The 55,912-nt window shown below is 59.8% G+C and carries 53 protein-coding genes and 2 pseudogenes (1 of these 55 cut by a window edge); 34 read left to right on the forward strand and 21 right to left on the reverse strand.

Annotated elements, in window-relative coordinates; genetic code table 11:
• Positions 1-133 (reverse strand): transposase (locus tag BVK86_RS26340; protein ID WP_139315740.1); only part of this gene is annotated, 133 nt, incomplete at its 3' end.
• 350 nt (positions 134-483) lie between these two features.
• Between BVK86_RS26340 and BVK86_RS26350 the strand changes: the two genes are divergently transcribed.
• On the forward strand, positions 484-858 hold the full coding sequence (locus BVK86_RS26350; RefSeq protein WP_075949167.1) for a hypothetical protein: 375 nt from the start codon (positions 484-486) through the stop codon (positions 856-858).
• 417 nt (positions 859-1,275) lie between these two features.
• A complete protein-coding gene (locus tag BVK86_RS26355; RefSeq protein ID WP_075949168.1) occupies positions 1,276-2,901 on the forward strand; it encodes a methyl-accepting chemotaxis protein in 1,626 nt (541 codons plus the stop codon).
• 43 nt (positions 2,902-2,944) lie between these two features.
• Here the strand turns inward: BVK86_RS26355 and BVK86_RS26360 are convergent, their stop codons facing one another.
• Entirely contained in the window at positions 2,945-4,255 is a 1,311-nt protein-coding gene (locus BVK86_RS26360; protein WP_075949169.1) for an ATP-binding protein, read from the reverse strand.
• The gene (locus BVK86_RS26365; RefSeq protein WP_075949170.1) at positions 4,252-4,992 is read right to left on the reverse strand and encodes a response regulator; all 741 of its coding nucleotides are present in this window, start codon (positions 4,990-4,992) and stop codon (positions 4,252-4,254) included. Before BVK86_RS26365 ends, BVK86_RS26360 begins: the two co-directional genes overlap by 4 nt.
• 305 nt (positions 4,993-5,297) lie before the next feature.
• On the opposite strand from BVK86_RS26365, the gene BVK86_RS26370 reads away from it, so the two are divergent.
• From BVK86_RS26370 to BVK86_RS26385, 4 genes are all read left to right on the forward strand, one after another.
• Complete coding sequence (locus BVK86_RS26370; RefSeq protein WP_075949171.1) at positions 5,298-5,561, forward strand: DUF2790 domain-containing protein; 264 nt, start codon at positions 5,298-5,300, stop codon at positions 5,559-5,561.
• A gap of 49 nt (positions 5,562-5,610) precedes the next feature.
• Positions 5,611-5,865, forward strand: a complete 255-nt coding sequence (locus BVK86_RS26375; RefSeq protein ID WP_075949172.1) for a hypothetical protein — start codon at positions 5,611-5,613, stop codon at positions 5,863-5,865.
• A gap of 81 nt (positions 5,866-5,946) precedes the next feature.
• Positions 5,947-7,173, forward strand: a complete 1,227-nt coding sequence (locus BVK86_RS26380; RefSeq protein WP_075949173.1) for a cytochrome c biogenesis protein DipZ — start codon at positions 5,947-5,949, stop codon at positions 7,171-7,173.
• Between the two features lie 289 nt (positions 7,174-7,462).
• On the forward strand, positions 7,463-8,275 hold the full coding sequence (locus BVK86_RS26385) for a class I SAM-dependent methyltransferase (protein WP_075949174.1): 813 nt from the start codon (positions 7,463-7,465) through the stop codon (positions 8,273-8,275).
• Positions 8,276-8,337: 62 nt separating this feature from the next.
• On the opposite strand, the gene pcsA is transcribed toward BVK86_RS26385, so the two are convergent.
• The gene (gene pcsA / locus BVK86_RS26390) at positions 8,338-9,060 is read right to left on the reverse strand and encodes a phosphatidylcholine synthase (RefSeq protein WP_075949175.1); all 723 of its coding nucleotides are present in this window, start codon (positions 9,058-9,060) and stop codon (positions 8,338-8,340) included.
• A gap of 260 nt (positions 9,061-9,320) precedes the next feature.
• Here pcsA and BVK86_RS26395 point away from each other — a divergent pair, with 260 nt between their 5' ends.
• A complete protein-coding gene (locus BVK86_RS26395; protein WP_075949176.1) occupies positions 9,321-10,073 on the forward strand; it encodes a tellurite resistance TerB family protein in 753 nt (250 codons plus the stop codon).
• Positions 10,074-10,412: 339 nt separating this feature from the next.
• A complete protein-coding gene (ligD, locus tag BVK86_RS26400) occupies positions 10,413-13,010 on the forward strand; it encodes a DNA ligase D (RefSeq protein ID WP_075949177.1) in 2,598 nt (865 codons plus the stop codon).
• Positions 13,011-13,062: 52 nt separating this feature from the next.
• Here the strand turns inward: ligD and BVK86_RS26405 are convergent, their stop codons facing one another.
• Positions 13,063-13,737 (reverse strand): DUF3313 domain-containing protein, encoded by a 675-nt coding sequence (locus BVK86_RS26405; RefSeq protein WP_075949178.1) that lies wholly within the window; start codon positions 13,735-13,737, stop codon positions 13,063-13,065.
• A 395-nt stretch (positions 13,738-14,132) separates the two neighbouring features.
• Positions 14,133-14,534: a hypothetical protein gene (locus BVK86_RS26410; RefSeq protein WP_075949179.1), complete on the reverse strand. Its 402-nt coding sequence runs from the start codon at positions 14,532-14,534 to the stop codon at positions 14,133-14,135.
• Positions 14,535-14,725: 191 nt separating this feature from the next.
• Between BVK86_RS26410 and BVK86_RS26415 the strand changes: the two genes are divergently transcribed.
• The 12 genes and pseudogenes from BVK86_RS26415 (at position 14,726) to BVK86_RS26465 (ending at position 26,739) form a co-directional block, all read left to right on the forward strand.
• Positions 14,726-15,055 (forward strand): hypothetical protein, encoded by a 330-nt coding sequence (locus BVK86_RS26415; RefSeq protein ID WP_075949180.1) that lies wholly within the window; start codon positions 14,726-14,728, stop codon positions 15,053-15,055.
• Between the two features lie 229 nt (positions 15,056-15,284).
• On the forward strand, positions 15,285-15,701 hold the full coding sequence (locus BVK86_RS26420; protein ID WP_075949237.1) for an organic hydroperoxide resistance protein: 417 nt from the start codon (positions 15,285-15,287) through the stop codon (positions 15,699-15,701).
• Between the two features lie 188 nt (positions 15,702-15,889).
• A complete protein-coding gene (locus BVK86_RS26425) occupies positions 15,890-16,807 on the forward strand; it encodes a LysR substrate-binding domain-containing protein (RefSeq protein WP_075949181.1) in 918 nt (305 codons plus the stop codon).
• A gap of 262 nt (positions 16,808-17,069) precedes the next feature.
• A complete protein-coding gene (locus tag BVK86_RS26430) occupies positions 17,070-18,257 on the forward strand; it encodes an aromatic ring-hydroxylating oxygenase subunit alpha (protein WP_173668843.1) in 1,188 nt (395 codons plus the stop codon).
• Between the two features lie 11 nt (positions 18,258-18,268).
• A complete protein-coding gene (locus tag BVK86_RS26435; RefSeq protein WP_075949182.1) occupies positions 18,269-19,714 on the forward strand; it encodes an aldehyde dehydrogenase family protein in 1,446 nt (481 codons plus the stop codon).
• 5 nt (positions 19,715-19,719) lie between these two features.
• Positions 19,720-19,884 (forward strand): annotated as a pseudogene (locus tag BVK86_RS30245) (rubredoxin); the annotation flags it as partial.
• A complete protein-coding gene (locus BVK86_RS26440; RefSeq protein ID WP_231978001.1) occupies positions 19,873-21,129 on the forward strand; it encodes an FAD-dependent oxidoreductase in 1,257 nt (418 codons plus the stop codon). The pseudogene BVK86_RS30245 and the gene BVK86_RS26440, both read left to right, overlap by 12 nt.
• 10 nt (positions 21,130-21,139) lie before the next feature.
• Entirely contained in the window at positions 21,140-22,468 is a 1,329-nt protein-coding gene (locus BVK86_RS26445; RefSeq protein ID WP_075949183.1) for an NAD(P)/FAD-dependent oxidoreductase, read from the forward strand.
• The gene (locus tag BVK86_RS26450; protein WP_075949184.1) at positions 22,465-22,836 is read left to right on the forward strand and encodes an ethanolamine utilization protein EutQ; all 372 of its coding nucleotides are present in this window, start codon (positions 22,465-22,467) and stop codon (positions 22,834-22,836) included. The genes BVK86_RS26445 and BVK86_RS26450 overlap by 4 nt, the downstream gene beginning before the upstream one ends.
• 24 nt (positions 22,837-22,860) lie before the next feature.
• A complete protein-coding gene (locus tag BVK86_RS26455; protein WP_173668842.1) occupies positions 22,861-24,108 on the forward strand; it encodes an MFS transporter in 1,248 nt (415 codons plus the stop codon).
• 228 nt (positions 24,109-24,336) lie between these two features.
• Positions 24,337-26,001 carry a BCCT family transporter gene (locus tag BVK86_RS26460; protein ID WP_075949185.1) on the forward strand — a complete coding sequence of 555 codons (1,665 nt, stop codon included), beginning with the start codon at positions 24,337-24,339 and terminating at the stop codon, positions 25,999-26,001.
• Positions 26,002-26,466: 465 nt separating this feature from the next.
• Entirely contained in the window at positions 26,467-26,739 is a 273-nt protein-coding gene (locus BVK86_RS26465) for a DUF2790 domain-containing protein (RefSeq protein ID WP_075949186.1), read from the forward strand.
• A 36-nt stretch (positions 26,740-26,775) separates the two neighbouring features.
• Here BVK86_RS26465 and BVK86_RS26470 read toward each other — a convergent pair whose 3' ends face one another.
• From BVK86_RS26470 to BVK86_RS26490, 5 genes are read right to left on the reverse strand one after another with little or no spacing between them, the layout of a single operon-like run.
• The gene (locus BVK86_RS26470) at positions 26,776-27,723 is read right to left on the reverse strand and encodes a LysR family transcriptional regulator (RefSeq protein ID WP_075949187.1); all 948 of its coding nucleotides are present in this window, start codon (positions 27,721-27,723) and stop codon (positions 26,776-26,778) included.
• A 59-nt stretch (positions 27,724-27,782) separates the two neighbouring features.
• Positions 27,783-28,733, reverse strand: a complete 951-nt coding sequence (locus BVK86_RS26475) for an aldo/keto reductase (RefSeq protein ID WP_075949188.1) — start codon at positions 28,731-28,733, stop codon at positions 27,783-27,785.
• 31 nt (positions 28,734-28,764) lie between these two features.
• Positions 28,765-30,219 carry an efflux transporter outer membrane subunit gene (locus tag BVK86_RS26480; protein WP_075949189.1) on the reverse strand — a complete coding sequence of 485 codons (1,455 nt, stop codon included), beginning with the start codon at positions 30,217-30,219 and terminating at the stop codon, positions 28,765-28,767.
• A gap of 19 nt (positions 30,220-30,238) precedes the next feature.
• Complete coding sequence (locus BVK86_RS26485; protein ID WP_075949190.1) at positions 30,239-31,738, reverse strand: DHA2 family efflux MFS transporter permease subunit; 1,500 nt, start codon at positions 31,736-31,738, stop codon at positions 30,239-30,241.
• The gene (locus BVK86_RS26490; RefSeq protein ID WP_075949191.1) at positions 31,738-32,856 is read right to left on the reverse strand and encodes an HlyD family secretion protein; all 1,119 of its coding nucleotides are present in this window, start codon (positions 32,854-32,856) and stop codon (positions 31,738-31,740) included. The genes BVK86_RS26485 and BVK86_RS26490 overlap by 1 nt, the downstream gene beginning before the upstream one ends.
• A 250-nt stretch (positions 32,857-33,106) precedes the next feature.
• On the opposite strand from BVK86_RS26490, the gene BVK86_RS26495 reads away from it, so the two are divergent.
• Both BVK86_RS26495 and mug read left to right on the forward strand, forming a co-directional pair.
• Positions 33,107-33,733, forward strand: coding sequence for a TetR/AcrR family transcriptional regulator (locus BVK86_RS26495; RefSeq protein WP_075949192.1), 627 nt, complete (start codon positions 33,107-33,109; stop codon positions 33,731-33,733).
• Positions 33,726-34,232, forward strand: a complete 507-nt coding sequence (mug, locus tag BVK86_RS26500; RefSeq protein ID WP_075949193.1) for a G/U mismatch-specific DNA glycosylase — start codon at positions 33,726-33,728, stop codon at positions 34,230-34,232. Before BVK86_RS26495 ends, mug begins: the two co-directional genes overlap by 8 nt.
• Before the next feature lie 5 nt (positions 34,233-34,237).
• On the opposite strand, the gene BVK86_RS26505 is transcribed toward mug, so the two are convergent.
• The 6 genes from BVK86_RS26505 to BVK86_RS26530 form a co-directional block, all read right to left on the reverse strand.
• A complete protein-coding gene (locus BVK86_RS26505; protein WP_075949194.1) occupies positions 34,238-34,759 on the reverse strand; it encodes a cytochrome C in 522 nt (173 codons plus the stop codon).
• A gap of 76 nt (positions 34,760-34,835) precedes the next feature.
• Complete coding sequence (locus BVK86_RS26510) at positions 34,836-35,357, reverse strand: methylamine dehydrogenase light chain (protein WP_027620621.1); 522 nt, start codon at positions 35,355-35,357, stop codon at positions 34,836-34,838.
• Positions 35,358-35,375: 18 nt separating this feature from the next.
• Positions 35,376-35,996, reverse strand: a complete 621-nt coding sequence (gene mauD, locus BVK86_RS26515; RefSeq protein ID WP_075949195.1) for a methylamine dehydrogenase accessory protein MauD — start codon at positions 35,994-35,996, stop codon at positions 35,376-35,378.
• 5 nt (positions 35,997-36,001) lie between these two features.
• Positions 36,002-36,541 carry a MauE/DoxX family redox-associated membrane protein gene (locus BVK86_RS26520; RefSeq protein WP_075949196.1) on the reverse strand — a complete coding sequence of 180 codons (540 nt, stop codon included), beginning with the start codon at positions 36,539-36,541 and terminating at the stop codon, positions 36,002-36,004.
• A gap of 12 nt (positions 36,542-36,553) precedes the next feature.
• A complete protein-coding gene (locus BVK86_RS26525) occupies positions 36,554-37,705 on the reverse strand; it encodes an amine dehydrogenase large subunit (protein WP_075949197.1) in 1,152 nt (383 codons plus the stop codon).
• A gap of 238 nt (positions 37,706-37,943) precedes the next feature.
• Positions 37,944-39,425, reverse strand: coding sequence for a sensor histidine kinase (locus BVK86_RS26530; RefSeq protein ID WP_075949198.1), 1,482 nt, complete (start codon positions 39,423-39,425; stop codon positions 37,944-37,946).
• A gap of 244 nt (positions 39,426-39,669) precedes the next feature.
• Between BVK86_RS26530 and BVK86_RS26535 the strand changes: the two genes are divergently transcribed.
• From BVK86_RS26535 to feaR, 9 genes are all read left to right on the forward strand, one after another.
• Entirely contained in the window at positions 39,670-40,833 is a 1,164-nt protein-coding gene (locus tag BVK86_RS26535; protein WP_075949199.1) for an acyl-CoA dehydrogenase family protein, read from the forward strand.
• A gap of 30 nt (positions 40,834-40,863) precedes the next feature.
• Positions 40,864-41,235 carry a hypothetical protein gene (locus tag BVK86_RS26540; protein WP_046040355.1) on the forward strand — a complete coding sequence of 124 codons (372 nt, stop codon included), beginning with the start codon at positions 40,864-40,866 and terminating at the stop codon, positions 41,233-41,235.
• A 3-nt stretch (positions 41,236-41,238) separates the two neighbouring features.
• Positions 41,239-41,709 (forward strand): nuclear transport factor 2 family protein, encoded by a 471-nt coding sequence (locus BVK86_RS26545; protein WP_075949200.1) that lies wholly within the window; start codon positions 41,239-41,241, stop codon positions 41,707-41,709.
• Positions 41,706-42,854: an amidase gene (locus BVK86_RS26550; protein ID WP_075949201.1), complete on the forward strand. Its 1,149-nt coding sequence runs from the start codon at positions 41,706-41,708 to the stop codon at positions 42,852-42,854. Before BVK86_RS26545 ends, BVK86_RS26550 begins: the two co-directional genes overlap by 4 nt.
• A 23-nt stretch (positions 42,855-42,877) precedes the next feature.
• Positions 42,878-44,161, forward strand: coding sequence for an aromatic ring-hydroxylating oxygenase subunit alpha (locus BVK86_RS26555; RefSeq protein ID WP_075949202.1), 1,284 nt, complete (start codon positions 42,878-42,880; stop codon positions 44,159-44,161).
• Complete coding sequence (locus BVK86_RS26560; protein ID WP_075949203.1) at positions 44,158-44,658, forward strand: aromatic-ring-hydroxylating dioxygenase subunit beta; 501 nt, start codon at positions 44,158-44,160, stop codon at positions 44,656-44,658. The genes BVK86_RS26555 and BVK86_RS26560 overlap by 4 nt, the downstream gene beginning before the upstream one ends.
• Before the next feature lie 10 nt (positions 44,659-44,668).
• Positions 44,669-45,409 (forward strand): SDR family NAD(P)-dependent oxidoreductase, encoded by a 741-nt coding sequence (locus tag BVK86_RS26565; RefSeq protein WP_075949204.1) that lies wholly within the window; start codon positions 44,669-44,671, stop codon positions 45,407-45,409.
• 170 nt (positions 45,410-45,579) lie between these two features.
• Complete coding sequence (locus tag BVK86_RS26570) at positions 45,580-46,530, forward strand: PDR/VanB family oxidoreductase (protein ID WP_075949205.1); 951 nt, start codon at positions 45,580-45,582, stop codon at positions 46,528-46,530.
• A 151-nt stretch (positions 46,531-46,681) separates the two neighbouring features.
• The gene (feaR, locus tag BVK86_RS26575; RefSeq protein WP_075949206.1) at positions 46,682-47,602 is read left to right on the forward strand and encodes a transcriptional regulator FeaR; all 921 of its coding nucleotides are present in this window, start codon (positions 46,682-46,684) and stop codon (positions 47,600-47,602) included.
• A gap of 152 nt (positions 47,603-47,754) precedes the next feature.
• Here feaR and BVK86_RS26580 read toward each other — a convergent pair whose 3' ends face one another.
• On the reverse strand, positions 47,755-48,384 hold the full coding sequence (locus BVK86_RS26580) for a response regulator transcription factor (RefSeq protein WP_075949207.1): 630 nt from the start codon (positions 48,382-48,384) through the stop codon (positions 47,755-47,757).
• Between the two features lie 260 nt (positions 48,385-48,644).
• Between BVK86_RS26580 and hpaC the strand changes: the two genes are divergently transcribed.
• The gene (gene hpaC, locus BVK86_RS26585) at positions 48,645-49,154 is read left to right on the forward strand and encodes a 4-hydroxyphenylacetate 3-monooxygenase, reductase component (RefSeq protein ID WP_075949208.1); all 510 of its coding nucleotides are present in this window, start codon (positions 48,645-48,647) and stop codon (positions 49,152-49,154) included.
• Positions 49,155-49,664: 510 nt separating this feature from the next.
• Here the strand turns inward: hpaC and BVK86_RS30635 are convergent.
• The 3 genes and pseudogenes from BVK86_RS30635 to BVK86_RS26595 all read right to left on the reverse strand — a co-directional run bounded on the left by BVK86_RS30635 (position 49,665) and on the right by BVK86_RS26595 (position 53,167).
• On the reverse strand, positions 49,665-50,504 hold the full coding sequence (locus BVK86_RS30635; protein WP_425272404.1) for a methyl-accepting chemotaxis protein: 840 nt from the start codon (positions 50,502-50,504) through the stop codon (positions 49,665-49,667).
• A gap of 15 nt (positions 50,505-50,519) precedes the next feature.
• Positions 50,520-51,791, reverse strand: a pseudogene (locus BVK86_RS30640) (methyl-accepting chemotaxis protein); the annotation flags it as partial.
• Positions 51,792-51,844: 53 nt separating this feature from the next.
• Positions 51,845-53,167, reverse strand: coding sequence for an alginate export family protein (locus BVK86_RS26595; RefSeq protein ID WP_075949210.1), 1,323 nt, complete (start codon positions 53,165-53,167; stop codon positions 51,845-51,847).
• Between the two features lie 881 nt (positions 53,168-54,048).
• On the opposite strand from BVK86_RS26595, the gene BVK86_RS26600 reads away from it, so the two are divergent.
• Positions 54,049-54,906, forward strand: coding sequence for an McbB family protein (locus BVK86_RS26600; protein WP_157720423.1), 858 nt, complete (start codon positions 54,049-54,051; stop codon positions 54,904-54,906).
• Between the two features lie 771 nt (positions 54,907-55,677).
• On the forward strand, positions 55,678-55,912 hold the beginning of the coding sequence (locus BVK86_RS26610) for a YcaO-like family protein (protein ID WP_231977892.1). Its footprint extends 974 nt past the window's final position; 235 of the gene's 1,209 nt are visible here — the first part of the coding sequence; its start codon is at positions 55,678-55,680; the stop codon falls past the right edge of the window.

Here is a 55,912-nt window from a genome sequence, read left to right on the forward strand (position 1 = left end):
CCCATCGGCGCAAAGCAGACTCGCCGACACCAAGCGAGCGGCTGGCCTCAATGAAGCTGTAATCCTGCTTGAGAACGAGGTCGGCAGCCTCGCGTTTGAACTCAGGGGAAAAGGTACGGCGTTGTTTAGTCATCTGACACCTCGATCTGGCGAGCATTCTCGCCTATATGGGTGTCCGGTTTCATTAGACCACTACACATTATGAAAAACATGGTGCCGAATTCGCTGCTATGAACAAAGAAGAGTATCTATTGATAGCCCGAGACGTCGTGAATCAAGACACCCGTGTGAATTATCAATATAAGGGTGAAATCCGAGGAGGATATCTACAGCTGTTGGGTAACAATCGAAGGAGTGAGGCGAAATTTGCATTTGTGGGGACAAACGCAAACCAAGAGATCACGACGTTGCATACGAAAAGCGGAAAGGATTTCTGGAGGGCAATATACGGTGACGGGAAAGATAAGGTGGTGAGGCCCGCCGATGACTAAAAAATATGAGGCTCTTGTAGTCGAAGTTGATGAGGTTGTCGAAGAGGCAATGGTCTTGCTCGTTGAGGGCATGCTTGTCAAATGCTTTGCAAGCTACTGCCCGTTTGAAGTTGAGGTAGGTAAACAGTACCTGGTTGAGTTCGAAATGGTCTTGCCTGAAGGCAGTTGTGTCTTGGCGGCAAAAGGGTGCGATACAAAAGTTGAGATGATTGGCTGCGGATTTTCTTGTGTTATTTCTGGATATTTGGACGGGGATGTCTTCCGATCATTTATTGATTTTATGGATCAAGAAATTCACTACGAGTACCCACATCTGAATGAGAGTTATATAGAGGTTATTGCGGAAAGGATTGATGTTGCTTTTTGAGCAAGAGTGGCGAAATTTCCAGACAACGTCCTAGGGGATTTCCTTCAAGTTCTAGCGGTTTTCATGAACGGGTGCGCGATGGGTCAGAGCGATAGTCTTTATGAACCTAATCCTTTAGATCCGGAAGCTTCCACAGGTTCTATCTCGTTCGGGAAAGTTGTGCAGGGCAAGAAAGCCTCTGGGAGTCACTGAATTTCCTGTACGGGCGTGCCATGTGTTTCACCATTGAAACATCTCTAACCCTTTGAAAATTATTTGCTAAATCCGCGCAATAAACCTCAAGCCTGGCCGATATAACCACCAGGCGCAGACAAGTTGATTACAACAATGGCGCCGGCCTGAAGGGGGGGGCTCCAATGCCTGCCTTTCAGAAAAACGGCATGGACGCTCGCAGCCACATCACCCGAGTATCGTCCTATGTCATTGCGTAATCTGAATATCGCGCCTCGCGCGTTCCTCGGTTTTTCCTTCATTGCCCTGCTGGTCATCGTGCTCGGTGTGTTTGCCGTGAACCGCATGACTGTCATCCGCGAGGCCTCCATCGACATGGAGTTGACGCAGCTGCCCAGCGTCGGTTATCTCGGCAACATGACCGAAAACGTCCTGCGCATGCGCATCCTGTCGTTTCGGGTGTTGGTCAACCGTGAGCCGGCAGCATTGCAGGAAGCGCAGACGCGCATCGCTGTGCTGGTCGACAAGCTGCGCAGTGCGCAAGCCAGTTACGCCGCGCTGCCGGCCGGGGCCGAAGAGGCGCAGTTGTACAAGACGTTCACCGCCACGCTGGACAGTTACATGCAAGCCCAGACCCAGATGATGGAGCTGTCGCGGCAGAATAAGCTCGATGAAATGCGCTCGCTGATCAACACACGGATCAAGAACGGCACCGATCAGATGGGCGAGCAACTGAACAAACTGGTGGCCCTCAATACGGCCGATGCCAAAAGCGCTTCGGCCATCGCGGGTGCCAACTACGACAGCGCCATCACCGGCATCGTCCTGGTCGCCGTGATTGCGGCATTGTTGACCGTGCTGTTGGCCTGGTTGTTGACCCGCAGCATCGTCACGCCGCTGAATCGCGCCGTACTGGCGGCCCAGACCATTGCCGAGGGCAATCTGAGTAAAGTCATCGACGTCGATGGCAAGGACGAACCGGCACGGTTGCTCGGCGCCCTGGCCACGATGCAGGCCAGCCTGCGTAAAACCATCGAACAGATCGCCGGCTCCGCCACGCAACTGGGAACTGCCGCCGAAGAACTCAGCGCGGTAACTCAGGACGCGTCCCGTGGCCTGCAGCAACAGAACAATGAAATCGAGCAGGCCGCCACCGCCGTCAACGAAATGACCGCCGCCGTGGAAGAAGTCGCGCGCAATGCGGTATCGACCTCCGAAGCTTCGAACCAATCGACCCAGGCCGCCCGCGAAGGCCGGGACCGCGTGGTGGAAACCGTCGATGCGATTCAGACCATGACCCACGACGTGCACAACACCTCGTTGATGATTGAAGGCCTGGCGACCCAGGGACGTGACATCGGCAAAGTGCTGGACGTGATCCGTGCCATCGCCGAGCAAACCAACCTGTTGGCGCTGAACGCGGCCATCGAAGCGGCCCGAGCCGGTGAAGCCGGTCGTGGGTTTGCGGTGGTGGCGGACGAGGTTCGGGCGTTGGCCCATCGCACGGCGCAATCGACCCAGGAAATCGAGAAGATGGTTGCCGGGATTCAGAACGGCACCGGAGAAGCGGTGGCGTCGATGCAGCAAAGCAATCAACGCACCCAGAGCACCCTGGAACTGGCCCGGGCCGCCGGTGTGGCGCTGGAGCAGATCACCGAGTCGATCCATTTGATCAACGAGCGCAACCTGGTGATCGCCAGTGCCTCGGAGGAGCAGGCGCAGGTGTCTCGTGAAGTTGACCGCAACCTGGTGAACATTCGCGATCTGGCCACGCAGTCCGCCGCCGGCGCCAACCAGACCAGCACCGCCACCCATGAACTGTCACGTCTGGCGGTGGATTTGAATGCGCTGGTGGCGCGGTTTGTCATCTAAGTTGTGCCGCTGATCTGCAGGGGCCCGCGGGCCCCTGCAGGGATCAGCCGCGCAGTTTGAGCTCGGCGCACAAGCCTCCGCCTTCACGATTACTTAACGTCAACGATCCCCCGATCGCCAACGCCAGTTGCTGTGCAATCGCCAGCCCCAACCCGGTGCCGCCGGTGCTGCGGTTACGCGAGTTCTCCACGCGGTAGAACGGTTCCATGACCTGGGCCAGTTCCGCTTCGGCAATGCCCGGGCCGCGGTCCATGACTTTTACCGACACGCTGCCGTCGGCTTTCTTTTCGACCTGCAACTCGGCGGCGCCAGCAAATTTCAGGGCATTGTCCGTCAGATTCACCAATACCCGGCGCAAGGCGTGGGGACGGGTGTCGATGACGGTGGCGCTTTTGCCGCTCAGTTGGACTTCCTTGCCCACGTCCTGGTAGTCGAACACCAGGCTATCGAGAAACGAGTCCAGGTCAGTGCGGCGACTTTCTTCGGTGGCGCCGTGGACGCTGCGGGCATAAGCCACGCCTTCGCGCACCAGGTGTTCCATCTCGCCGAGGTCGTTCCACAGTTTTTCTTTCTCCACGCAGTCATCCATGAACTCGGCGCGCAGCTTCATCCGTGTGATCGGCGTTTGCAGGTCATGGGAAATCGCGGCCAGCAGTTGCATGCGCTCTTTCAGGTAAGCGGCGATGCGTGCCTGCATGGCGTTAAAGGCCCTGGCGGCGTTGGCCACTTCGGTCGGGCCTTTTTCGTCCAGCAGCACCGGGTGGGTGTTGGGGTCGAGGTTGTCCACGGCTTCGGCGAGGCGGGTGAGGGGGCGAATGGCGATGCGTACGGCCAGCCAGGTACAGGCGATCATCAGCGCCAGTTGGCCGAGCAGGACGATGGGCAGCCAGGGCGACAGCGGTACCATCGCAGGCCGCACATCGATGGTCAGCGGGCTGCCGTCCGACAGTTTCAGGTGCACCTGAAAGTGCTTTCTCGGCCCCGGAATGTCGGTGAAGGTCATCGGGTAATCCTTGCCGATGGCGTCCTTGATCGAAGCCATTGCGATCGGTGCGCCGGGCATGTCCATGTCCATGGGGCTGCCGTTGGCGCCTTCACCCAAGAGATAACCGTAGTTGGCGCGTTGCAACTGCTGCAGCCAGGCCATGCGCTCGTTGGCCGGCAAGCGGTCAAGGATGGCAATGGATGTCGAGACGTCGGTTTCCAGGTTGCCGAGCATGGTGTTTTTCGCGCTTTCGTAGCGCTCGTAATACTGCGCACCGAAGGACAGCGTCTGGGCGAGGATCAGGCCGATCAGGAAGATCAGCGACAGCCGTGAAGCCAGGGTGCGGGGCCAGCGCATCGACAGGTTCATGCTGGCGCACCGACGATTTCTACCGGTAGTGAAAACACATAGCCCTCGCTGCGCACGGTCTTGATGTAGGCCGGTTCCCGGGCATCGTCCAGCAGTCGCTGGCGCAGGCGGCTGACCAACAGGTCGATGGAGCGATCGAACAAATCGGCGTCTCGGCCCTGGGTCAGGTTGAGCAGCTGGTCGCGGTTGAGCACCCGCTGCGGGTGATCGAGGAACACCCGCAGCAGGCGGTATTCGGCACCGCTCAGGGCCACCATGGTGCCGTCACCGTCGAGCAGGTGACGGGCCGAGGTGTCCAGCTTCCAGCGCCCGAAGGCCAGCAGGCGACTGCTTTCGGTGACCACCAGGTTGGGTGGCAGCATCCGCGTGCGGCGCAGCACGGCGTTGATCCGCGCCAGCAATTCGCGGGCGGCGAACGGCTTGACCAGATAGTCGTCGGCGCCCATCTCAAGGCCGATGATGCGGTCGGTTTCATCGTTACGGGCGGTGAGCATCAATACCGGCGTGGCCTTGTGTTTTCCCGAGCGCAGCTCGCGGCAGAGCATCAGGCCATCGTCGCCCGGCATCATGATGTCCAGCACGATCAGGTCCACCGGCGTGGATTCGAGGAAGGTCCGCATCTGCCGGCCATCGGCAACGACGGTGGTGCGCAGACCGTTCTTCTTCAGGTAGTTGCCCACCAGTTCGCGGATCTCGCGGTCGTCGTCAACGATGAGAATGTGGTCGACGTGTTCCATGGGTCTTGCCTCTGTTGGTGGGGGATGTCGCACAGTCTACCGAGCCTTTTCCTGCTCGCCCGCAGCGGTTTGTATTGCAGTGTATCTGGCTCGTTGGCGGATACACACAGACGTAAAAAAGCGATTTCCCCAGGGTTTTGTATCGCACTGTATCCCGGCCCGGCTCAGATACTTTCCGATTTATCCGCGCCTGTTCCCGACACATGCGGGATACCTCGCAGGCTTTAAATAGGTTCCATCGAGGCAAGCCCAACCGCCTCTGCCCAAAAAACGATTGACCCTATCCAGACCTTGAGGAAAACACCATGAACACCAAAGCCGTCTACGCCGCTTGCCTGTTTGCCGCCCTGAACATCTGCACCTTGTCGGCCCGTGCCGAATCCGATGTCAGCGCTAAACCCTACACCTACGGGACCCACCTGGACATCCAGAAAGTGGTGTCGTTGAAACAGGACGCTTCGCCTTCCTGCGGTGTGGTGGATGCCCAACTGACCTACCTCGATTCCAAGAGCAAAACCCAGGTCCTGGACTACCGCAAGATTTCCGATACCTGCAGCTCGGACAACTGAGTCCTGCGATCCGCCATTGCTCATCCCCTTTGAAACGAGGCACCACACCATGAACAACGTCAGCCGATTCTTGACCGCCTTTGCCTTCTCCGTCGCCGGCGCCGCCGCGCACGCCAATGCCGCTGTAGAGCAAAGCGCCTGTGGCAGCAGCACCTGCTTCCAGTTGACACCGGTGGCGCAGAAGGGCGGTGAGGGTTTCCTCGCCGAGGATGGTTACAGCCGAACGCCGCAGGGGCAGGTCGTTGCCGAAAACGGCTCCAGCCACACGCCGCAGGGCAAGTGGCTGGATGGTCAGACGGCCTGACGAACAACACCGAACTTGTGGCGAGGGAGCTTGCCCCTCGCCACAAGTTCGGTGTTTGTCCCACATATTCAAGGTGATCCCATGTTCCTAATCGCATTTCTGGGCGGCATATTGACTGTCCTCAGCCCTTGTATCCTGCCGGTCGTGCCGTTCCTGTTCGCTGGTGCCGACCGCTCCCGCTCCTCGATCCTGCTCACGCTGGGCGGCATGGCCGTGACCTTTGCCCTGGTCGCCAGCCTGGCGGTGGTCAGTAGCGAATGGGTCATTCAGGCCAGCAACGCCGGCCGCCATGTGGCCCTGATCGTGATGGTGCTGTTTGCCCTGTCGCTGATTTCCGCCCGGGTCGGCGACTGGTTGACGCGTCCGTTCGTGCTGCTGGGCAATCGTCTTGACCCCAACAGCCGCAACGTCTCCGGCCCGCTGGGTTCACTGATGATCGGCGTTGCCACCGGTCTGCTCTGGGCGCCGTGCGCCGGACCGATCCTCGGGGTGATCCTGACTAGCGCCATGTTGCAAGGCGCGAACGCCGGCACCAGCCTGTTGCTGGTGGCGTATGGCGCGGGCAGTGCGTTGTCGCTGGGCATTCTGATCTTCGCCGGTCGCGGCCTGGTCAATCGCCTGAAACCCTCGATCCCGGTCACTGGCTGGCTGCGTCGTGGCGCCGGTGTCGCGGTGCTGGCCGGGGCGGCGGTGATCTCCACCGGCGCGGATAGCGTGCTGTTGGCCAATACCTCTTCGCAAGGTGTCAGCAGCGTTGAAAAAGGCGTGCTGGAAACCGTGCCGAAAGTTGTCGATTACTTCGTCAGCAAGGTCAAGGCCGAGTCCATGGACAACGCTCAGGGGGCCATGCCATCGCTCAACGGTGCCGTGCAATGGATCAACTCTCCGGCTCTGACCAACGAGTCGCTCAAAGGCAAAGTGGTGCTGGTGGATTTCTGGACCTTTGACTGCATCAACTGCAAACACACCCTGCCGTACGTGAAGGACTGGGCGAAGAAATACGAAAAGGACGGACTGGTGGTGATTGGCGTACACACCCCGGAATACGGCTTTGAACGAATCATCGACAACGTCAAGGACAAGGTGAAGGAATACGGCATCACCTACCCGGTGGCAATCGACAACAACTACGCGATCTGGCGCAACTTCGAGAATCAGTACTGGCCCGCGCATTACCTGGTCGATGCCAAGGGCCAGGTGCGTTTCACCCACTTCGGTGAAGGTCGCTACGACGCCCAGGAGAAGATGATCCAGCAACTGCTGGAAGAGGCCAAGGCCGACGCCAAGGCCACCACTCCGGCGGCTTGATCCCGCAAATCAATGGCTCACAGGTCTCGCACCGTGGGCCATTGCGCGGTTCTACTGACTACGCCGTCACGCCGCTGGCGGCGCTCCCTGTTCGCGACGAAATGTCTGGTTGAAACCGCCGGACGACCGGACAAGGTCGCCCGACGATCGGGCAGGACAGCAGCGGCCGGTAGCGCGATAGTTGACGCACAGGGTCTACCGGCCCTGGCATGTGAACATCATCGATCCCACCCTGGCGCAATAATCGCCCGTCGATCACCGTTCAGTGCGCCAAACAGAGATTGTCTCCATGAGCACACCCATTGATCTTACTGCCTTGAAAAACCGCCAGATGGTCGCCTGGGCCAGTGGTGATTACGCCGTGATCGGCACCACCTTGCAGATCGTCGGCGAGCAACTGGCCGAGGCGTGTGACCTGCTGTGCGATGAGCAAGTGCTGGATGTCGCGGCCGGTAACGGCAACGCGACACTGGCTGCGGCGCGTCGCGGTTGCCAGGTCACGTCCACCGACTATGTGGCCGCACTGCTCGAACGCGGCGAAGATCGCGCCCGGGCGGAACGTCTGAATGTGACGTTCCAGGTGGCCGATGCCGAAGCGCTGCCGTTTGACGATGGCAGTTTCGATGCCGTGCTTTCGACCTTCGGCGTGATGTTTACCCCGGATCAGGCCAAAGCCGCTTCGGAACTGGCGCGGGTCTGTCGACCCGGTGGGCGGATCGGCCTGGCCAACTGGACGCCGGAAGGTTTCGTCGGTCAGATGTTCAAGACCCTCGGTCGGCACCTGCCACCACCCCCCGGCGCGCAACCGCCGTCGCAGTGGGGCACTGAGGCCTGGGTGCATACGCACTTTGACGAGCGTAACTTTCTGGTTCAGGTGACGCGCAAGATGTTCAATTTCCGCTATCGCAGTGCCGGGCATTTCATCGATACGTTTCGAATGTGGTATGGGCCGGTGCACAAGGCGTTTGCGGCACTGCCACCGGACAGTGGCCTGGCCCTGGAAAATGACCTGGCGGATCTGATCAACCGTTCGAACCGGGCGGGGGACAAGTCGCTGGTGGTGCCGAGTGAATACCTGGAAGTGGTGATCACTCGGCGCTAGAAAAAGCGATGAAAAACCTGTGGGAGCGAGCAAGCTCGCTCCCACAGGGAATTTGCATAGCATTACTTATGCCGCGATCCATCGAACCACTCCAACGCCGTGCGCCAGAAGCAGATCCCCAGAAAATACGCCGACATCAGCAACCAAAGCCCCATCACCATTGGGTTGATCTCCGGATGATTGATCACCAGCGACAAACTGCACAGCAACCAGGTCGCGGTCACGGCAATGTTGATCGGCATGAAGCGACGCACGCGGAATGGATGCAGGAATTTCATTCGGGTCAGCGTCAACAGGGCCAGACCAATCACGGTGAGGAAAGTGATCCACGGTGAGGGAGCAATGATGTACAGGCACAAGGCGACCACGTTCCACGCGGCGGGAAAGCCTTGGAAGTAGTTGTCCTTGCTTTTCATATTGACGTTGCAGAAACAGAACAGCGACGACACCAGAATGAGCGACACGGTCAGCAACAGCGTGTAGTCCGGCAGCGGGATGTAGCGATAGATGAACAGCGCCGGAATGAACACATAGGTCAGATAGTCGATCACCAGATCGAGAATCGAGCCGTCGAAACCGGGCAGCACTGCTTGCACATTGACCTTGCGTGCCAGCGCACCGTCCAGGCCGTCAACGATCAGGGCCACGCCCAGCCAGAGCAGGCAGTTGGTCGGTTGGTTATCGAGCAGGGCCAGTGTGGCGAGGAAAGCGGTGACCACGCCAGTGGCGGTGAATCCATGGGCACCCCAGGCTTTGAGCCTGGCGATGTGTAGGGTCGATATCACGGGGGCGTTCTCCAGAAAGTGAAGCAAGCCAATCAATGCCCTTCATCAGAGGACGGCGGCAAACCGGGTCGGGTTGCAGTTATCGACCGGGTATCCGGGAATAAGGTTCACCGCCCATGAATCTTAGCCAAGCCTCGATAAAACACCCCGGGCAAATACACGCGGCTGATTTGCCGGGCGTCAGCCAAACGGTGGTGGCGCATTTACAGGTGAGGTCTATCGTTGCCTGACGGATCACTCCCTTCGATGAGGACGTCGTCATGAACACCAGCGATCTGCTCGAACAATTACTGCGGGCCGGCCAGGGCTCAATGTCGCGACAGGGCGGCGGCGGAGCCTCGGCACAAGGCTGCCTCCGCGATCTGGGCGGATTGCTCGGGGGGCTGCTGGGTGGCGGTGGCGGCGTCAGCGGTGCCGGGGCAGGTGGAATGGGCGGGCTGGGTGGCTTGCTCGGTGGCTTGCTCGGAGGTGGTGCGTCGCCGATGGGCGGCGCGCCGCAGTCGCGATCCGGTGGTGGCGCCAACTACGCGGCGCTCGCGTCGCTGGGGATGATGGCATTCCAGGCCTATCAAGCCTGGCAACGCAGTCAGGCTTCGCAGCAACAACAGGCGCCGCAACAGGCCATGCGCACGGTGGACATGCTGGCCGGGCCGGAAGTCGAAGAACACAGCCATGCGATCTTGCGTGCATTGATTGCTGCGGCCAAGGCTGATGGCCGGTTTGACGATGCTGAGAAGGCGATGATCAACAAACAAATCGCCAGCCACACTGACGACCCGCAGTTGCAGCAGTGGCTCGACGATGAAGTCGCCAAACCGCTGGACCCCAATGAGGTGGCTCAGTCGGCAACCGATCCTGGCATGGCCGCCGAAATGTACCTGGCCAGTGTGATGCTGGTGGATGATCAGCAGGATGCCGAACGCCGCTATCTCGATGAGTTGGCGGCAGCGTTGCACATTGATCCCGAGTTGCAGGTGCGTCTGGAACAGCAGGCCAAGGGCGGGGTTGCTTGATTTTGTACCCGTGAGGACCAGCGGCGCCTGCCAGGAGGCCATCGCGGGCAAGCCCGCAGGTACCGGGGTTGTCCACAGAATCTGTTACCGCCACCTGTCTCTGTGGGCGCTGGCTTGCCAGCGATGAACGATGACGCGGTCAACACTGCCGGTGAATCCGGTCTGCGGGAGTCCAGCGGTGCCCTCTGAGTATATTTCCTCAGCCGCAAGCTCGATGCGGCCGAGAGGCCCGTCTGTCCGGGCAATTTCAACGCCGATGGAATTTTTGCCCTGACGCTTTGCTCTGCTGAGTTAAGGGATAGGCTGATTCAGCGCCCTGCAGCGATCCGCAGGTGAGCCATGAATAAAAACCTCGATGACTACAATCGTATGCGCGATTTTTCGGCGACGTCCGAGCCGGCTGCCGTCAAGCGCACCGGCAGGAAACCTGCCAAGGATCATGCGCTGCAATTCTGCATTCAGAAACACGACGCCTCGCGCCTGCATTACGACTTCCGCCTGGAGCTCGACGGTGCGCTCAAGAGCTGGGCGGTGCCCAAGGGCCCGTCGCTCGACCCCAAGGTCAAGCGCCTGGCAGTGCACGTCGAAGACCATCCCCTGGACTACGCCACCTTCGAGGGCAGCATCCCCGAAGGTCACTATGGCGCCGGCGATGTCATCGTCTGGGACCGTGGGGTATGGATCCCCCAGGACGACCCGTCCAAGGCCTACGAGAAGGGCCGTCTCAAGTTCGAGCTGCAGGGCGAGAAACTCGGAGGGCTGTGGAACCTGGTGCGTACGCACATGCCGGGCAAGCAGGAGCAGTGGTTTCTGATCAAGCATCAGGATGGCGCGGCGCGGCCCGAAAGTGATTACGACGTGGTGAGCGCCGAGCCCGACAGCGTCATCAGTGAGCGCACCATCGTGGCCAGGACACCCAAGACGAAAAAAACCGCCAAGCCCAAACCCATCAAAAAATTGGCTGCCCCGGTGAGGGGAAAATCCGCGCCGCTTACCGGCGCGCACAAGGCCAAACTGCCGGATCAGATCAAGCCGGAACTGGCGACGCTGGTGGAAAAAGCCCCGGACGGCCAGTGGAGCTATGAGGTCAAGTTCGACGGCTACCGGATCATGGCGCGCATCGACCACAACGAGGTCAAGCTCTTCACTCGCAACGGCCACGACTGGACGCACAAGTTGCCCGAACAGGCCAAGGCGTTGGCCGGCATGGGCCTGGAATCGGCATGGCTCGACGGCGAAATGGTCGTGGCAGACGAGCAGGGCGTACCGGATTTCCAGGCGTTGCAGAACGCCTTCGAAGCCGGTCGCAGCGCCAACATTCTTTATTACCTGTTCGACATGCCTTACCTCAATGGCGTGGACCTGCGCGAAGTGCCGGTCGAAGAGCGAAGGGCTGCGCTGGCGACCGTGCTCAAGGCCAGCAAAGACCCGCTGCTGCGCTTCTCCGACGCGTTTGGCGAAGATCCCCAGGCGTTGCTCAACAGCGCCTGCCAGATGCGCATGGAAGGCCTGATCGGCAAGCGTCTCGGGTCGCCCTATGTCTCTCGGCGCAGCAGCGACTGGATCAAACTCAAGTGCAAGCATCGTCAGGAGTTCGTGATCGTCGGCTTCACCGATCCCAAGGGCACGCGCAGCGCGTTCGGCGCCTTGTTGCTGGGCCTGCATGAGCGCGACAGTGGCAAGTTGCGCTATGCGGGCAAGGTCGGCACCGGGTTCACCGAAGCGACGCTCGACAGCCTTCATCAACAGCTCAAGCCGTTGCAGACCAAAAAACCGTCGGTGGTCAATCCGCCCACGGGCGTCGAACTCAAGGGCGTGCACTGGCTCAAGCCTGAACTGTTGGCCGAAGTGGCCTTCGCTGAAATGACCAAGGACGGGTCGGTGCGTCATGCGGTGTTCCATGGCCTGCGTGACGACAAATCTGCCCGGGACATCACCGAGGAGCGAGCGACTGCCGTGAAAACTGCCTCCGCGAAAAAACCTGCCACCCGGTCATCCGCCGTAGCCAAGCCGAAGAAAGCCGAGCCGGCGCCGTCACAGATCGGCCTGGAGGAGGGCAAGGTGCGCATCACCCACCCCGATCGGGTCATCGATGCCAGCAGCGGCACCACCAAAGTGCAACTGGCTCAGTATTACGCCAGCGTCGCCGAGTGGATTTTGCCGCAACTCAAGGATCGCCCGGTGGCGCTGGTGCGGGCGCCTGACGGTATTGCCGGCGAACTGTTTTTCCAGAAAAACGCCGAGCGCCTGGCGATTCCCGGCATGACGACCCTGGATCAAAAGCTCACGGGCCAGCCGATGATGGTCATCAACAACGCCGAAGCGCTGATTGGCGCGGTGCAGATGAGCACCGTGGAGTTTCACACCTGGAACGCCACGTCCGACAAGCTCGACAAACCCGATCGCTTTGTACTCGACCTCGACCCGGACCCGGCCCTGCCGTGGAAACGCATGGTCGAGGCGACCCAGCTCACTCTTTCGGTGCTGGATGAACTGGGGCTCAAGGCGTTTCTCAAGACCAGCGGTGGCAAGGGCATTCACCTGGTGGTGCCGTTGACCCGCAAGCTCGGTTGGGATGAGGTCAAGGATTTCAGCCACGCGATCGTCAGCCATATGGCCAAGTTGCTGCCCGAACGTTTTTCGGCGGTGTCGGGGCCGAAGAATCGGGTGGGGCGTATCTTCATCGATTACCTGCGCAATGGCCTGGGGGCGACGACCATCTGCGCCTATGCCGCGCGTACCCGCGAAGGCATGCCGGTGTCGATGCCGATTTTTCCGGAAGAGGTCGAAGCGCTCAAGGGCGGTAACCAGTGGAATATTCACAATGCCCATGAACGCTTGGCGCAGGTGGGGGATGGGCCGTGGGCGGACATGAAGAAAACCCGGCAGACCATTACGGCCGAGATGCGCCGACGGGTCGGGATGAAGAAGACCTGATGCCCCTGCAGGAGCTGCCGCAGCTTGCGACAGCTCCTGCAGGGGCAGCGTATTACTTGATGAACGCCTGGAAGTCATTCCCCAGCTTGTCGATCGCTGCCTTGAAGTCCTGGGCAGTGATTTTCTGTTTGTCATTTTCCAGCGTGGTGCCAAAGATTTTACGTACGGCCTTGGCTACGGTTTGATTGTTTTTGGCGTCGATGAACTCAGCCTCGATATACAGTTCGGTGTTTTCATCCCGAATACCCGTAGCGGCGGACACACCGCCGACGACCGCCGCGATGGGCACCACTTCATACCAGTGCATGCCTTCAGGCGAGGCACTGACGCCGGTGATCGCTGCCCGCATGACCAAGGTTTTGGCCCCGGCCGGCGCAGCACTTGGGCTGGAAACCACCCGGTACTTCTGCCCCAGCGTGGTCTTGGCCTTGTTGCTCATGTAGTTCTGAATGTCGGCCAGCGTCTGCTGGTTGACCCGCTCATTGGGCTTGGGTGCCGGGTACATTTCCAGACGGGTGAATGCCACCGTGTCGTAGGCATTCGGGTTCCACGACGGGCTTACCCAACGCATGGCTGTTCCGCCGCTGGGCGTTTCAACTTGCTGCAGATTGTTGTAGTTGGACAGGTAGCCGGAGTACTGATCCTTCTCGGTGACTTTCGACGTACAACCACCGAGCAACAGACTGGCCAGGGCAGTGCCGACGAGCCATTTACGGGTCAGGTTCATAGTGTTGTTTGCTCCTTGGATAAGTTGTTTTTTCTTGAAAACAATCAGAAACGCCAAGTCATGATTCCGGGCACGGCTTGAATCCAGGCACGATCAAATAACCCGGAAACTCGATTGCCCGATGAGGACTGGGTCTGCATACGGCGAGCAATGTGGAGGTGGCTAAAGCCAATGGTGTGAAATGCATGGCGTCAGCACCTCAACGTCAGTTCCTGGCAACACTTTTTAAGTTGTCTCACGCAAAGAGCGTAGGTTCGAATTGCAAAATCGCCAGTACGGATTGGCTGCGGACAGGTCTGCGCTTCAGTGGCGGCTCATCCCTGCCACGGGCCATTGTCGGCCTCGTAGAAGGCGTACGTATGATCGACGGCGACGGGGAACTTCAGAATGGGCTATCACGCGTCCCGCAACAGGTCGTTGGCGTTGAGGACTTCGTAAGCGATTTCCGGGCGTTTTTCCATGGCGCGGCGGATCGCCGCCGGGATCGCTGCGCGAGTCTTGCGGCACAGCCCGGGCAGCTCGCCGACGTGAATGCCGATGCCGCGCATGGTGCGCACTTCGTTGAAGCTGGGGACGATGTCGACGCGGATGCCCAGTTGCTCGAGCATTCGCCGTTGCAGATGCTCCAGGTCCTGAAGGCTAGTCAGGTTTTCCAGGCGATCGATCAGGCGCTTTTCTTCCGTACGCGTCAGAAACAGGATGCGCACGTCCGCTCCCGGGGTTTCGAGCAGCGGGTCACGCCCGCAATCGCAGGCGCCGGGCGGGCAGGGTTGGCGGATCGGAGCAGAGGTGTTCATGGGGTCCAATCATAGAGCGCAGTGCTTGAATTTGCCCATAGGGTTTGAGCATGTACAGCCGATCCCCTTTAGGCGTGAGCCCGTCCGCGAGGGTGGGTCAGCTTTTCGGCGATAAGGCATTTTGCTGGCCCCCGGATTGTTCGGTTGTCGCCAGAATCGCTTCATTTTCAGTCGGTTAGGGTGGGTATTTGATGCGCAATATCTGGGTCGCGTTGATCTCGTTCAGCATGGCGGGCCTTGCAGTTCCTGCCGAGGGAAAGGAACTGAAGGCCGGTGATACCTACATGTGCAGTTGGGGCGCGGGTACGGCGGCTAGAGCACAGGAACTCAAGTTGTCCGGGGTTTCGCTGTATGCGGCGCGGCAGAAAATCCAGTCGTACAAGTTTGCCAAGTCGTGGATGCGGATGATGGCGATGGGGATAACCGAACAAACGTATGACAGCCCGACGCGGATGAAGCCAGCGGCGGTCCGGCAGAGTTTTTACGATGATTGTGTGAAGTATAAGTTGGCGCGTAAGTGATGGTTTTTTAGTCTGGCGCCTGTTCATTTTTTTGCTTAACGGCCACTCAGGGTTTCGCTTTCACTGCAAATCCCTATGGCAAACGCCGCGCAGAAGCCGGCTTGACCCTCGTCGAATCTACTGCCTCATCGACTCACACCGTCTATATTCAATGACTGGCATCAAGCCTGAACTTCGTTTTCCGATTCACCTGAAATTGCTTGAACCTCAATCCAATCAGGAGATCATCATGACCCACCTCGACAAAGTCTTGTACACCGCCAAAACCCACACCACGGGCGGGCGCGACGGCGCATCAAAAAGCTCTGACGGCATTCTCGATGTCAAACTGTCATCCCCTGGCGCGGGCGGAGGTGGTACCAATCCGGAGCAGTTGTTCGCCGCCGGCTGGTCTGCCTGTTTCATCGGTGCGATGCAGGTCGCGGCCAAGGAAATGAAAGTTGCCTTGCCCAAGGATGTGGCCGTTGACACCGAAGTCGACCTGGGCACCAACGAAGGCGGCTACCTTTTGCAGGCGCGGCTGAATGTGAGCCTGCCGGGGCTGGACCGCGAGACCGCGCAAAAAATTGTCGAAACCGGGCACCAGTACTGCCCGTATTCGAAGGCCACGCGCAATAACATCAATGCGGTGGTCAAGCTCGTTTGAGTTGAAATGAAAAAAGGTCTTGGCGACAGATTTCAGGGAGCAACATCGCCAAGGCCTGAAGGGGGTCAAGTCACGGGAACGCCGATGCATCTCAACCGTCCTCGACATGTCCACAGCCGCTGTCCACCTCCAGCAACAGGGGCTAATATGCCGCGATAAAACCACAATAACGACGTGACCTGCCTTGTATGAAAATCCATCCATTACCGCCACTTAATAGTCTGGTCGCGTTTGAAGCGGCGGCACGTCATCTGAGTTTCACTTTGGCTGCGCAAGAGCTGAACGTGACGCAAGGTGCGATCAGTCGGCAGGTTCGACTGCTGGAAGACTACCTGGGCAAGGTCTTGTTCGAGCGTACCACCCGGACGATTCATCTGAGCCCGGCTGCCGTTCAATACTATGAAACGGTGCGTGCTTCATTGCTGCAAGTGGCACAGGCCACCGGTGAGATTCGCCATTGGCAGGGCGCCGAACAGGTGACAGTCGCCACCAGTACCGCCATGGCGTCGTTGTGGCTTTTGCCGAAAGTGTCCGAGTTTCAAAGGGAGAACGAAGAAATCGACCTGCGGATCATCGCCCATGACCAGGTCAAGGATTTCTCCCGTCTCGATTGCGACCTGGCGTTGTATTACTGCAAGACACCGCCAAGGGACATGCAGGTCACGCCCTTGTTTTCCGAAGAGGTTTATCCGGTTTGCAGTCCTGCCTACCTGGCCAAGTATCCTGACTTGAACAAGCCAGAGGACCTGGTCGCCTGCACCTGGCTTTTTCTCGATGACCCGCAACGCGACTGGATTGGCTGGCCGGAGTGGTTCCGCAGCCAGGGGCTGAAAAACGTCGAGCCCAAACGCCGGATCAACATCAACAGTTACTCGATGCTGATCCAGTCGGCCATCAGCGGACAGGGCATTGCACTGGCCTGGTCCAACCTTGTCGATGATCATCTGCAGAGCGGCGCGCTTATCCGTCCACTCGATACCGTACTGAAAACCGATGCGCAGTTTTGCTTGCTGGAACCCTTGGCACGCGGGGGGATGCGGCAAAGCGTGAAACGTTTCCGTAGTTGGTTGTTGAACCAGCTTCCACCCGCCGAGGACACCCGGTAACGTCGCAGCCCCGCCTGAATATCCACCACCAGTCGCCCGGCATTTTCGATGCCGGGCGATTTTTTTTGCCTCGCGTCAATGCGCGTCAAAAACCTGCACCAGCCCTCAAGCCGGCCGCCAATACTTATGACAATAAGTCATGAATCGCGCCGGAAATATCGTTTGTCGACACCCCCTCCGTTTTCCCAAACTGGCTGCCAGCGGACCCCGGGCCTATGCGCCCGCCGATCATCCAAACCGTGCCCAGCAGGGGAAAACAATAATGAGCAGCATCCAGCAAATTCCTGTGCATCATCTCGAAACCGTCCTCAATCCGATCCATGAAGCGACCGGCCTGAGCAACGAGTTTTACACCGAGCAACGTTACTTCGAACTTGAGCGCGATCAGGTCCTGGGCAAAACCTGGGCCTGCGTCGGTTTCGCCAGCGACCTGGGCAAGGCCGGTTCGGTCAAGCCCATCGACTTCATGGGCCTGCCGTTGCTGTTGATGCGCAACCGCGAAGGCCTGGTGCAAGTGTTCCATAACGTGTGCAGTCACCGCGGCATGAAGCTGGTGGAGGAGGCCGGTGAAGTGCAGGGCGTGATTCGCTGCCCTTATCACTCCTGGACTTACGACCTCAACGGCGGGTTGCGCGGCACGCCTCACGTTGGCGGCATCGACCAGCACAAAGACGAGCGTTTCGCCTGTGAAAAACATGGCTTGAAAGCCATCCGCAGCGCGATCTGGATGGACATGGTGTTCATCAACCTGTCCGGCGATGCGCAGCCGCTCGAAGACATGCTGGCGCCATTGACCCAGCGCTGGACCCAGTTCCTCGGTGAAGACGGCATGAGCCTGCTGCGCCGTCGTCCCGGTCATGACGCCACGACGCTGGACATCAACTGCAACTGGAAACTGGCCGTCGAGAACTACTGCGAGGCCTATCACTTGCCGTGGGTGCACCCGAGCCTGAACTCGTACTCGCGCCTGGAAGATCACTACAACATCATTTTTGACGAGCACTTCGCCGGTCAAGGCAGCTATGCCTACAACCTGTCGGACGTCGCCGGCACGCACTTGCCGACTTTCCCGGGCTGGCCGCTCGACCGTCTGAAAAATGCCGAGTACGTCGCGTTCTTCCCTAACGTGTTGCTCGGCATCCAGGCTGACCATGCCTTCGCCATGCAGCTGGAGCCTGTTGCACCGGGACGCACCATCGAGCACCTGCGCCTGTTCTACGTAGGTGATGAAGCCGCAAGCAGCGAAGAGTTCAGCGCTTGCCGCGATGCGATTCTGGAATCCTGGAAAGTGGTGTTCGCCGAAGACATCAGCTCGGTGGAAGGCATGCAGAAAGGCCGTCATTCCCCCGGCTACAAAGGCGGCGCGTTCTCGCCGGAAATGGACATCCCGACGCACTTTTTCCACCAGTGGGCTGCACGTCAGTTGCTCGCCACCACGCCGTCTGCCTGAGGAGCGCTGCCATGTATCCGATAGCCTCTCACTGGCTTAACTACATCGACGGGCAATGGAGCGATAGCAGCCAGCGCCTGACGGTGAACAACCCCGGCACTGCCGAACCGGTCGCGACCATCGCCCAGGCCACCGTGGCCGATGCCGAGCGTGCGTTGCTGGCAGCTCGTCGTTGTGCCGACAGCGGCTTGTTGACTCGCGCCCGTCCGGCGCAGCGCGTCACCTGGTTGCTGCGCATTGCCGAGGAGATTCGCGCCGTGGCGGATGAGGGCGCCTGGGTGCTGTGCCAGGAAAACGGCAAGCGCCTGAGCGACGCCAGGGACGAGTTCATCGAGGCGGCGCGCTACTTCGAGTATTACGCCGGCATGGCGGACAAGATCGAGGGCACTTCGATTCCGCTGGGCAACGGTTACATGGACTTCACCCTGTACGACCCGATGGGCGTTTCGGCGCAGATCGTGCCGTGGAACTTCCCGGTGTCGATCTGCGCCCGTTCGCTGGCACCGGCACTGGCGGCGGGTAACGCGGTCGTGATCAAGTCCCCCGAGCTTTCGCCGTTGGGCATGTGCGTGCTGATCCGCGCCATTGCCAACGCCGGCTTGCCCGATGGCGCGGTCAACCTGATTTGTGGGCGAGGTCGTGAAGTCGGTTCGTATCTGGTCAGCCATCGTGCCGTCGACCAGATCGTGTTCACCGGTTCCGTGCCGACGGGCCAGTCGATTCTGCGTGATGCCGCGCAGCATGCGATTCCGAGCGTGATGGAATTGGGTGGTAAATCGGCTGCAATTGCCTTCGCCGATGCCGATCGGGAGCAACTGCTCGCCAGCGTCCAGTCAGGGATTTTCTTCAATGCCGGCCAGGTCTGTTCGGCGATGTCGCGCCTGCTGGTGCAGCGCGAGATTTATGAAGACGTGGTCGAGGCCGTGGTCGCCATGGCCGAAGGGCTGAGTGTCGGGTTGGGTCAGGACAATGCCGACCTCACCCCCGTCGTCAGCGCCGGGCAACTGACGGGCATTGAAGCCTTGTGCCGACGGGCGATCGAAGAGGGCGCCGTGGCAGTTACCGGTGGCGAGGCTTTCGCCGACCGTGCCGGGCACTTTATGCGTCCGACGGTGTTCCGCGACGTGACCGCCGACATGTGCATCGCCCAGGAAGAAGTGTTCGGGCCGGTGCTGGCGATCATGCCATTCGACACCGAAGAACAAGCCATTGCGATTGCCAACGGCACCGAGTTTGGCCTGGTGGCCGGAGTGTTCACTCAGGACATCAGTCGCGCCATGCGCTGCACGCGCCGCCTGAAATCCGGCCAGGTGTTCGTCAACGAATGGTATGCCGGCGGCATCGAAACGCCGTTTGGCGGTGTCGGGTTGTCGGGCTTCGGTCGGGAGAAGGGCCAGGAAGCCTTGTACAGCTACGTGCGCACCAAGAACGTAGCGATCCGGATTGCTGGGGAGTGAACACCATGTTCAAGACGTGGCTTTGCATCGTTTGCGGCCTGATTTACGACGAGGCACTGGGCTGGCCCGAGGATGGCATTCTCGCCGGCACGCGCTGGGAGGATGTTCCCGAGGATTGGGTCTGCCCCGAATGCCACGTCGGCAAGGCAGATTTCGAGATGCTCGATATCAGTGAGTACACGCAGGCAGTGACGGCCGTCAGCGTGCCCGTCAGTACGCCACCGCTCGCGGTGGCGGCACCTGCGGTTGCTGCGTCGCCACGCCAGCCGATCGTCATCATCGGCAGTGGTTATGCCGGTTACGGTCTGGCTCAGGCGTTGCGTAAGGCAGATCCCAAGGTCGAGATCCGTGTGCTGACGCGAGAGTCCGGCCACCTGTATTCGAAACCCGCGTTGTCGATCGGGCTGTCCCAGGGCAAAAGCGCCGAGGCGTTGTCCGGCGAATCGCCGCTGGCAATCGAGCAGCGTTTGAACATCCGCGTGTATCCACACTGCAAGGTGTTGGGCATCGACAGCGCGGCGCGGCGCCTGCGTACCAGCTTCGGTGAAATGGAATACGGCCAGTTGGTGCTTGCCAGCGGCGCGCAGCCGATTCGCTTGCCGATTGAGGGCGATAGTTCGGCGCTGATCAGCGTCAATAACCTGCAGGATTACCACGGGTTCCGTGAACGTCTGACCGGTGTGCGACGCGTGGCGATCCTTGGGGATGGCCTGATTGGTTGCGAGTTTGCCAATGATCTGGCCCATAACGGTTACAGCGTGGATGTCATTGGTCTGGGGCGCTGGCCGATGGAACGGCTGTTGCCGGTCGAAGCCGGGCAGGTGCTACAAAGCGCCTTGAGTGAATTGGGGGTGACGTGGCATTTGCAGAACACCTTGCAAGCCATCGACGCCACTGCTCAGGGCTATCAACTGAAACTTGCCAACGGCCAAACCCTCGAGACTGATCTGGTGTTGTCCGCCGTCGGCCTGCGTCCCGACCTGAGCCTGGCGGAGACTGCCGGATTGGCGGTCGGGCGGGGCATTCAGGTGAATGCCCAACTGCAAACCTCTGCGCCGGGCATTTACGCCTTGGGCGATTGCATCGAGATCAATGGACAGCTGCTGCCGTATCTGGCACCGATCAATCAGGGCATTCAGGCGCTGAGCAAAACCTTGCTTGGGCAGCCCACGGCGGTTGACTACCCGTTGATGCCGGTGACGGTGAAGACGCCGGCCGCGCCGCTGTGTCTGTTGGCGCCGGCCATCGCCAGCGAAGGTGAGTGGCGCTGCACGCCGACAGACGATGGCTTGAGTGCCGGGTTCTACGACACCACGGGCCAGCTCAATGGTTTTGTCCTGCTCGGTCGTCAAGCGCAAACGCAACGCAGCGCATTGCTGCAGTCCTGTCAGCATTCCCAGCAGGCGGTAGCCTGAGGCTCGAATCATGAAAAACACGATCAATCTGCCATTCGACGACTCGAGCTGCGGCTGGTACGCCGCGCTGCCCGAGCAACCGTCCTGCCAACGCCTGTCCGGTGAGCAGCGTGCAGACTACGCGGTGATTGGCGCGGGTTTCGCCGGCCTCGCCGCTGCCCGTCGCCTGGCCGAGCATCATCCGCAGGCTCGTATCCTGTTGGTGGACGCGCAACGGGTCGCCCATGGCGCCTCGGGGCGCAACTCCGGTTTTGTGATTGACCTGCCGCACAAGTTCGCACTGGAGCATCCGGACCCTGCGCACAAACAGCGTTTGCTGTCGCTCAACCGCGCCGCGATCTCGCAGTTGCAAGGGCTGGTACAACGTCACGGCATCGATTGCCAGTGGTCCCATGCCGGCAAATACCAAGGCGCGGTCGGGGCGCGTGGCCTGGCTTACCTGGATCACTTCGAGCGGCTGATGAGCGACCTCGGTGAGCCGTTCCGCCGGGCTGACCCCGCTGAGCTGGCCAAGGTCCTGGGCACCGATCATTACAGCGGCGCGATCTACACGCCCGGCTGCTATTTGATGCAACCGGCGGCGCTGGTCACGGGCCTCGCGCGTTCGTTACCGGGTAACGTCGAATTGCTCGAGGAGTCACCCATTCAGCGTCTGGAGCGTGACGGCCGTGGCGGCTGGATTCTGCACGGCACGGCGGGGCTGATCCGCACCCCGCAACTGTTGTTGGGCACCAGCATCTTCACCCAGGAGTTTGGTTATCTGCGCAATCGCCTGCTGCCGGTCATGACCTTCGCCAGCTGGACCCGGCCGTTGACCGATGCCGAGCTGACCACCTATGGCGGCCAACTGGACTGGGGACTGACCCCGGCGGACCACGCCGGCACGACTGTGCGCATGACTCAGGATCGCCGGCTGATCATCCGCAACACCTACAAACACGTGCCCAAGTACGGTCGCAGCACCAGCGATGGCATGCGTTCGAAAGTGCGTGATTCGCACCGCAAGGCTTTCCTCGCGCGCTTTCCGCAGTTGGCCGACGTGCCTTTCAGCCATACGTGGGGCGGCGTTTATGCGATCTCGCGCAACTTCACCAATTTCTTTGGCGAGTTGGAGCCGGGCGTTCATGCGTCAGCGTGCGACAACGGCGTTGGTGCAGCCTGGGGCACCATTTCCGGGACGATGCTCGCTGATCTCGCTGTCGGTGCCGACTCGGCGCAGCTCAACGATATCCGCGCCGTGACCGGCATGCCGTCGCTCAACCCGCCGGAACCGTTCCTGGGCCTGGGTGTTCGCTCGCGTATTCATCTGGCGGCCTGGAACAGCCGGAGTGAGCTATGAGCCATCCCGCCAAAGGCAAAAGCCCGGTGCGACGCATCGACCATCAGGACCTGGACTTCACCTTCCGTGGCGGGCCCCCCGGCGCCGCGTACGTGGCGCGGGCACTCAGCAACGAAGTCTCGCCGAACATCGGCGTGGGTTTCGCCCGCTGGGAAGGCGCGCAAGTCGCCTGGACGGTGCTGTACGACGAAGTGATTTTCGTGATCGAGGGTTGCTTCGAATTGCGCGTCGGTGACGAGCTTTTTGAAGTCACCCCCGGGCAGTTGCTGTGGATTCCCGAAGGCACCGAACTGGTGTATGGCGGGCATGCGTTGTTCGGGTACGTCGTTCACCCCGGCAACTGGAAGCAACTTCACGGCTTGGCTTGAAGCGCAATGATCGGGGATCGCACGGTGATAAGACTGACAAAAACCTTCGGTGCGCTTTATCTGGCCAGCCTGTTGATGCAGTTGGGCTCGACCTTGCTGATGACCTATCTGGCACTGCGCCTGAATGCGATGGGGTCGAGTGAAACGGCAGGGGGGGCGTTGATGGCCGCCAATGCCTTGGGGATGGTGCTGGGTGGCTGGGTCGGGCGCAGCCTGATCGCACAGGTCGGGCATATTCGAACCTATGCAGCCTGTGCCGGACTGATTGCGGCAGCGGTGTTGGCGCATGAGTTCAGCACGTCCCTGCCTTTCTGGCTGGTGCTGCGGGGGCTGGTCGGGCTGGCGATGATGTGCCAGTTGATGGTGCTGGAAAGCTGGCTCAACGATCAGGCCCGGACCGAGCAGCGCGGTAGCGTGCTGGCGCTGTACATGGTCGCCAGCTACGTCGGGATGATGCTCGGTCAGTTGGCCTTGAGTCTCGACGAGGGGTTGGGAATCCGTGCGTTGCTGGGGGTAGCGATGGTGTTTGCGCTGTGTTCGGTGCCGGTGGCGCTCACTCGCAGCGCCCATCCGACGGCGGTGCCCGCGGCATCGATCGACCTGCGGTTGTTCCTGCGGCGCATTCCGCAGTCCCTGGTGACGATTCTCGTGTCAGGCATGATCAACGGCAGCTTTTACGGGCTGGCCGCGATCTACGCCAGCAAACAGGGACTGGAAACAGCACAGGTCGGCCAGTTCATGGCACTGACCATCGGTGCAGGCCTGCTGGCGCAGTTGCCATTGGGCTGGCTCTCGGATCGTTTGCCGCGTGCCAGTCTGATCCGCGCGGTGGCGGTCTTGCTGGTGCTCATCAGCCTGCCGCTGGCCTTCAATCAAACGCCTGCATTCGTGACCCTGCTGTGGTTCGGCTCGGCGATCGGCTTCCTGCAGTTTTGTCTGTACCCGTTGGGCGTGGCGTTGGCCAACGACAACATGGAGCCGCACTTGCGCGTTTCGCTGTCGGGCATGTTGTTGATCACTTTTGGTGTCGGTGCCTGCATTGGCCCGCTGATTGCGGGTGTGCTGATGGAGTTCTTCGGCACCTCAAGCTTCTACTTTTTCTATGCCGGCAGTGCCGCGTTGCTCGCGCTGTGCGTGGGCCAGGCGAAAGTCACAGGCAAGCACCTGCAAAAGGATGCGCCGCTGCATCACCCGGTGACGCCAAACGGGATTGCCAGCTCTAACCTGGTGTCGGTGGGTGACCCCGTGGGTGAGTGCATCGACAGGCGATAAATAGAGGAGGGCGAACCGGATTTATTGATGCGTTTTTCTCATGAGTCGGTGATTAAATATGGTTTGAACGATGGTCAGGTTTCAATCATCTTGGCGATGCTGCCAAAACCGAGTTAGACCGGAATTAATCCGAAGATATACGGCCCTCTGATGTCATTCGATATCAACGGGTAAGTAGCTTGCGGAATACTCTCTAAAACCCTTAAACAAAAACAAAAGGGGAAAACAATGCGTGCGCAATCAGGCATGTTAAAAGGCTTGAACCCGAATGTGACGGTCGCTTCGATATTAGCGGTGATCTCATTTGTTCTGTTTTGTGCATTTAAAGATGAGCAGGCAGCCAAGGCCTTTGAAATGGCTTCGGTATTTATCCTGCATAACTTTAAATGGTATTACATCGCCCTGATCAGTGGCGTACTCGGTTTGCTGCTGTATATCTCCATCAGCCGTTTCGGCAATCTCAAACTCGGCACTGAGCACGATCGGCCCGAGTTCAGTTTCGCTTCATGGATCGCCATGCTATTCAGTGCGGGAATGGGCATCGGCCTGATCTTCTGGTCCGTTGCCGAGCCCATGCTGCACTACGCCGATAACCCGTTCTCAAAGGGTCTGACGGACGAGTCGGCCAGCATCGCGATGCGCATCACGCTGTTCCACTGGGGCCTGCACCCGTGGGCGATCTTCTCCATGATCGGTTTGAGCCTGGCGTATTTCGCTTACCGTAAAGGACTGCCACTGGCCCTGCGTTCGCTGCTGTATCCGCTGATTGGCGACCGCATCTACGGCTGGATCGGCCATGTAGTCGATATCATGGGTGTGGTGATTACAGCCTTTGGTGTTTCACAGTCCCTTGGCCTGGGTGTTGCGCAGATTAATACCGGGCTGCATCAAGTGTTCGGCATTCCGGTCAGTATCGGATTGCAGTTATCCATCATTCTGGTTGTCAGTATTATTGCCTGTATTTCGCTACTTGCCGGGTTGTCCAAAGGTATGAAGCGGATCTCCACGCTTAATATGTACCTGTCATTTATTTTGATGTTGGCGGTACTGGCCATCGGTCCAACGCGTTACATCCTTAACTTGATGTTTGAATCCACCGGTGACTATGTACAAAACATCGTTGGCCTCAGTTTCTGGATGGACACCCAGAAAGACACCGAATGGCAAAACTGGTGGACGGCGTTCTACTGGCCGTGGTGGATGACCTGGGGGCCTTTTGTCGGCCTGTTCATTGCGCGGATTTCCAAAGGCCGGACCATCCGGGAACTGGTGATCGGGGCATTGGTAGTACCGACCATGGTGACCATTTTGTGGATGTCGGTGTTCGGTGGCGCTGCCCTGAAAAACGAACAGCAGGATCGCCAGGCTTATCAGGCATCGGTTGCCAGCCAGGTAGTGGGTCAGGAACAACCGAAGTTCGAAGGCGGCACGGTGCTGCTTGCCACCAAGAAAGAAACCACGGCGGCGATGTTCACGCTGGTTCAGTCGCTTGATGGCCCTACGGTTGGCGCCATCCTCTCGATTCTGGTGTGCGTATTGCTGGGTGTGCACTTTGTTACCACGGCAGATGCCGGCACCCAGGTGTTGTGCACCTTGTGTGCCCTGGGCAGCACCAATCCGCCCAACTGGATCCGGTTGCTGTGGTGCATTCTGGAAGGCGCAATTGCGGCGGGCCTGCTGCTCGCCGGTGGACTCAAGGCCATTCAGATGGCAAGCATTGCCGCCGGATTGCCGATCGCGATGTTGCTGCTGGTGATGTCGTACACCTTGATTCACAGCTTGCGCAAAGAGATGCCGAGTGTGCCGGCTTGGACGCCAGCGGTGGATGTTTTGCCGGACATTGAGCACCGTGCATCGGTACGTGTGGGCTCATTGGCTGCTGCGCAGGTTTAATGATCTGGTGTACATATCCGTTTCTGCGGTAATGGCGACTGAGGGTTCCGCCCTTACGGCGGGTCACTTTGGGGCCCCAAAGTAACCAAAGGGCTTGGCCCCTGACGTAAGGCCCTTCGCTTAGGCTCAGGGTACCCTCGCTCCGGTCCTGCTCCGTGGGCCCGCCACCATCGGCCATCCATGGCCGGGGGCGGCTAACCCGGCATCCTTGCCGGGTTGCCCACTGCGCAGAACCTCCACTCGGCCTTCCGACGGGGCAGATCAAAATCAAAAACCAAGGCGAGGCGGCCTGATAGCCGACCTGACCTCCGGTGAACGCATTCCCTCTCATTTCGTTAACAGTGTTTGTCCGGCGCTGCGCTGTTTGGTGCCGGGGTAAACCCCTAGCATCGTCTCTACGGAATGAGCCCACGCCATGGGTTCACAACGTACAAGCAAGCCCACTTGAACGAGACGGAGAACTTCATGAACATCTCAAAAATCGCGATTTTCCTGGCGCTCAGTTGCATCGGTGCGCAGGCCTTTGCCGAAGAAAGCCACGCCAACGTGTCCAGAGACCAGGCACCGGTAGAGACGTACACCTACGGTTCGAAACTGGATGTCAAAAAAGTCATTTCCGTGACTGATGTTGCACCAGAGTGCGGCCCGGTGCCGGCGCAAATGACTTATGAAGACTCCCAGGGGCAGCGCCACGTCATGCAGTATCAGGTCATGGGCAGCGGCTGTTCGAACGGTTGAGTATTGCGATGACGATGGAGGGTCGACACTCCAGCCTTAGAGGTGCCTGATTTTTTTTGATGAGCAGGCAATTTTGTCGTCGCTCGCCAGCAACCCGGGCAGGTAGTCCTTTAGAAACTCCACCCAGGTTTTTATTTTTGCATCGACGAATTTTCGTGAAGGGTAGATCGCAAACAGGTTCAATTCTTCAAAATGGTACTCCGGCAGCACCCGCACCAATGTGCCTGTCTTCAGGCCGGCCACGGCAGACGCAATAGGCTGAATGCCGATCCCCATGCCACGGGTGATGGCGACGGTCATGGCGTCGGCGGTGTTGACGTGAAACGGCGAGACCGGCGTGTTGACGGTCTCCACGCCTTGCGGCCCTTCAAATACCCAATGCTCGGCCGGCATGACCGTGTTGACGATCCTCAAACAATCATGTGCCCCCAAAGAACCCGGCGTGTCGGGCATTCCGCGCTTCTTCAGATACTCGGGCGAGGCGCAGAGAATGCTGTAGGTGATGCCCAGCCGCTGTGCGACAAAGCCTGAGTCGGGTAGGTCCCGCGCCAGCACGATCGACATGTCATAGCCTTCCTCCAGCAAGTCTGGCAGCCGGTTGGTCAGGGTCAAATCGAACAATACCGAGGGATGGGCCTCGCGGTATTTAGCGATGGCGTCGATCACGTAATGATTGCCGATGGCCGACATCGCATGAATCTTCAAACGGCCCACGGGCGTGATCTGTGCCGTGCCGGCTTCTTCCTCAGCTTCACGCAGCTCTTCCAGAATTTTCTCGCAACGTTGCAAATAACGTGTGCCAGCCTCGGTCAACGCCAGGCGCCGCGTCGTACGGTTGATCAGGCGGGTTTGCAGGCGGGCCTCCAGGCTGGAGACCGCTTTGGAAACGTTGGTCGTGGTGGTGTCCAGCAACTGGGCCGCGGCGGTAAAGCTGCCGCTTTGTGCAACCGCCGAAAAAAACCGCATGGTCTGGAAAACATCCATCGTTTCACCTCAAGTGATAAGCGATAAAAGGGACGGTCGCTGCCGTCCCTTGTGGTGCACTACTGTTGTCGCGGGATGAATCCGGGCACTCCCGTCTCTACCACCGAGTTGAAGCGTATCCGCGTTGTGATCTCTTCGCGAATTTCAAGCATGGCCCGGTGCGGCAGGGTAGCGATATCGAAGTTTTCCCGGATATGGCTCAGCGTTGCTGATGTGGTGAGGAACGCTACACCCCGCTGTACCGCCCAGGCCAGCAAGACTTGGGCCGGGGTCCGCTGCAAATGCCGGGCGATCCCCGTAATCACTTCGTCTTCCAGCACGTTCGGCTCCATGCCGTGCCCGAGCGGGGCAAAGGCGAGGACGACGATGCCCTGCTGCTTGCAGAACTCAAGCAGCTCCCATTCCGGCAGGTAAGGGTGGGATTCAACTTGCACCACGGCGGGTTTGATCCGCGCCACGGCCACGATCTCTTTCAGCGCTTCGAGGGTGATATCGGACAAACCGATGGACTTGCAGCGCCCCTCATCCACCAGTTGCTCAAGGGCACGCCAGGTGTCAATCAGCGTCACGTCACCGTCGTAAAGGACGTGGCCGAAAGCGTCTCGTGGGTCTTGGTCGTCGCCTGCCTTGAAGGCGAAAGGCGTATGGATCAGGTAGCAATCGATGTAGTCCACCTGGAGCCGACGGCAACTGGCTTCGAACGCCGGCAATACGCGCTCGGGTCGATGGTTGGTGTTCCACAGTTTGGTGGTAATGAACAAGTCTTCGCGCCGCGCCTTGCCCGCATCCATGAACGCTTTGAAGGCAACACCGACCCTTTCTTCGTTGCGGTAACGCTCGGCGCAATCGAAATGGCGGAATCCGGTTTCCAGCGCATGGGTGATCGCCTCGGTGGTGACGCTCAGGTCCTTGAACAGGGTGCCGAAGCCGACGGCGGGCATTTTCCCTGTGCCGTGATTCAGCGCAAATGTTGTATCGCGAAGTTCATCGTGAAAGGCTTCGTAGGACATGTCATTACTCCAAATATCGAGGCCGCGGCCTCTACTGATACGAACGTTGTGGGGCTTCGCGGCTGGCAACCCGTTGCTCGAAGACGCCAATGGAATTGCCGCCGAGGGCGACAAACAGCTGCACGGTGTCGAGGTACTGCGCGGTCTTCACGCGGATATGGCCCAGCAGCGACTGTTGGTAGGCGCGCTCGGCTTCCAGCACCTGGAGGATGCTGTTCTCGCCTTGGGCATAGGCTTGCTGGTTCAACCGCAGGCTGGTTTCGGCCGCTTGCAGGGCGTCTTCCTGGGCGAGGAATTCTTCCGCGTCATGGTTGATTGCTTGAAGCGTGTCCGCGACCTGGCCGAACGAACTGATGACGGTCTGCTGATAGCCGGCGAGCGTCGCGTTGTAGCCTTCGACGGCTGCCTGCTGCTCAGCCTTGAGGGTTCCGCCGGTGAAGATCGGTGCCGTCAGGCCTGCGGCAAAACCCCAGAGCGCCGCACCGCCATTGCCTGAAGCAGCCTGGGCCAACGATGCGGACAAGGTCACCCGAGGATAGAGATTGGCGGTTGCCACGCCGACGGCGGCGCTGGCGATGTGCAGCTCCGCCTCGGCCTGGCGCACGTCCGGCCGATCGTGGGCCAATTCCGAGGGCAGGCTGACCGGCACGTTCGACGGCAAGGCGAACTCGTCGAGGTGGAAGTCCGGCGCGATCCAGTCCGCCGGGCCTTTGCCCGTCAGGATCGACAGCGCATGGCGGGCCGCATCACGTTGCTGGGCCAATGGCGGCAGCAGTGTGCGGTCCTGGGCAAGCCGCGTCTCGGCCAGCGAAACATCAATCTGCGTGGTCGCGCCGTTGATCAGCGCCGCGCGTACCAGTTCGAGGTTCTTGGTGTCGTTGACCAGCAGTTTCTCCACGGCCTGGATTTGCGCGTTGGCCGATGCGATCAACAACGACTGGCTGGCAACCTCGCCGGTCAGGGTCAGGTACGCCGCTTCGTAGCGATGCGTTTGCAGATCGGTGAACGCTTGTTGCTGTTCGACCAGCCGCTTGTTGCCACCGAACACATCCAGGTCGAAGCCGACCCGTGGCCCGATCGCATAGAAGTTGGAGATCGAAGGCTCCTTGGCGTTGTGCACCCGTTGACGACCCGCCATCGCGCCGAAGTCGACTTGCGGGTACAACGCGCCTTGCGCCGCCGCCACGGATTGAGACGCCTGGCGAATGGTTGCATCGGCAGCGACCAGCTCAAGGTTGCCGTCGATGGCCCGGCGCACGACCTGGTCGAGCTTGGGCGAGCGGAAGGCGGACCACCATTGCCCGCTGACTTTCTGGCCAAGCGCGATACGCTGCTGGCCGCCGAGATGTTGTTCGGCCTGTTGATCGTAATGCTGCGACGGGCTCGCTTCAGGTGTTTTGAAGTCAGGGCCGACAGTGCAGGCCGAGAGAAAAACCAGCGCCGACAATGCCGTGAGTTTCGGTTGGAATAGATGACTGGATTTCATTGGGCACACTCCACGAGAACTAGTTGGCCGCAGCAGGTTTGCGAAGAAAGAGAATCAGCGGGCTGACCACCAGCATCGCCACCATCAAGATTTTGAACTGGTCGACAACGGCGATGAACGCTGCCTGGTGGGTGATCAGGTGGCTGAGCCCTTCAAGTGTCGGCAGCGGCAGCGATGCTGTGCCGAAATGCGCGGCGGCGCTGTAGGGCGTCACGTTGTTGCCAAGCGCCAGGTGCATCGCCTGCGTATTGTTGAAGAAGAAAATCTGCACGATCGCCACGCCAATGGTGCTGCCGTACACCCGCGAAAGATTGAACAGGCCGGTGCCTTCCGGGCGCAGCGCAGGGTCGAGCGTGCTGAACGCAACCTTGGTCAGCGACGGCATTAACATGCCAATGCCGACCCCCTGGATCGCGCCGGTCACCGCAACCGGCGACCAGTCCATCAACGGCGAATAGCCGAGCATCAACCAGTTGGCATAAATCACCGCGCCCGCGCCTGCCGCCACGAACCACCGACGGTCGAAACGCTCGGGCACACGCCCCATCAGCAGGAACGCGCCAACCAGCCCGATACCGCGTGGAATAGTCAGGGCACCGGTGGTGTCAGGCGGGTAGCCGAGGATTTCATCGAGCATCGGCGACGTCAGGGCCATGGTCGACAACAGCACGAAACCGACGGCGAAAAAGATGATCGTCGACAGCACGAAATTGCGATCGCGGAACAGGCTCTTGTTGAGGAAATGCGCCTGTTTGGTCAGCACATGCATCAGGAACAAGTACAAACCCAGTCCACCGGCCAGCGCCTCGATCCAGATTTCCGGCGAGTCGAACCAGTCCATGCGTTCGCCACGGTCGAGCAGCATTTGCAGGCTGATCAACGCCAGCGTGAAGGTGCCAAAACCAAAGAAGTCGAACGCCGGCGCCTTCGCGGCTTTCTTCTCGGTGAGCAACAGCGCTACGACCAGGAAAATGTACGTCGACAACGGCAGGCTGACGAAGAAGATCGGGCGCCAGTCGTAATGCTCGGCGATCCAGCCTCCGATGCTCGGGCCGCTGACGATGCCCATGAGCACGATTGCAGTCCAGGTCGCGCCGAACTTCATGCGCTTCTCGGGCGCCAACGTCTCCATGGCAATCGCCATCGACAGGGGCGCCAGCACACCGCTCGCCAAGCCTTGAATAATGCGCGCGCCGATGAATTCCAGCGGCGTGCTGGAAACCGTGGCCAGCAGCAGGCCGAGGACGAAGAACGCGAGCGCAGCTTGATACACCCGCTTCAAGCCAAAACGGGCGGCCAGCCACTGGGCAATCGGCATGGTGATGGCGCTTGCCGCCAGGTACGCGGTGAATATCCAGCCCGCCTGATCGTCGGTCATCGACAGGCTGCCTTGAATCAGCCGCAATACCGCATTGGGCAACGGCAGGTTCGCCGACTGCATGTAAGTCGCGAGCAGAACGGCCAACCTGAGCGAGCGCGCACTGCTTGCATTCGGGGTTGTATCTGCAGGGGCGTTCATTAGAGGTTACCTGCCGTCAGCAGCGATTTGAGCGGATGCCACCATGGTGTGCTGTAACCGGTGTCGACCTTGACCGTGGCGCTGGTGCCCGAAAACAGTGGCAGGGCAGGGTCGACGTCATCCAGTTCGAGGCGAACCGGTACCCGCTGAACCACTTTGACCCAGTTGCCCGTGGCGTTTTCCGGCGGCAGCAGGGCGAAGTCCGACCCGGCGCCGGGGCTCATGCTGGTGACGTGGGCCTTGAACACGCGATCCGGGTAGGTGTCGATGCGGATGGTCGCTTCCTGGCCGGGGCGCATGTGCGTGACCTGGGTTTCGCGGAAGTTGGCTTCGACCCAGATCTCGTGGTCGGAAATCAGCGCAAAGGCCGGTGCGCCGTTATTGAGGTAATTGCCCACCTGCAAGTCATCGACTTTGGCGACGATGCCGTCGGCGGGGGCATAAACCGTGGCGTACGCGAGGTAGAGCTGCGCTTCGTCCAGCTGCGCCTTGGCCTCGCGAACGCTGGGATGGCTATCGATATCGATGCTCGGGTTGCCGTTCAAGGCGACGACGGTGCTGGCGATCTGTTGCTCTATTGACGCGATGCGCTGCCGTGCCACCTTCAGGTCGGTTTCCGAGCGCTCATAAAGGGAGCGGGAGACGAATTCGGTCGCCATCAGCGCTTTCTTGCGCGCAAATTCCTTCTCGTCGAAGCCCGCCGACGCTTTCGCCGCTTGCAGTTCCGCCTGTTGCTGGCGATAGCTGGCCTTGAGGCCGTCGATGCGCAAGCGCGCGACGCTCAGTTGCGCTTCGGCACGATTGGTCGCGATCTGCAATGGCTTGGGGTCGATGCGAAACAGCACCTGACCCTTGGTCACCTTCTGATTGTCTTCAACGGCGATTTCTACAACCTGCCCGGAAATCCGCGCGTTGATCGAAGCCTTGGCCACGCGAGCGTAGGCGTTGTCGGTAGTGACGAAGGGTACGCCGGCAACGTAGTGGGCGTAGCCAACGGCGGCGAAGAGGGCGGGCAGGCCGACCATCAGCCATGGCCGCAGTTTTTCCTTCAAGGGTTTCTTGATGGGCGATTGGGCCGCGAAGGCCTGGGAAGCCGGGATCTCGATTTGTTTAGTCATGATCGAATGCACCTTTAACCGGGAATTCGGGCCAGGAGTCATCGCCAGGCGCCGACGTGAATAAATGCTGTTGGAAAGCAAACGCGCAGGCGGTTGGGAGGATCGCTCCGTCGCCTCTGTTTCGTCGTTGCAACACCCGGTTCGAGCTTCGCGTGAACAAACATGGATCAAGGAATTTGTGGTTCCTTATTTTTGTGCGATGGTGTAAAAATATCCCCACATTCACCTCCCTGCAAGGGTTTTGTACGACATGGCACAAAATAAACTGACAGAGGGTAAAGGCCGTGGCCGGCCCCGCGCGTATGACCCGCAGACGGCGCTGCAACAGGCACTCGGTGTTTTCTGGAGCACCGGCTATTCCGGCGCGTCCCTGGACAGCATCGCCTCGGCGGCGGGGATGAATCGCCCGAGCCTCTACGCGGCCTTCGGTGACAAGCATTCGCTGTACATCAAGGCGCTGGAGCAGTACTGGGAAGTGGCCTCTGCCGACATGCAGGCCGCGCTGACGGACCCCGGCTTGACCTTGCGCGAGGCGCTGATGCGGTTCTACGAGGGGCAGTTGTCGATCTACTTTTCCGGCGAAGGCCAGCCTCGGGGCTGCTTCGCCATCGGCACGGCGACCACCGAAGCGGTCGAAGACCCGGAAATTCGCGCCCTGCTGTCGGACCGGCTCAGCCGTCTCGATGCCGACCTGGAAGTGCGTCTGCGCACGGCCATCGAATCCGGCGAACTGAAAAGTGATGTCGACGCGGCGGCGTTGGCGGTGCTGGCGTCATCGCTGCTGCACAGCATTTCGATTCGGGCGCGGGCGGGTAAGTCCCGGGCCGAGTTGAGTGAACTTGCGCGCAATGCGGTGAGCGTGATCTGCGGTGAGTGAGGGGCTCGAAGACATACTGGCCGAGCAGCTGACGGTGGTGTTTTGCGGGATCAACCCCGGCATGATCGCCGCCGCTCAAGGCCACCATTTCGCTGGTCGCGGCAATCGCTTCTGGCGCACGCTGCATCTGGCCGGATTTACTCCGGAGGAGGTGCGCCCGGAAAACGACCGGACGATTGTGCAGTATCAGTGCGGCCTGACCGCGGTGGTCGAGCGACCGACGGCGCGGGCGGATCAACTCTCAAAGCAGGAATTCATCGCCGCGGCGGCGAACTTCGAGCAGAAGATCGCCCGCTACGCACCGCGCTATGTGGCGTTTCTCGGCAAAGCGGCGTACTCGGCGCTGTCCGCTCAACGCAATGTGGGGTGGGGGCTTCAGTCCGGGACATTCGGCAACGCCGCGGTGTGGGTCTTGCCCAATCCCAGTGGACGAAACCTGGCGTTCAGCCTTGAGCAATTGATCGATGCGTATCGGCAACTCAGGCTGATCGCGTTCTAGCCGACTCAGTCATTCATCCCGTCATCTATCGCGATGCCTTGCGCACGCATGGCCTTGATCAGGTCGCCGCGGGTGCCAGGCAGGTTGAGCATGGTCCTGGCCCGCAAAGTCGCGACTTCATCAGCGCTGTAGGGCTGGTAATTCGCCGGAACGCTCTTGCCGGCCATGCCATCTTCGCGCATCAGCCAGTTGAGCAGATCCGCCAGTTGCGCGTTGTTCAGCGCCGACTGCGACATGCCCGGCACGCGCACCAGAAATTCGCGGCCACCGGGGACTTTCAGGAAGTTGCCGACAAAGCCTTTCATCCGTGGTGTGTCGTTGGCCGCGGAACCGCTGCCGTCGCCCAGATGGCAACCGGCGCATTGCAATTGATAGTTCACGCCGACGCTGTAGTTGGCTTCGGCGATGGGCTTTTGCGCCTCTTCGTTGCCCGGTGCGTGGCGCTGGTTGGGATTGGGAATGGCCCGGGCGTGGACCTGCGGGGTGATCAGAAGGCCGGCCAGGCTGAGGATTAACAAGTGACGCATGACAATCCCTTTTTGTTGTGGGTGCGATCTTCAAAAAAACCGCCGATTGCAAAGGCAACCGGCGGTAAAGCGCGTGTCAGACCGCCACGCCACGGATGATCGATACGGTGCAGTGGTAGATGTGCGACTTGGCGGCCAGGCACCAGTTCACGTCATTGTTGTTGAACGGGCGGTAGGCCGGCTCTTCACTGTCGTTGCGAGTGCAGGCGCACTGGGCGCAGCTTTGCTTACCGCAGCAGTCGTTGTACGAAATGATGTAGTCCTTGCCATCAGCCGGATTGCGGCAGGTGCCGATCCAGGTGACTTGCGAGGCTTCGGTGCCCGGTGGGCAGGACGTCACCGACCCACCGCAGCAGCTGCACAAAAAACCGTCGATGGAGCAGTAGCGCCAGTAGTCGCAGCTGTTCGGATCGCCGGGATCACCGGCCTTCGGGTCAGTGGCGGCCAGCGCCTTGCTGGTGCGATCCAGTGGCAGCAGCAGGGGCAAGGCGGCACCGGCCACCATCAGCGAGCCCATGCGCGACAGCAGTTTGCGGCGCGAAGTAGTGTCGGCAACACGGCGCGTCGAGCGCTCGAACAACAGATCCAGCAGTTTCATGAGGGTCTCCCTGCCTTATCAGTGGCTATGGCCGTGGCTGTGGTCATGGTCGTGGGGCTGCGCGTTGAGGTACTGCTGCAGCGTGGCGTGTTTCAAGTGCTCGACTTCGAACAGGCTGTCCAGGTGTTCGCGGGAGTTGACCAGGCCTTTGGCGCGCAGGGTTCCGGACTTGTCGATCAGCGCGGCGTACGGCAGCTTGCCGATCTGGTAGGTCATGCCGACTTCCGGGCCGACCACGTAGGTGGCGTCTTCCAGTTTGTGCTCGCGGATCAGCGCTTGCTGGGCGTCCATGTCGCCATCGCTGACGAACACTACGTCGAGCGTACCGGCCTGTTCTTTAGCGATGGATTTGATCGCCGGCAGCAAGGATTTGCAGATCGGGCAGGTGGGCGAGAGGAAGAACAGCAGTTGCGATTTTTCACCGGCATAGCCGAAGTTCACCGGACGACCCTTACGGTCAGCGGCTGTGATCTGCGGGGCGGCTTCATTGACGGCCACGCCTTTGTCGACCATCAGTGCGCCGGCCGGGGCCAGGCGACCGTGCAGCACGCCGATCTGACGGACCAGGCCCATGACGACGAACGCCACGGCCACCAGCAGCACCCAGAGCAATACGTTGGAAACGATCAAGCCTTCCATTTTGATTACCTACCAATCAATTTGAGCAGAAGAGGGGAGTTCGCCATCAGCCCTGCGGCCGCAGCGTAGATGAGCAGCGTGACCGCGGCGGCAGCCACGATGACGAAGCCATCGAACATCGTCATGTCACGCACCACCGGCGCCACGCTGGCCAGCAGCGCCAGCGCGACCAGCACGCTGTTGCGCAGCAGCAGGACCGGACGCAGCGGTTGCGCCTGGTCTGGCCCGGCACAGCCGCAGTCGATGTCACGACGACCGCGCCACAGGTTGATGCCAATGGCGGCGGCGTACAGCGTCAGCAGGCTGGCCGCACTCAACGCCGCCCAGCCCCGGCTGAGCGGAACCAGCAGCGCAAAAGCGATGGCCAGTTCCAGCAGCGGGATCAACCGCGTACCCGAACGCACCAGCGCCGCGGGCAGTAGTTGGTAGTCCGCCAGCTGTTTGGCGAAGCGTGCCGGCGCCCGTACCTTGTGGGTGGCGGCACTGGCCAGCAGCGCCGAAATGGCGAGCGCGCTGGCAATGATGAAGATCGGATCTGATTGCATGGCCGAACCTCGTTAGTAGCTCATGACCTGAGTCGCGGTTTTGGCGACCTTGGCCATGCTGCCGGTGTGCTTGTTGGTCTTGAGGTCGAAGATCTGCAAGCCACCTTCAACATCGGTGCCCAGCAACAGCGGTTTGTCGTCGCCGGTTGCCTGCATGCTCCACACCGGAGCCGGGGCTTCCAGGGTGGCGATTTTCTTCATGGTCTTGAGGTCGTAGGCCCAGATGAAGGTGCTCGGGTCTTCCCACTTCATCGGTTCGTGGGCGTCGTGCATCAACACGTACAGGCGGTTCAGCTTTGGCGCGACGGCCATCAACTGCCAGCCACCCGGTGCCCAGCCGGCTTTCTTTTCCTCGTCGGTGGTCAGCGACCAGCTCGGCAGGATTTTTGCCGTGTCACCGGAGAAATCCACGGCGCGCACGGTGCCGGTGGTGGTCGTGAAGTAGTAGGTGTCGCCGACGTTGACCGCGCGTTCCACCAGTTTCTCGGCGTTCGGGTCGAAGAACGGCGTGCGGTTGCGCGCGGTTTCCTGGCCCTGATCGTTGAGGGTCACCACTTGCAGGCTGCCGTCGCCGCACAGCGAGGCGAAACGGCGTTTGCCGACCGGGTAGTTGAGCACACAGCCAGGGATCGCGACTTCGCTGGCGACAGCTTTGGCCTGGGTATCGACCACCGTCACCGAGGTCGACGGGGTGAAGTTGTAGACGTAGACGAATCGGTCATCGCCGCTGGTCTTCAGGCCATAGCGCTGGGTCAGTGACTCGGCGCGCTTGTTCGGAATCAACACCTCCCAGGCCGGCGACAGGGTCGAGGTGTCCCATGCGGTCAGCACGTCGGTTCGGGTACCGCGGGTGCCACGGGAATACCAGATGTCCGCAGCGTAGATCAGCTTGCCGTCATGGCTCAGGGCCGAAGGCGCGGCGAAACCGGTCGGCACCATGCCCAGCACGCGTTTCTGATCCGGGTCGACCACGGTGATACGGCCGGCGACGAAGCTTTCGAACTCGACATCGACGACGAACGCGCGGTGCGGTTCAGCGGGGAAGGCCAGGGTGGTCTGGCCGATGCCGGTGTCGGCCGGCAGGTCCGCACGGGCACTGTTCAAACCGAGTACAAGCAGGCTCAGGCCTAGCGCTGACTGTACGGAGATCCTGTTTGTTCGCATAAGGGGAACTTCCTGAATTGTTGGTAACGCGGATCGCGGGTGAGTGGGCAGATTCTGACGATTGAATAGTGCCTCGCCCGGCAATCGGGGGAATTGCCCTGCCTGCCAAGTGTTTGTGTCTCTGTGCCAGTGATGGCCAAAGATCAAAAAATCGTCCGAACGCGGCCCGAGCCTTCGGCAGCTCCTACAGGGACGCGCGGTCTATGTAGGAGCTGCCGCAGGCTGCGATCTTTTGCTTTTAGAGGGCGGAAGCGAGAGGAAGGGAGAAGCTGAAAACAGCGCCACAAGGCTCCTGGTTCTGTGCCCAGATGTCGCCGCGATGACGGCCGATGATGTTCTTGCACAGCGCCAGGCCGATGCCGTTGCCGCTGACCTTGGACGAGAAGAAACCGTCGAACAGCTTCTCCTGCGCCTGGGCCTGGATGCCGCGCCCGCTGTCTTCGATACGCACCAGCGCCACGCCGTTGTCGGTGCTGGCATGGATGCGCAACAAGCGTCGCTCAATGGGCAAGTCCGCCATTTCTTCGATCGCGTTGAACGCCAGATTGAGGATCACCTGGCCGATCAGCACCTTCTCGCAACTCACCCGCAACGGCTCGGGCGAGGTCACGATTTCGACACGCACCAGACTCGGATCGGCGCGCAAGCTGATGAAGTAGCGGGTTTCGCGCAGCAGCTCATTGAGGTCCACCAGTTCTTCGGACTGCTCAAGCTTGACCACGTAATCGCGCACGCTCTTGATGATGACCGAGGCGTGCTCGATTTGCCGCACGGCATTCTGCAAACCCCAGGCGACGGCTTGATCGGTGTCGCCGGCGTTGCCCAGGCGAATCACCGTGCCTTCAATGAAATTACGGGTCGCCGCCAGCGGTTGACTCAACTCGTGGGCGATGGCCACGGCCATTTCACCCATGGCGTTGTAGCGCGCCAGGTATTCGAGCTTCTGTTCGCTGACCCGTCGCGCCTCTTCGGCCTGCACCTGCTCGGTGACATCGCGAAACAGTAGCAGATGGCCGACCAGGTCGTCCTCAATCTCGATGTAGCGGCAGGTTGCGTCATGCCAGCGCCACTCGCCGTCGCGTCGCTGCACTTTGTAATGAACGCTGAACGGCGCGTGTTCCGGCGATTCATTGGCGAGCTGTTGCAGAAGACGCTGGCGTGAAGCGTCGTCGCACCAGGCAAGAAAGTTCTTGCCCATCAACTGGCGCACTTCGCTGGCGAGCAAGTGTGCGCCGGAGTCGCTGATAAAGCGGATATCGCCCTCCGGGCCCAGCACTGCGACACCTTCGGCCAAATCCTGCATGAACGCCTTGAGCCGGCTTTCGAAGCGTTTGAGGTCGCGCTTGACCTTGTCTTCTTTAGAGATGTCGCGGAATTGCACCATCAACACATCGCGGCCCTCCAGGTGCACCAACGTCGCCACGGCCTCGGAAAGAATCTCCACCCCTTGCTTGGAGCGATAGCACCACTCGATGGCGCGCTGTCCGGTGCGCGCGGCACCTTCCAGCCAACGCAAACCCACTGAACGTCGATATTTCGGTGCGTCGCGGGTCATGTCCGGGGCTTTGAGTGGCGTCAGTTCCTCCAGGGTAAAGCCCAACGCCGCCAGGGCAGCGGCGTTGGCCCAGAGGATTTCCTTGGTGTGCGCATCGTGAAGAATGATGCACAGCGGCATGGCTTCAATCAGCGCATAGAAGTCGTTCGGTTTTGGCAAATACATCGCACAGCCCTTGGCGGCAGAGGGTTCCGACCGGTGGAGCCGGAAGTATGGCTTTTTATACCTGCTCGCGCATGGGGATGCGCTCAGAGGTATGGGGTGTCGGCCTAGGGGTTTTCTTTAGTCCGGGGGCTGCACGCACCAATAGTGGCGCCGGGACGCGGTTTTTACACTGGACCGCAATGCAAGGGCATCCACACTCCGGTAGGGAGCTGCCCACTAACAATAATCAAAACGGAGAATGCCCATGCTGCGTTCAGCGGTTGCGCAACAAGACGCATCGATCGGCGTTGACGAAAATGTCGTCGACAGCCAGGCCTTCGCGCAGGTCCTGGACGAAGTGCGCCGGCGCCGCGACGAATTCGACGCCGGCTCCCATGTGCCACGCGACATGATCGAGCGCTTCAAACACGTGGGCATCTACCGTGCGGCCACGCCGAAATGCTTCGGTGGTGACGCCCTGGCACCGCACCTGTTCCTGCAAATGATCGAACGCATCTCCGAAGCCGACGGCTCGGCGGGCTGGGTGGCCAGTTTCGGCAGTGCCGGTGTTTACCTCGCCGCTTTGCCACGGGAAACCCTGGCTGAGCTCTACGCCGAAAGCCCGGACCTGGTGTTCGCTGGCGGCCTGTTCCCGCTGCAACCGGCGGAGGCTTTAGAAGGCGGCTATCAAGTCAACGGCACCTGGAAATTCGCCAGCGGTTGCAAGGGCGCGGACCTGCTCGGTGTCGGCATCGGCGCCGCAGGCGGTAAGCCACGCACCGCCGTGTTCCGTCCGGAGCAAGTAGAGATCGTCGAAAACTGGGACGTGGTCGGCCTCAAAGGCACCGGCAGCCATGACCTGCGCGTGAACGACAAACGCGTCGACGAGCGCTGGACCTTCATCCGCGGCGGTGCCTCGACCATCGACGAACCGTTGTTCCGCTACCCGTCGATTGCCTACGCCGCGCAGGTGTTGGCAGTGGTCAACCTCGGCCTGGCTCGCGCGGCACTCGATGAAATCAGCCGCATGGCTGGCGGTTCAGGCATCACCGGTGCGCCGAAACTGTCCGATCGCGCTTACGTGCGCATCGAAATCGCCAAGGCCGAAGCCAAGCTCGCTGCGGCCCGTGGGTTCTTCTACAACGCCACCGAGCAGGTGTGGAACTCGATCATCGCAGGCAACCCGGTCACCCCGGAGCAAACCAGCTTGCTGCGTCTGTCCGCCATTCACGTGTCCCAGGCCGGTGCCGAGGTGGTGCAAAGCGCTTACAGCCTGGCGGGGACCACCGCCATTTACCTGCGCCATCCGCTGCAGCGTTACCTGCGCGACTCGATGGTGGTGACCCAGCACGCGTTCCTCAGTGAAGGCCTGTATGACGGCGCCGGCTCGGTGTTCCTCGGCGTGCCGCCGTTCCCGGGCTACATCTGAATTCTCATTACTTTTTCAAGGATCAACAGCATGTCCCAAGCTACCCAGGAACCATTGCGCGTCGTCTTTTGCATCGGCATCACTCAGAACTTTTTCGACCTGCCCACCGGCGAAGGCCTGAGCGTGTGGAAAGGCTTCAGCCAGATGATGGGCGACCTCGGTGCGATGCCCGGCATCACCGTACTCGGCGCCATGGACGACGACCGCTTGATGGTCGGCCCGTCGACCACTTCGCCGTGGACGGTGTACATCATGGCCGACGTCGACTGCCACCAGTCGGTGATCGACGCCTGCAACCTGTTCCGCACCACGCCGGTCGGCCAATACAGCCTGTGGCGCTACGCCAAGATCGAAGCGCGCATCGGTCGCCCGTTGACCATCCCTGATGCGGCCAAGGTGTAAGCCATGAACGAGGCCTTGCTGCAGCGTCTGGCGACGCTCGAAGGGGAAAGTGCCGTGCGCCGCTTGATGGCGCGCTACATGGACCTTTGCGATGTGCCGCGGGCGGTGATTCATCTGAGTCAGTTGGCGCAGTTGTTCACCGAGGATGCGATCTGGGAAGGCCTCGGCACCCAGACCGCACAGACCTTCGGCCAACACCGTGGGCGTGAGGCGGTGGCGGCGTTTGTCGGCGGTTATCTGCCGCCGTCCGACCACTTCACGCTGAACCTGCATTACCTCACCAGCGAGTCGATCGTGGTCGCCGGCAGCGGGGCCCAGGGGCAGTGGATCATGCAGCAGATTTCCACCTATGCCGATGGCCGCAACGAATTGTTCGGCACCCGCCTGAACATCGATTTTCGTTGTGTCGACGGCGTCTGGCTGATCGCGCATTTCCGCACGCAACGGCTGTTCAACACGGAGCTGAAGGCATGAGTACTTTCATCAGCGAATTTCTGCTCGGTGGCAGCGGTAAACGCGTGGCCATCAAGGATTCCATCGACATCGCCGGCCATCCGACCCGTTCGGGCAGCCGTGCCTTTGCAGAGGCGCCCGCCGCCAGCAAAAACGCCGAAGTGGTCGACGCGATCCTCGACGCTGGCTGGCAGATCGTTGGCAAGACCAATCTGCATGAACTGGCCTTCGGCGTCACCGGGATCAACGACTGGACCGGCACGCCAGTTAACCCGCAAGCCCCGGATCGCGTGCCGGGCGGTTCCTCCAGCGGTTCGGCATCCGCCGTCGCCGCAGGCCTGGCGGACATTGCCATCGGCACCGATACCGGTGGTTCGGTGCGGGTGCCGGCCGCGTGCTGTGGCGTGGCCGGGCTAAAGCCGACTTACGGTCGTGTCAGCCGTGTCGGCGCGCATCCACTGGCATCGAGCCTCGATTGCGTGGGGCCGTTCGCCAGGTCCATGGATGACCTCATCGCGGCGATGCAGGTGATCTGCCCGGGCTTTACCGCTCAAGGCTTGCCAGGCGAAGGCGTCAGGGTCGGTTTCCTCGACGTGGCCTGCGACCCGCACCTGCAAGCCAGCCTGGTTGCCGCCGCCGACCGTGCCGGCTGGCATCGCAGCCACCTGCACCTGAGCGAATTCGAAGCGGCATTCGCTGCCGGCCTGACCGTGATCAATTTTGAAAACTGGGCGGCCTTCGGTCATCTGACTGGCAAGGGCCTGATCGGCGCTGATGTGGAAACACGCCTGCTGGCGGCCAGCCGCACCACCCGCGAAGAACTGGCACAGGCCGAAGCCGTGCGCACCGCGTTCACCCACCAAGTGGACGCGGTGCTCGAAGACTTCGCCGTATTGCTGCTGCCGACGCTGCCGACCTTGCCGCCAACCCTCAGCGAAGCCCGCGCCGGCAGCAAAGCCGTGGCCGGCATGACCCCGCTGGTGCGGCCGTTCAACCTCAGCGGCCACCCGGCCCTGACCGTACCGGTGGAACTCGATTGCGGCGGGCTGAAAGTCGGCCTGCAAATCGTCGGTCGCAAGGGTCAGGACGAACAAGTCTGCGCCTTCGGTGCGCAGCTGCAACAAAGCATGGCCGGTGAACGCGCCGGCGCTAAAAACAAATCATAAAAAGAAGCCATGAGGAGAACCGCATGAGCACTCATGAATATCAGCTGATCGCGACGTCGAAAAGCCCTGAAGAGCTGGTCCGGCATGACCGCGTCGACGTCTCGCTGTACAACGACCCGGCGCTGTTCGAAGCCGAGTTCGAGAAGATTTTCTACCGCACCTGGGTGTGGGTTGCCCACGAAAGCGAAGTGCGCAACAGCGGCGACTTCAAGACCGCCACCATAGGCCGTCGTCCGGTGATCGTGGTGCGCGACAAGAAGAACACCATCAACGTGCTGGAAAACCGTTGCCGTCACCGTGGCGCCACCGTGTGCGAGAAGCACAAGGGCAACGCTACCGGTTTCACCTGCCCGTACCACAGCTGGTCCTATGGCCTGGACGGCAAGTTGCGGGCGCTGCCGTATCCGGACGGCTACGAAGGCATTCTGGAAAAGTCGGAACTGCCGCTGACCAGCCTGCGCGTGGAAAGCTACGCCGGCATGGTCTTCGCCAGCTACAACGACGAGATCGAACCGCTGGAAGACTTCCTCGGCGGCGCCAAGCACTGGATGGACCTGTTCATGAAGCAGGGCGCCGGTTACCCGATCAAGACCCAGGGCGAACACAAGTTCAGCTTCAAGGGCAACTGGAAGATCCAGCTGGAAAACACCACCGACGGTTATCACTTCCCGATCGTGCACAAGTCCTTCATGTCGTCGGTGGATGAAGAAACCTCGGAAATGCTCTCGTTCATGACCGACGAACAAGCCGTGACCCACTCGCTGGGCAACGGCCACAGTGTGATGGTCATGGTGCCGGAGCACGTCGATCTCGATCACGACGACGGTACCGAACAGTTGCAAGAGCGCTTCGCCCACGTCACCGAAGAACTGTCGAAAACCCTGCCGGCCGATCAGGTCCGTCGCATCGTGCGCTCGCTGCACGGCGCCGGTTTCAACCTGAACCTGTTCCCCAACGTGGCGATGTCGATGTCGTTCTTCCGCGTACTGCGTCCGGTGTCGGTCACCGAAACCGAGATCCGCCACGTCGCCCTGGGCATGGACGGCGGCCCGGAAATCGCCAACCGCGAACGCATGCGTATTCACGAACATTTCCAGGGCCCGTTCGGTTTCGGCAGCCCTGACGACGCCGAAGCCTGGGACCGCGTGCAGCGTGGTTCGTACGCCGGTGTCGACGCGCCGATCCTGGTCAACCGCGGCCTGAACCGCGAAATCACTGCCGAAAACGGCGACAAAGTCAGCCACGCCACCGATGAAGGCGGCATGCGCGGTGCCTACGACATGTGGAAAAGGATGATGAGCCAATGAGCAATCACGACACCCTGAACGGTTTTTCCGGCCCGTTGGCCCAAGCCATCGAGTTCATCTGGCGCGAAGCCGAACTGCTCGACCACAAGCACTACGCCGAATGGGCAACCTTGTGGAGCGAAAGCGGCAAGTACATCGTGCCGATCGACCCGGACACCGAAGATTTCGAAGCGACCCTCAACTACGCCTACGACGACGCGCGCATGCGTGACCTGCGCATCGAACGCCTGACTGCCGGTTACTCGCCGTCCGCCGTGGACGCGGCGAAAACCATCCGCATGGTTTCGCGTTTCCGTCTGGTGGAAGCGGCTGGGGACATCGTCGAAGTGGACTCCGCGCAGTTGCTGTACGCCTACAAGCGCGGCGTGCACACACCGTTCGTGGCCGACCTCAATCACCGCATTCGTTTCACCGATGGCGTACCGTCGCTGGAGCGCAAAGTGGTGCGGTTGATCAATTCCACCGACAGCCTGAGCGCGCTCGGCTTCCTTTTGTGAGGGCAACAGCATGAGTCGAGTAGCCCTCGTAACGGGTGCCTCGCGCGGACTGGGCGAGTGCATCGCCCGTCGTCTGCATGCGGCGGGTTATCGCGTCGGACTGGCAGACGTGCGCCCCGAAGGCGTGCAACGTTTGGCTCTGGAGCTCGATAGCAGCGGCGCCAGCGCCATGGCCATCGAGCTCGACGTACGCAGCAAAGCAGCGTTTCAGCTTGCCCGTGATCTGCTTGCCGAGCGCTGGGGCGGCACTGACATTCTGGTGAACAACGCTGGGGTATCGAAAGTCGCCGCGCTGATGGACATCACGCCGGAAGAATTCGACGAGTCGATGGCGATTAACCTGCGCGGCACCTTTGTCGCTTGCCAGGTGTTCGGCGCGCACTTCGCCGAGCGTGGTTTCGGGCGCATCGTCAACATCGCGTCCCTCGCCGGGCAAAACGGCGGCACCGCCACCGGCGCGCATTACGCGGCCGCCAAGGGGGGCGTGGCGACCCTGACCAAGGTCTTCGCCCGTGAACTGGCGCCGCAAGGCGTGACCGTGAACAGCATTTCGCCCGGTCCGCTGGACTTGCCGGTGGTGCGCGAAACGGTGGCCCCGGAGCGTCTGGAGCAGATTCTGAAAATGATCCCGGCCGGCACCCTCGGCGATCCGGCGTTCATTGCCGACAGCGTGCTGCTGTTGATCGCCGACAACGCCACCTCCGTAACCGGCGCGTGCCTGGACGTCAACGGCGGCTTGTTCATGCGCTGAAAATTGTGGCGAGCGAGCTTGCTTGCGCTGGGCTGCGAAGCAACCCCAACGCTTTCAGCAACACCGAATATTTTGCGATTGCTGGGCAATCGAGCGGGAGCAGGCTCCCTCGCCACAAAAGCTGTGCCAGACCCATGACTTAACCGAAACAACAGTATTCAGGTGATGCAATGATGAAGGTGAAGATCGAAAGGATCGTCGACGAAGCGCTGGATATCCGCTCCTTTCGCCTCGTGCGCAGTGACGGCCAGCCGCTCGACACCTATGAGCCGGGCGCCCACGTCGACCTGACCGGGCCGACCGGCGTAACCCGCCAGTATTCGCTGTGCAGCCCGCCCCAGGACCGCCGCGCCTATCTGGTGGCGGTGAAGAAAGAAGCCCGGTCTCGCGGTGGCTCGCTGGCGCTGCACGAGCAAGTGGAAGAGGGCATGGAACTGGAAATGGGGGCGCCGCGCAACCTGTTCCGTCTCGATGAAAGTGCCCGCGAACATGTGCTGTTCGCCGCCGGTATCGGTGTGACGCCGCTGCTGAGCATGGCGTATCGACTGGCGGAAAGCGGTCAGCCGTATCGCCTGCATTACTTTGCGCGTTCGGCGCAGTACGCTGCATTTACCGAGCTATTGGCTACCCAGTTTGCCGAGCATGTCGAGTTCCACTACGGCATCGAGCCCGCGGATCTGGACGGCGCCTTGAGCGCATGCCTGGAACGCGCCAATCCGGCGGCCCACGTCTACACCTGCGGTCCGGCCCCGTTCATGAACAAAGTGGTGGAAGTGGCGTCCCGCAGTCGCCCGGACGATTCGATCCACCTCGAGCACTTCGCCGCAGACCCGGCCGCCAACAGCGCCCCGGCCGGCACCTTCGAAGTCGAACTGGCCAGTTCCGGCGTGGTGCTGCACGTGCCGGCCAACACCAGCCTGGTCGATGTGTTGCAGGCCCATGGTTGCGACATCGATACCGAGTGCCGCGAAGGCATCTGCGGCACGTGCATCGTCGAGGTGCTAGACGGTGTGCCGGAACATCGCGACAACTGCCTTTCCAATAAGGAAAAAGCCTCCAACAAGCAGATTTGCGCCTGCGTTTCCCGGGCACTTTCCGCTCGCCTGGTATTGGACATCTAAGCGCTTTCTTCACTGGAAAGCTGACGCCGGAGCCTGTTGAATGGCGTCCGGCGGCCATCGAGGGAGGCGATGGTTTCAGACATAACCGTGTTACCGAACCGCTCAATGAAGCGGTCAAAAAATAACAACAAAAACGTGAGGCTTTGCGGACATGACTACAGCATCGGCGGTGCGCAACGAAGCGTTCGAAAGTTGGTTGAGCCAGGTGAACCAGGCCTGTGGGCGTTTCGATGCCCGTGCGCTGGATACCGATTTCTACGGCGAACTGGCGGAATTTCGCAGTGGAGCGATCAACCTCAGTGTGGTCGACATGGCGCATGTGCATTTGTACCGCACCAGCAAGGACGTCAGCACCAGCGGCGACGGCCACTATTACGCGGTGTTCCAGATGCGCGGCAGCTCGCGACTGGAGCAGGGCGACAACCGCGCGCAACTGGGCTGTGGCGACATTACCCTGATCGACGCCAGCCGCCCCAGCGACATGATCTACAACGACGATTGCCGACAGCTGTCGCTGATTCTTCCGCGACAGGTGGTCGAGCGTGGATCGCATTTCAATGGGATCAATTGCGCCACTCGGATCGCCGCCGGCAGCCCGCTCGCGTCGATGGCCAACAAACTGGTGTTGGAGACCCGTCAGCAGGAGGGCCTGGACATGCACGAAAGCGAAGCGGTGCTCGATGCCCTTGCCAGCCTGTTGCTGCCGGGCATCAGCGCCCAGTGCAGCGGCGGCGACGCCCATGAACGGCAGTTTCGCAAGATCATCGCCTTCATCGACCAGCACATCAGCGACGAAGAACTCTGTCCCGAGCTGATTGCCCGAGAGGTCGGCGTTTCGGTGCGAGGGCTGTACCGGATGTTCTCCAAGCGGGGCCTGGTGGTGGCGCAATACATCAAGCACCGCCGCCTGGATTTCTGTGCGCAAAACCTGCGCCGCGCCGATGTCGAGCAGAAGCTCTCGGCGCTGTGTTATGCGTGGGGGTTCTCGGATTCCAGCTACTTCTCGTCGGCGTTCAAATCGCGCTTTGGCGTGTCTCCCGGCGCCTATCGCAAGCGGTATAGCCAGATCTGATGCGCCGGCATTGATGTTGAACTTGCCGTCCTCATCGCTAGCAGGCTAGCTCCCACAGGGATTTTTGCCGTGCACAGATTTTGTGTTCGCTGGAGATCCACTGTGGGAGCTAGCCTGCTAGCGATGGCGGCCGAATGGCCGCCACAAATCCCTCAATGCCGCACCGGCTCTTCCACCGGTAAATGCAGCACTTCGCGCACCAGCATGGCGATGCTGGTCACGCCCATCTTTTCCTTGATCTTGGTGCGATGCACGTCAACGGTCTTCACGCTGATGTTCAGCTCGCGAGCGATGACCTTGCTGGCCTTGCCATCGATCACCAGCATCAGCACTTCCCGCTCACGGCTGGTCAATAACGCCAATTTACCCTGCAGATTCTGTCGCTGTTGCTGATCGGCCTGGGCATGCACCGCGGTCTTCAGCGCGGCCTGGATGCGGTCGATCATCTGCTGCGGGTTGTAGGGCTTCTCGACGAAATCCAGCGCGCCGTTCTTCATCGCCGTGACCGACATCGGAATGTCGCCATGGGCCGAGACGAAGATGGTCGGCAGGGTACTGCCGCGCTGGTTGAGGATCTCCTGCAACTGGAAACCGCTGGTCTCCGGCATGCGCACGTCGAGCACCAGGCAGGCGGGCTGCTGGGGATCGTATTGGGTCAGGAACTCTTCGGCACCGGCGAAGCACTGCGCCTGCACACTGACGGACTCCAGCAGCCACGCCAGCGAAGTGCGCAGATCCTTGTCGTCGTCAACGATGTAAACAATCGGTTTGCGGGTTTCCATCAGGGCTGCCACGAAAGTCTTCTAATTATTGTTTTCGCACGCGAACGCGCGGCACGCATCGGCTCATCTTTCTGGAGCCTCTGCGCAGGATACCCACTGTCGCCGGCCCTTGCGATAAAGAAACCACCTAGTCGACTAGCGGAAACCCAACCTCACCATGGGGATCGTCAGAATGGTTGCCCCGTGGCCAGGGTCTTAGTCTTGTTCCATCACCTACGGGCCGCACGATGGCGGTCCTCTTGAAGGAAGGGGGCATCGACATGGCCGACTTGAGCCAGCAGCAAATCGACTTTCGCAACGCCATGGCGCAGCTGCCGGCTGCGGTGAACATCATCACCACCAACGGCCCTGGCGGTCGTTGCGGCATTACTGCCAGCGCCGTGTGCTCGGTGACCGACTCGCCACCGACCGTGCTGGTGTGCGTCAACCGCAACAGCGCCACCCACGACGTATTCCGCACCAACGGCCATCTGTGCGTCAACGTGCTGTGTGGCGAACAGGAAGAGTTGGCTCGCCACTTCGCCGGCATGACCAAAGTACCGATGGAAGAACGCTTTGCCTGGGACCTGTGGGATGACGGCGCCGCCGGCGTGCCGGTGCTGCGCGATGCCCTGGTGCAGCTACAAGGGCGGATCAGCGAGTGCAAGGAAGTAGGCTCGCATTCGGTGATGTTCGTGGAGCTGACCAAGGTGGGCGTGCGTGAGCCGCGCGATAGCCTGGTGTACTTCAACCGGTTGTTTCATCGCGTCGAGCATGCCAGCGCGGCTTGAGGGTTGTGGCGAGGGAGCTTGCTCCCGTTCGGCTGCGCAGCCGTCGTAATGCCCGGCAATGCGGTTCATCTGGATAACCGCGTTGATTGGGTTTGGGGCCGCTTCACAACCCAGCGGGAGCAAGCTCCCTCGCCACAGGTGTTTTTGTATTTGCCGTTACTGCTGTAAATATTCCCGCGCCAACCTGCACGCCCGCTCAATCAGCATTGGCGCCATTTCAATCGCCGTCGGCGTGCCTTGGTGTGAATCCAGCCCACGTAGGTGGTGCCGCATAGCATCAGCAACGGATTTTCAATGAACACCGTCGGGGTGCCTGGCAAAAATCCACTGTGGGAGCGAGCCTGCTCGCGATGGCGGTGTGTTAGGCGCGGGAGCTGTTGACTGTGCCACCGTCATCGCCAGCAGGCTGGCTCCCACAGGTTTCTGTGGTGATTGCATAAAGTGCATTCACCACAACTCCCTGTAGGAGCAAGCTTGCTCGCGATGGCGGACTAACAGGCAACATCACTCTCAGATCCGAAAACTCCCCACCAACTGATTCAACCGCGCCGCCTGCTGTTCCAGCTCGGTACAAGCCCGCAACGTCGCCTGCAGATTCTCCACCCCTTGCTGATTCAACGTGTTGATCCGGGTGATGTCGACATTGAGCGCTTCGACCACCGCTGTCTGTTCTTCCGTTGCAGCGGCGACAGACTGGTTGACGTTGTCGATCTCGCCGATGCGTTGCGTGACGCTGCCCAAGCGCGTGCCGGCGAGGTTGGCGATGGTGACGCTTTCTTCGCTGTGCTGCTGGCTTTCGGTCATGGTGGTAACCGAGTCCCGGGCGCCCACTTGCAGTTCCTCGATCATCTGCTGGATCTCCAGCGCCGAGGCCTGGGTGCGTCCGGCGAGGCTGCGCACTTCGTCCGCTACGACGGCAAAACCGCGTCCGGCTTCACCGGCGCGTGCCGCTTCGATGGCGGCGTTGAGCGCCAGCAGGTTGGTCTGCTGGGAGATGCCCTTGATCACTTCGAGGATCTGCCCGATGTTCACGGTCTTGTCGTTGAGCACTTCGATGTTGGCGCAGGACGCACTGATCTTGCCTGACAGTTCGTTCATTACCTCGATCGTGCGTTGCACCACCTGGCGACCGTCTTCGGCTTGTTGCCGGGCGCTGGACGCCTGATGCGAGGCGTCGGAGGCATTGTTGGCGATTTCCTGGGCCGCGGCGCCCAATTGATTGATCGCGGCGGCCACGCTGTTGGTGCGGCTGGATTGATCGTCGAAATTGCTCAGCGACGCGTTGGACGCGTTCAGCACGCGGCGGGCACTTTCGTTGACGCCCAGTGCCGCTGACGACACCTCGCGCATCGACTGGTGAATGCGCTCGACAAAGCGGTTGAATGCGGTGGCCAACTGACCGATTTCATCCCGCGATTGCACCTGCAGGCGTCGAGTCAGGTCGCCTTCGCCGAGGGAAATATCTTCCATGACCCGCGTCAGCACCTGCAACGGCCGGGTAATGCGCCGGGCGGTGTACCCGATCAACAACAGGCCGAGCAGTGCCGAGCCGCCACCGAGCAGCAGTTCCAGCGCCGTGCTTTGCACACCTTGAGCGTCGAGTTCCTTTTTCAGGGTGGTCACTGGCGCCAACAACACCTCTTGCGGCACGCCCACCAGCACGCCCCACGGTGCGGCGCCGGCAATCGGGGGCAGCGGTTCGAGCACCTTGATCTGTTGCGAGTCGACAAACACTTTTGGCTGGCCCTGACGCAAAGCCTCCATCACTTCGGCGTTGTCCATCGGTTGGCCGAGTCGGCTGACATTCTGACTGTCGGCGGAGATCACGGCTCGGGGGCTGACGATGCTGATCTGGCCGTGGCCGTCAAACAGTTCAAGCGCACTGGCTTCGCTGTTCTTTTGCAGGGCGGCGAGGTTGATGTCGAGGCCGACCACGGCGATCACCTTGCCGTTTTCCAGCAGCGGGAAGGCGATGCTGGTCACCAGTTTGCGGCTGCCGGAGGCTTCGTCGAAATACGGTTCCAGTACACAGGCCTGACGGGTATCGCGGGCGCAGGTGTAGAAGGCGTTATACGGTGCGCCGCTCGGGCCGGGTTCGGTGTTGGCCAGCAGGCCTTCGTCGCCGATAACGGCCTGGAGTTCGCCGGGTGTGCTCTGCACCCAGTACAACGAGAATCGCCCGGTTTCGTTGCTGCCCAATTCGGCCTGATTGGCGAACCCGGCATCGGCGCCATCCAGCGCATCGGGTTGAAAAATGACGAAAAGCCCGAGCAGGTCGGGCTTGTCGATCAGGGCCTGATGAAGCTGTGTACTCAGCTCCTGGCGCAGTTGTTGGGCGCTCAGTCGGCCCTGATGCTGGAGTTGCCTGAGGTAGAGCAAATACCGCGACAACCCCTGGCCGAATTCGTGGGTTTGCATGAAGGTGCGTTGCACTTGCATGGCCTGCACTTTGCCCAGCGCCTGCATGTGCTCCCTGGCGGCATCGGCGAGCATTTCGCCGCTGGCCTCGGCCACTTGCCGGCTGCTTTTGTGCGTCTGATAGAGCGACAACCCCATCAGCAAACCGACCACCAACAACAGGCAGAGACCGGCGAGCAGGGCGATCTTGCTCTGGATCGTAAGGAATGTTTTGCGCATTGGAAAAGCCTTTTTCCATGGGGGCAGTGGATGCGCCACTGCCCCGTTATGACTTAGAAAGTGCTGGCGAAAATCAGCTGGCTATAGAGATTCTTGTCGTTGTTGCCCAACTGCGTGCCACCCTGATCGGCGCTCTTGTCCGGCTGGAACAGGCCAACCAGCGGCATCACCGTGATGTGGTCGTTGAGGTGCCATTCGGCATACAGGTCGATTTCGTGGCCATCGGTGTTGCCCAGGTCGCGGTCGATGGTGTCGAAGTTGAAGTACATCGCGCCCACGGTCAGGTTTTCCAGGGGCGAGACAGTGAACTTGAGCTGCTGGATGCGCGAGTTGGTGTTGAACGGGCCGGCGTAGTTGCCCGCCACTTCACCCTGGAACCAGGTACCGAAGCCACGACTGAAACCGTAGAACAGCGTGTCGTAGCCTTCCGAAAAGCGGCTGTAGCGGTAGCCGGCATAGGGTGTCCATGGGGTTTCGGAAAAGGTCCAGCCGGCCTCCAGATACCAGGCGTCCTCGGTGGCGGAGTGAGGTTTGTCCTGCTTGGCGTATTCGCCGGAGAGGAATAGATCTTTGACCCCGGCATTGCCGGTCGCGCGCAGGCTGTAGGTTTTCATGCCGTCGCGTTCGAGTTGCGCAGGGGACGCGTACTGTTCGTCGATGTCTTTGGTGTCGACGTAGGTCACGCCGACGGTGCCGGCTTCAGACACGTGCTCCAGGGTGCCGACGTACATTTCGGTCATGGCCTGGGCGCGGTTGTTGGACTTCAACCACATCAGGTCGCCGCGCCAGCCTTCCTTGCCCCCGATGCGCAGCACGGCGGTTTCGTCGAAGGCCTTGCGCGCGGCCAGCCAGTAGGCGCCACCGCGATTGAACTCGCCGTCGGCCAGGCCTTTGCCGAGGTTCAGGGCGTCGCCATTGATCAGGAAGCCGTCGCCGACGACGACGTTCTGCCGACCGAAAGACAGGTCGATGCCGTCGGCACCCAGCACCGGAAACAGGTCAGCCGAGCGCCAGCCGAGGTAGGCGTCTTCGAACCTGGTGGTGCGTTCCGAACCGTCGCTGAAGCCGGCCGCATCGCCGTCGCCCCAGGTGCCGGAGCTGAGCATGTTCGCCGCGCCGTAAGCGGTGCCCACACCGCCCAGGCCCTGGTCGAAACTCAAACCATATTTGATATAGCCCTCGCGCCACGACGAAGCACCTTCATCGAGACGCCCCGACAGGGCGTAATTTTCCTGACTGTGGAACACGCCAAATACCGCTTCCAGAGTGGCGTTCAGGTGACTGTCGTCGTCGGCGTAGAGTTCATAGGCTCCGGCCTGGCCGGCGCTGATCATCAGCGCGAGCGTGGAGAGTCGAAGCAACGGGGACTTGAGCATGGCATGACATCCGTTCTTGTTCTTGAGCGCAGGTTTGCGGTCTGCCCGGATACTAAGTCGCGCCTTTTTTCGAGCCTTTTGCCTGTTTGCCAATTAGTTGGTTGTGCATGCCAATTTGCATGGCGTGTTGCCTGTAGCGTCGCATCGATGTAGGTGGGGGCGTTTCTTTTACTGCTGCACGGACTGAGCAATACATCCCCAAACACCCCAGCCAACAACGTAGCGCACACCATCGTCGCCAGTTAGACCATCACCACAGAACGCCATAAGGTCATCAAGGTTACCGTTCGTCGTATTTTCTAGAATTTAAAGTCGAGCTTCAAAAAATATATTTTGAAAAAGAAAGAAATTTCCTACTTCGTCCTACAGCTCATTGAGCTCAGTGTCTTTCGTTTTGTTTCAGATTTGAGTCAGCTTTGTTTTTGGCTTTTAAGTACTTATAGATGTCTGCCAGTGAGGTGCAATCTCTTAAACCGAAGGTGAAATAAAAACGATCCTGAAATCTCGCACGAATTTTCCTTGAATATTGAATGAAAATTCCTACGCACAAAAAAATTTCCTCTTGCGACAAGTTATGGAAGTTACTAAATAGAGAAGGGTCACTGACTTTGGTGGCACACCCTCTAATAGTGAGTAATCAATGATGAATAGCGAAAATTTTGGAGAAGTTCTTTATCTTGGTGATGAGTTTGAATACGGCTCATACCCACACATGGCTGGAGGATCTGGCGGTCAAGGCGGTTGTAGTGGTGGAAGCGGCGGAAGCGGTGGGAGTGGAGGGAATGCCGTAACTCCTCAGGTATTGTCCGACAACGACTGACAACTCATCAAATATGGCTTTTCTGGTGGTGGCCAGAAAAGCCATGTTAAGGAACTGGATGATGTTAAATATACAAAGCTATGAAATACTTAATTTTCACAATGATAATTTAGTGGTTTCAAGAAAAGGTGTTTCGAAGATCAGTTCGCCATCTTTGCTGGCAGCGCTGACTCAGTTAAAAAGTTATAAGAATATTTCAAAGTCTGAATTTCTTGATGTCTTGTCGGAGCATGGCTTAAATCCGGAAGCCGCCTATGGTTTTTTAGAAAAAGCGCTGTCTATTAAAGAAGTCCCGGGTGAGATTTACTTTGAGAAAACAATTGTGGCCCATGATTGGGACAAAACTACCGGTCTGGAGGCATTGTTAAGAAGTGAGATCGATACCCCTTTGGAAGTAAGTGATATCTCAGACTCGCTCAAGAACATTGTTCTAGGTAAGAAGTGCTACATTCTAATCGTTTGCATGAGTTATGATTATGATTTTATAAAGAAAATATACTTCGATATTGTAAGCGCTGCGCCGGACTGCGCGATCAGTGTTTGTTATCGGTCGGGTAATTCGTTCTGTATCAGTCAGCCGTACTTGCCGAAAGTAGGAAATCCATGTCATTTTTGTAGCATAGACAGGCTGATAAACTATGAGGAATATCATAGTGGTAGGAATACTTGGTCCAGGCTGCTTCATTTTTGCAAAAATAAGCATATAGCCGTTCCTGCGGACTCATTAAATATCCTGCCGCGATCATTGGTTGTTGGAGCGATTGTAAAGAAAATAAAGCTGCTAACGCATCCTGGTAGTGAGTATCGATATCAGGACAATGTACTGCAAGACTCTTATATTGATTTTAATGAAAACTTCGTGAGGGATGTTTCGGCTTCTCATTGGAATATGTGCGACTGCTCGAGGGTGCAGGGATGAAGTATATACCCCATGATTATTATCTGAGGTTTATGAGTTCAACTGTTCATGCGGAGATCTTGGATTTTCACGTAAAAGGAAATTATACGATCCATGATGCATTCAGACATGCTACTCGTCTTCATAATGTCAGCGATCAGCAGCTTGCTCAGTTAACCGGGAGCGAACTTCGGCTTTATCCGGATCTAAATTTGGAATTCCCTTTTGGCTCTGAATCGAACTCGGATGTTTGTCGTGATGAATCATGTGAGACCTTCTCCAGTACAAATATAGTTTTTTCGAAGCTAGAAAAGCTAATGTCTCCTCTACTATCTACAAGAGAAGGTAGTTATAAGCGTGGATATCCAAGTGGTGGTGCGCTATATCCAGTCGAGATATTTATTTGTTCTCTGATGGATGATGAGGAAAGTTGGCCGTGTCCTGAAAAAATCTTGCATCTACTACCGCGGTCGAGGCGGTTTGAAGTAATGCAGGGTACACAAAATATCGAAGATTTTAAGAGGGCAATTTTGTCATCTCCAGGCAATATTGGCACACCCCGTATAGCGATAGTTTATGCCGTCTACATACCTAAAACGTTATTTAAGTATAGATATCGAGGGTACAGACTTTCGCTCATGGAGGTTGGATCAATTTACATGCTGATCGAATTGCAAGCCAAAAAGCTTGGATTGCGATGCAGGTTGTGGTCCGCATACACAGACACGATGCTGTGTAAGGCAATAGGACTTAATCCAACTCTTTTCTTTCCTATGTGTGTGCACTTCATTGGTGAGCAATGTGATTCTATATAATTCTAGTCACTACTCAACGTTACCTGGTGCGCTGATTTGTCAGCCAGCCTGCTTACTGTCTCTTCCGTCCTCTGTTGAAGTAGAAGACCCTTGGTTAAACGGAGGGTCGGGAATAGGGAGCGGTTCCTCCTCTATCAAAGCGGCGCTAGGTGAGTACTTTGAAAGACGGCATTTCTATATGGAGGTTAAGTCCGACGTAGTAGGGGATATCA

Source organism: Pseudomonas reinekei (assembly GCF_001945365.1).
GTDB classification, from domain to species: Bacteria; Pseudomonadota; Gammaproteobacteria; order Pseudomonadales; family Pseudomonadaceae; genus Aquipseudomonas; species Aquipseudomonas reinekei.

What these genes read in the sequence shown, in the direction of transcription:
- BVK86_RS26350 (WP_075949167.1), top strand. Translation starts at nt 484, where the DNA reads ATGACTAAAAAATATGAGGCTCTTGTAGTCGAAGTTGATGAGGTTGTC.
- BVK86_RS26355 (WP_075949168.1), top strand. Translation starts at nt 1,276, where the DNA reads ATGTCATTGCGTAATCTGAATATCGCGCCTCGCGCGTTCCTCGGTTTT.
- BVK86_RS26360 (WP_075949169.1), bottom strand. Translation starts at nt 4,255, where the DNA reads ATGAACCTGTCGATGCGCTGGCCCCGCACCCTGGCTTCACGGCTGTCG.
- BVK86_RS26365 (WP_075949170.1), bottom strand. Translation starts at nt 4,992, where the DNA reads ATGGAACACGTCGACCACATTCTCATCGTTGACGACGACCGCGAGATC.
- BVK86_RS26370 (WP_075949171.1), top strand. Translation starts at nt 5,298, where the DNA reads ATGAACACCAAAGCCGTCTACGCCGCTTGCCTGTTTGCCGCCCTGAAC.
- BVK86_RS26375 (WP_075949172.1), top strand. Translation starts at nt 5,611, where the DNA reads ATGAACAACGTCAGCCGATTCTTGACCGCCTTTGCCTTCTCCGTCGCC.
- BVK86_RS26380 (WP_075949173.1), top strand. Translation starts at nt 5,947, where the DNA reads ATGTTCCTAATCGCATTTCTGGGCGGCATATTGACTGTCCTCAGCCCT.
- BVK86_RS26385 (WP_075949174.1), top strand. Translation starts at nt 7,463, where the DNA reads ATGAGCACACCCATTGATCTTACTGCCTTGAAAAACCGCCAGATGGTC.
- BVK86_RS26395 (WP_075949176.1), top strand. Translation starts at nt 9,321, where the DNA reads ATGAACACCAGCGATCTGCTCGAACAATTACTGCGGGCCGGCCAGGGC.
- ligD (WP_075949177.1), top strand. Translation starts at nt 10,413, where the DNA reads ATGAATAAAAACCTCGATGACTACAATCGTATGCGCGATTTTTCGGCG.
- BVK86_RS26405 (WP_075949178.1), bottom strand. Translation starts at nt 13,737, where the DNA reads ATGAACCTGACCCGTAAATGGCTCGTCGGCACTGCCCTGGCCAGTCTG.
- BVK86_RS26410 (WP_075949179.1), bottom strand. Translation starts at nt 14,534, where the DNA reads ATGAACACCTCTGCTCCGATCCGCCAACCCTGCCCGCCCGGCGCCTGC.
- BVK86_RS26415 (WP_075949180.1), top strand. Translation starts at nt 14,726, where the DNA reads ATGCGCAATATCTGGGTCGCGTTGATCTCGTTCAGCATGGCGGGCCTT.
- BVK86_RS26420 (WP_075949237.1), top strand. Translation starts at nt 15,285, where the DNA reads ATGACCCACCTCGACAAAGTCTTGTACACCGCCAAAACCCACACCACG.
- BVK86_RS26425 (WP_075949181.1), top strand. Translation starts at nt 15,890, where the DNA reads ATGAAAATCCATCCATTACCGCCACTTAATAGTCTGGTCGCGTTTGAA.
- BVK86_RS26430 (WP_173668843.1), top strand. Translation starts at nt 17,070, where the DNA reads ATGAGCAGCATCCAGCAAATTCCTGTGCATCATCTCGAAACCGTCCTC.
- BVK86_RS26435 (WP_075949182.1), top strand. Translation starts at nt 18,269, where the DNA reads ATGTATCCGATAGCCTCTCACTGGCTTAACTACATCGACGGGCAATGG.
- BVK86_RS26440 (WP_231978001.1), top strand. Translation starts at nt 19,873, where the DNA reads ATGCTCGATATCAGTGAGTACACGCAGGCAGTGACGGCCGTCAGCGTG.
- BVK86_RS26445 (WP_075949183.1), top strand. Translation starts at nt 21,140, where the DNA reads ATGAAAAACACGATCAATCTGCCATTCGACGACTCGAGCTGCGGCTGG.
- BVK86_RS26450 (WP_075949184.1), top strand. Translation starts at nt 22,465, where the DNA reads ATGAGCCATCCCGCCAAAGGCAAAAGCCCGGTGCGACGCATCGACCAT.
- BVK86_RS26460 (WP_075949185.1), top strand. Translation starts at nt 24,337, where the DNA reads ATGCGTGCGCAATCAGGCATGTTAAAAGGCTTGAACCCGAATGTGACG.
- BVK86_RS26465 (WP_075949186.1), top strand. Translation starts at nt 26,467, where the DNA reads ATGAACATCTCAAAAATCGCGATTTTCCTGGCGCTCAGTTGCATCGGT.
- BVK86_RS26470 (WP_075949187.1), bottom strand. Translation starts at nt 27,723, where the DNA reads ATGGATGTTTTCCAGACCATGCGGTTTTTTTCGGCGGTTGCACAAAGC.
- BVK86_RS26475 (WP_075949188.1), bottom strand. Translation starts at nt 28,733, where the DNA reads ATGTCCTACGAAGCCTTTCACGATGAACTTCGCGATACAACATTTGCG.
- BVK86_RS26480 (WP_075949189.1), bottom strand. Translation starts at nt 30,219, where the DNA reads ATGAAATCCAGTCATCTATTCCAACCGAAACTCACGGCATTGTCGGCG.
- BVK86_RS26485 (WP_075949190.1), bottom strand. Translation starts at nt 31,738, where the DNA reads ATGAACGCCCCTGCAGATACAACCCCGAATGCAAGCAGTGCGCGCTCG.
- BVK86_RS26490 (WP_075949191.1), bottom strand. Translation starts at nt 32,856, where the DNA reads ATGACTAAACAAATCGAGATCCCGGCTTCCCAGGCCTTCGCGGCCCAA.
- BVK86_RS26495 (WP_075949192.1), top strand. Translation starts at nt 33,107, where the DNA reads ATGGCACAAAATAAACTGACAGAGGGTAAAGGCCGTGGCCGGCCCCGC.
- BVK86_RS26505 (WP_075949194.1), bottom strand. Translation starts at nt 34,759, where the DNA reads ATGCGTCACTTGTTAATCCTCAGCCTGGCCGGCCTTCTGATCACCCCG.
- BVK86_RS26510 (WP_027620621.1), bottom strand. Translation starts at nt 35,357, where the DNA reads ATGAAACTGCTGGATCTGTTGTTCGAGCGCTCGACGCGCCGTGTTGCC.
- mauD (WP_075949195.1), bottom strand. Translation starts at nt 35,996, where the DNA reads ATGGAAGGCTTGATCGTTTCCAACGTATTGCTCTGGGTGCTGCTGGTG.
- BVK86_RS26520 (WP_075949196.1), bottom strand. Translation starts at nt 36,541, where the DNA reads ATGCAATCAGATCCGATCTTCATCATTGCCAGCGCGCTCGCCATTTCG.
- BVK86_RS26525 (WP_075949197.1), bottom strand. Translation starts at nt 37,705, where the DNA reads ATGCGAACAAACAGGATCTCCGTACAGTCAGCGCTAGGCCTGAGCCTG.
- BVK86_RS26530 (WP_075949198.1), bottom strand. Translation starts at nt 39,425, where the DNA reads ATGTATTTGCCAAAACCGAACGACTTCTATGCGCTGATTGAAGCCATG.
- BVK86_RS26535 (WP_075949199.1), top strand. Translation starts at nt 39,670, where the DNA reads ATGCTGCGTTCAGCGGTTGCGCAACAAGACGCATCGATCGGCGTTGAC.
- BVK86_RS26540 (WP_046040355.1), top strand. Translation starts at nt 40,864, where the DNA reads ATGTCCCAAGCTACCCAGGAACCATTGCGCGTCGTCTTTTGCATCGGC.
- BVK86_RS26545 (WP_075949200.1), top strand. Translation starts at nt 41,239, where the DNA reads ATGAACGAGGCCTTGCTGCAGCGTCTGGCGACGCTCGAAGGGGAAAGT.
- BVK86_RS26550 (WP_075949201.1), top strand. Translation starts at nt 41,706, where the DNA reads ATGAGTACTTTCATCAGCGAATTTCTGCTCGGTGGCAGCGGTAAACGC.
- BVK86_RS26555 (WP_075949202.1), top strand. Translation starts at nt 42,878, where the DNA reads ATGAGCACTCATGAATATCAGCTGATCGCGACGTCGAAAAGCCCTGAA.
- BVK86_RS26560 (WP_075949203.1), top strand. Translation starts at nt 44,158, where the DNA reads ATGAGCAATCACGACACCCTGAACGGTTTTTCCGGCCCGTTGGCCCAA.
- BVK86_RS26565 (WP_075949204.1), top strand. Translation starts at nt 44,669, where the DNA reads ATGAGTCGAGTAGCCCTCGTAACGGGTGCCTCGCGCGGACTGGGCGAG.
- BVK86_RS26570 (WP_075949205.1), top strand. Translation starts at nt 45,580, where the DNA reads ATGATGAAGGTGAAGATCGAAAGGATCGTCGACGAAGCGCTGGATATC.
- feaR (WP_075949206.1), top strand. Translation starts at nt 46,682, where the DNA reads ATGACTACAGCATCGGCGGTGCGCAACGAAGCGTTCGAAAGTTGGTTG.
- BVK86_RS26580 (WP_075949207.1), bottom strand. Translation starts at nt 48,384, where the DNA reads ATGGAAACCCGCAAACCGATTGTTTACATCGTTGACGACGACAAGGAT.
- hpaC (WP_075949208.1), top strand. Translation starts at nt 48,645, where the DNA reads ATGGCCGACTTGAGCCAGCAGCAAATCGACTTTCGCAACGCCATGGCG.
- BVK86_RS30635 (WP_425272404.1), bottom strand. Translation starts at nt 50,504, where the DNA reads ATGCGCGAGGTGTCGTCAGCGGCACTGGGCGTCAACGAAAGTGCCCGC.
- BVK86_RS26595 (WP_075949210.1), bottom strand. Translation starts at nt 53,167, where the DNA reads ATGCTCAAGTCCCCGTTGCTTCGACTCTCCACGCTCGCGCTGATGATC.
- BVK86_RS26600 (WP_157720423.1), top strand. Translation starts at nt 54,049, where the DNA reads ATGTTAAATATACAAAGCTATGAAATACTTAATTTTCACAATGATAAT.